The organism is Shewanella hafniensis (assembly GCF_019655335.1).
Taxonomy (GTDB): domain Bacteria; phylum Pseudomonadota; class Gammaproteobacteria; order Enterobacterales; family Shewanellaceae; genus Shewanella; species Shewanella hafniensis.
Window position 1 is genome coordinate 1 of record NZ_BPFD01000006.1, and the last position, 57671, is coordinate 57671.

Consider the following 57671-nt stretch of genomic DNA (forward strand, 5'->3'; position numbering starts at 1 on the left):
CCCAGCGTGCATCGGTTAGCATAAGTCTTGGCATGGCTTGAGGTTATGGTTACTTTTGGCGAAGCAAATTATAACGTCTTGCCATGCTGTCTAAAAATCACTCTCGAAAGATCAACAGACCCTAGTATCATTCCAATTCCCAGCTCAATACTGTTTGGGTTTTATTAGAAGTGCGGGCAATACACTGTTAGTTGCCTCATTTAGTTTTCCGCATCTAGGAAGAATTGTGATTATTGATAGAAATTGGACTTTGCAAGAAGCCTTTGAGCATATTAACCAAGCATATCGTCCCGGCGGTCAGTTAAGTGGGCCGCAAAGAAATCGCCTTGTGGAAACGTGGGGACAGCTAGTTGGTAAATCTCGTGCAACTAAGGAAGTTGATAAGTTGCTTGAAATGCATGGTTCTATGAACAAAGCATGTAAATTCGTCCAGATGAGTCCTAGCACGATGAAAAGCCTAAGAAGTTTTTTTGAATCACTTCCTGATGATTTAGAGCGTTTAAGCCCACTTGAGAAATATGAGTTCATTGAAGGTCAAAAAGTATCGTTCGAAGAGGATTTATGCCACGAGTTCAAAGAGGTAAAAGGTAATAATCCTACTAAATCAATACAAAATTTAGTAGATGAATACGTTTTAGCTTTTTTAAATAGCTCAGGTGGAAGTATATTTTGGGGAATTACAGATCAGGCTATAGTAAAAAGCATTAACCTTAATACTGAGCAAAAAGATGATATAAGAAAATCCATTAATTCAAAAATAATTGCAATTGAACCAGCTATTGACCCTACTCAAATAGAACTTGTCTTTCACCATGTGAAAAATAAAGACAGTTGTTACGTTTTAGAAGTAAAGGTTCCTCAGTCAAACTCCGTAGGTTTATATTTCAATACATCAGGCAATACTTGGGTAAGAATAAATGGTTGTAAACAGAAGCTTCAAGGTGTTGCATTGCAAGAATATATTTTAAAAAGGGTGCAAGTCGGCAACTAACAAAACTTGGTATGGGACAGCTACGCTGCCCACAAGTAAAAGTTAGCCGATTAGGAGTAAAAGTGTCAGTTACAGGGCGAAAGATTATTAAGTCAGCTCTTTGGGATATGAAGAGCTTTTTTGTGAAGGGGCGTGCGCCTAGTTTCGATGTGGACTTGGGTACGAGGAATATGCGTGAACATGCTACTTTTTCTGGTCAGGGAAGAAAAGCTCGCCTTTGCTTTTCAAAAGAATTTTGTTCATTTCAAGTAAATAATGTAGATGACTATAATTTTGTACTCATGATTGTTTCACATGAATTAGCGCATTATATGCATCAGCATAACGAGCACACTGATGTAGATAATTTTGACACAAAGAGTATTGAAGCGTGGGCGGATTATTTTGGTGCAAAGATTATGATGTCGTTGGTAACTTTTGGTCAAGAAAATATCGCATTACAACAGGAATTAGGCTTTGAGTTTCATAGTGGAAATATGATTAATAGTATTGGGAAAAGCTTGTATAGGCTAGCTCAAACTTTATTTAACGTTCAAGATGACCGATATTCAAACAGAATAACAAGGGTAGGTTATTGTGCTGCAGGAATAACCTCTTTTCTAGATTCTTATTGGGGAAATCTACAGGTATCAAGATCTATGGATGTTCTTACTAGACTATATTCTCAAGGTGAGCTTAGAGATTGGTTAACAACTGAAACTGAAAACTTTGCTTTGGACAAAGAGATAATTGAAAGAGCTACCGAAATTCATCGTCATATTCAGGGGTATCAATTGGCTATTACTGGTGGGCTGAAAACTCAAATGGTGAGGTATATTGAAACCTCCTTCCATAGGTCACCAGAAATGCGGGATTTATATGTTAAGTTTCGTGTTCAACAAGCAAGAGATCAAGGGTACGAACTGCCCGATATCGCCTAACCAGAATGATGCGACTGGCAGAACTTTTTTGGATTAACTGATCACTGAATGGCTACAGAAGTTCACCACCCCTCGGAGTTGCCGCAGGGCGAATAGACAAATTGCGTGAGTCTCGGCATGGATGCCGAGCTAGCTTTCGCAGGTGCAGGGACGCATCCTTCGGAAGCGATAGCAAATTTGGCAATGAGCACAAGGGGCTTTCAACTCCGTTAGGGGCGTCTTGGAGCATCCAAGGAGGATAGGACGAGCAGTCCTCCTTGGTCGGGTGTGGGGTGAAGCCCCACGACTTTGATTTAAAATAACAAACGAAGTTTGGGTAAACTCAATCGACCGCCATCTGCAAGATAGAAAAACAAAACCCCAGTAAAAACTGGGGTTTATTGTTTGAGCCTATGCTGGCAAAGGTTAGCTAGCCAAGCTAACAAATCAACGCGTTATTTGATAAACGCGAACGCATCACCGTAGAGATGCGCTTCTTCTACACCAATCTCGCGGAAGATTTCCCGTGCTGCACCCACCATGTCGAAACGGCCGGCGATATAGATGTCGTAGCCATTTAAGCTGACAAAATCTTGTTTGATTTGCGCTAACAGATTGGCGGTTTTACCTTGCCAATTGGCTGGCGCTTCTTCGATGACTGGGACGAAGTGCAACCAAGGGTGAGCGTCGTGCCACTCGCGAGCGATGGTTTCAAAGTACATGGCATCTTGGGTGCGACAACCCCAATACAGCATAGTTTCAACCTGTTGGCCGAGGGCGATTTGGTGCTCGATGATACTTTTTATGTAAGAGAAACCTGTGCCGCCGGCGATTAACAGGCGAGGGCGAATGCTTTCGTGACGCAGGTGGGCTTCACCGCCTGGGGCTTCGATGTCGATAGTGCTGCCATCAATGGCGCAGGCTTTCAGGCGCTCGACCACTTGCATTGGGTAGCTTTCACTCACAGCGGCGCCAATGTGTAATTCGATCAGCTCGGCGTTTGGCGCTGATGCGATAGAGAAGGGGCGTTTATCTTTTTCACCCATGACAACACATAAGTATTGCCCCGCTTGGAAATCGAAGGCGGTTTCAGGCCTTAACAATACTTGATATACGGCATCGTTAAATGGGTTAACTTTCTCTATCTTACAACGTATGGTTTTCATCAAACTTCCTTTGCACCTTTCTTCAACAGTATGTGTCTAGGTGTCGCTTTAGAGGCCTGTTATTGGCCTATTCTCTTGGCTTAAGCCAATACTTGAGTAATGGCTTAAGCTGAATTATAGGGTTGGGCTGTCGTCTATGCCTAACTCATCCCAGATTGAGTCGATCTTTTGTTTTACTTTTGGATCCATCACGATTGGCGTGCCCCATTCGCGGTTGGTTTCACCTTCCCACTTATTGGTGGCATCGAGTCCCATTTTTGAGCCTAAGCCAGCAACGGGTGAAGCAAAATCGAGGTAGTCGATCGGGGTGTTTTCGATCATCACAGTATCGCGTTTAGGGTCCATGCGGGTGGTGATCGCCCAGATCACATCCTGCCAGTCACGGCAGTTCACATCTTCATCCACTATGACAATAAACTTAGTGTACATAAATTGGCGCAGGAAAGACCACGCGCCCATCATCACTCGTTTGGCATGTCCCGGATATTGTTTGCGAATGGAGATCACTGCCATGCGGTACGAACAACCCTCTGGTGGCAGATAAAAATCAACGATCTCAGGATATTGCTTACGCAAAATCGGCACAAACACTTCGTTTAATGCAACCCCCAGCATGGCGGGCTCATCCGGTGGACGGCCAGTGTAAGTGCTGTGGTATATGGCATCTTTACGCTGAGTGATGTGGGTAACGGTAAATACTGGAAACTTATCGGTTTCGTTGTAGTAACCCGTGTGATCGCCGTAGGGGCCTTCTTCCGCCAGTTCCTCAGGATCGATATAACCTTCGAGGATGATTTCACTGGTGGCGGGCACTTCTAAGTCGCAGCTTAATGCCTTGCAGACTTCGGTACGTTCACCGCGCAGTAAACCGGCAAAAGCGTATTCGCTCATGGAATCGGGGACTGGGGTGACGGCACCTAAAATGGTCACAGGATCGGCACCAAGCGCGACCACAACCGGATAACGCTCACCGGGGAATTGTTGTTTAAAATCAGCAAAATCTAACGCGCCGCCACGGTGGGATAACCAGCGCATGATCAGCTTGTTTTTACCCAGTAATTGTTGGCGATAAATGCCTAAATTCTGACGACTTTTGCGCGGGCCTTTGGTGATGGTTAAGCCCCAGGTCACCAGTGGCGCGACATCGCCCGGCCAGCAATGCTGAATAGGCAATTTAGTTAAATCGACTTCATCGCCGGTTTTGACAACCTGTTGGCAAGGGGGATTGCGCACTGATTTTGGCGGCATATTCAAGGCTTGCTTGAACATAGGGATCTTAGCGATCGCGTCTTTAAAACCCCTTGGTGGTTCGGGTTCTTTTAAAAAGGCTAACAGTTCACCCACTTCTCGCAACGCTAAGGGATCGTCTTTACCGAGCGCCATGGCTACACGTTTTGGCGTACCAAACAGGTTTACCAACACGGGCATGTGATGATCTTTGGGATTTTCAAATAATAGCGCAGGGCCCTTAGCGCGTAATACGCGATCGGCGATCTCTGTCATTTCTAAATGAGGATCAACTGGGTAGCTAATGCGTTTGAGTTCGCCATTGGCTTCCAGATGATCAATAAAGCTGCGTAAATCCTTAAAACTCATGTGGAAATAGCCTCTGCAATGAAAATCCGTGTGGCGCGCACTATAGCATTTTTCTGTTTTAGGGTTAACCAATTCAGTGATCTTCAAGCTTAGGAAGCGTAAAATGGACGCCAGTAAGTCACGATTGATCTCGCTTACGCCCTTTATTTCGAGGTTTATATGAATATCCCAGTAACGTTTATTCAAGGAAAGTGTGTTCAAAGTCAATCACATGGCGTGCATAAGCGGCCGCTAAAGTGTTTGGTTTTATCACTGGCTGTGGGGATATCGCTCTTGGGCGCGCTCAGTGTGTCGACTGCGGCGGTTGCCGGAAATCGAGGCTATTCGGAGCAAGGCGAGCGCCAAGGTCATAGTGATAGCCACAGCCGTGGAGAAAGTCATTACAACAATCGTTATGACAATTATTACGACAACCGCCATGTGCGCAACGATAATCGCCACTATCGTCCCTATTATCGACCTTATTACCGTCCCTATTACCCTTGGGGTTTAGGACTGGGTTTAGGGCTTGCAACAGGTTGGGGCTCTGGCTGGAATGTCGGTTATGGTGTGAGCAATCAATGGAACAATGATTGGGGCTGGGATAATTCTCGTGACGTTTACGCTCGAAATTACTGGAACTCGCCCTATTCGGGCATAGGCCTGTCGATTCCTATGGCCTACGACGATGAACCCGTGGCCATTTCTGCACCTGTACGAGTGACAACCAGTATGCAGTATTCTGCAAGTGAAGGCCGTATGGTGTCGAGCATGCCTGTAAATATGGCCGGACAAACGACTGGACAACTGGTGTCGCAAACTAGTAATGCTGCAAGCAAAACAGCTTCGATTCCCCGTCCACGGGCAGCGCACAGTGTGTCGAGCTTGCCGAGTAATGCCAGAATTGTGCAGCAGGATGGTCGTACACTTTACGAGTGGCAAGGCACGCTTTATGCCTACGACTGGAACAGTCAAACCTATCAAGAACAGTTAGTCAGATAGATTTACATTACGTAAATGACTGAGAAATTGGAGCCCCTTAGTGGGCTCCAATTTATTTATCATCTTTTATTATTTAGTTATCATCTTTTATTATTTAGTTATCAGCTAGTTGTCGTTTTATAGCATAGCGGAGAAAACGTTTGAAAACCGTTCAACATCAGGTTCAAAATCCATCTGTCCAAAATCAGTATAAGGGCGCCAGCACACTATGGGTGTTGCTCGCCTTAGCGCTTGGCACATTTGCCTTAGGCACCACAGAATTTGCTTCCATGACTTTAGTGCCCTATATCGCCAGCGATTTAGGGGTAGAGGTTGCTCATGTGAGTTATGCCATTAGTGCCTATGCGCTGGGGGTTGTGGTCGGTTCGCCGATTATCATGGTGCTAGCGGTTCGGGTCAGACGGCGAACACTCTTGATTGCCTTAGCCGCCTTAATGGCGGTGGCCAATGGCTTAAGTGCGTTAGCGCCATCATTGAATTGGTTAATCTTTTTTCGCTTTCTCAGCGGCTTGCCCCACGGCGCTTATTTTGGTGTGGCTATGTTGCTCGCTGCCTCTTTAGTGCCGCCAGAAATGAAGGCCCGCGCTGTATCGCGGGTGATTATTGGCCTTACACTGGCGACGATTATCGGTGTGCCGTTTGCCACTTGGATGGGGCAAACTGTGGGCTGGCGCTCAGGGATTGGCATAGTGGCGATTCTGGCGACCATTACGGCTGTGATGGTGTATTTTTTAGCGCCCAATCAAGCCGTGGCCGCTGATGCGAGCCCCAAAAAAGAGCTACAAACCCTGAAGAATCGTGAAGTCTGGCTGACGCTTGGCATTGCGGCGATTGGCTTTGGCGGTATCTTCTGCGTGTATACCTATCTGGCTGAAACCTTAATCCAAGTGACACAAGTCGAGCCGTTTAAGATCCCGATCATGATGGCGGTGTTTGGTATTGGCGCAACATTGGGCACCTTAGTGTGTGGCTGGGCGGCGGATAAGTCGGCCTTAGCGGCGGCGTTTTGGTCGTTAGTGTTAAGCACTCTGGTATTAGCGATTTACCCGAGTTTGACCGGACATTATTGGGCGCTGATGCCCGTAGTATTCTTTGTCGGTTGTGGATTAGGGCTTGCCACTATTGTGCAAGCCAGATTGATGGATGTGGCACCCAATGGACAGGCCATGACAGGGGCGTTAGTGCAATGCGCCTTTAATCTTGCCAATGCAATTGGCCCTTGGGTGGGCAGTTTAGTGATACTGTCTGGACAAGGGATTGCCGCGACGGGTTATGCGGCGTCTTTGTTGTCATTAGGAGGACTTGTGATGTGGTGGCTGACCCACAGAGAAAGCCGTCGCGTCGTTACCCTAAACACAGCAAACTGCGCCGACTAGCAAGTGGAACACTCAGGTTCGAGGTGCAGTTATCCTGCGTCTCGAACCTGTTTTGTGCGCAATCTGCTAACCTCAGTTTTGGCTAGAGCTAGGCTCTTTGTATGGTGATATCGGCGATATAACCATGCTCTGTGGCAACTAAGGCTTGTTTGAGCATACCTGCCGCTTCATCGGCGGACATAAAGCTTGAGGTATCTAATGTTTTACCACTACTTGGCCAAAAGCCTGTATCCATGCCGCCGGGATACACGGCAATCAACTTCATTGGGCTTTGTTTAAGCTCTAATCGCACCGACTCGATAAATCCCCGCACTGCCCATTTTGCCGCGCAGTAAGTGGATTCTCCCGCCTTGGCGGCAAGCGCTGCGGTGGACATGACCACAACCACAGTGACCGCTTGATCTTTATAGCGTTTCACTAGTTCGCGCACCAACAGAATCGTCGAAGTGACATTGTTATTGAACAGGCTGTGGATATCGCTGGCGGTTTGGGTTTCAATCGCACCAAAGTAGCCGCAGCCCGCACAGTGGATCACGGTTTTAGGGGCTTGTGTCAGGCCATCGAACAGGGCTTCGAGACTCGATTCACTGGCGAGATCGGCGGTGATCGCGGCGATAGGCTTGTTGGAGAAGGGCGTTAATGCATTGGCGACGGTTTGTAGACGCTCGGCATGGCGACCTGTGAGTGTCAGTGCTTCATTCTCTTTGGCGTAGAGCGATGCGAGCGCCGCGCCTAAACCACTGCTGGCGCCGGTAATTAATATCATAGTGACCTCGGTTAATGCTGTCTTGGCTTGAAAACCGCATCTTAAACTCAAGTGCGCTTCAATTCATGGGAAGGCGAGCGGTTAGATTAAGGTAAATAGCGGCTGATCGAATGCCACTTCATCGCCGTCTTTGGCCCAAATAGCGCTGACCACTCCATCGCGCTCGGCTTGGATGGGATTCATCATTCTCATCGCTTCGATAATGCAGACAACTTCACCTTGGCTCACTCGTTGACCGACTTTAACCAGCGGCACATCATCGAGTTCTGCCGCCGCGTAAAAAGTGCCGACCATAGGCGAGACTTGCACAAAACCTTCTGTACTTGGCGAAATGCTTGTTTGCTTTGCCTGTTCATTCAAAGGCGCCACAGGTGCTCTGGGGATCGCTTGCTGAGATTGCACATTGGCTGGCATAGGGCTGTAGCGGGTGATGCGAATTGATTCTTCACCTTCGGTGATCGCCAGTTCTGCTATGTCAGATTCTTGTACTAACTCAATGAGTTTTTTAATTTTACGAAGATCCATTGCCATTTATCTGCCCTTGCAAAGCACGCTATTGAATGGGATTACTGTGGCTGGTTGAGCCGTTTAATGGCCGCTGCCAGCGCAAACTCATAACCCTGTGAACCGAAACCGCAAATCACGCCTATCGCCTTATCGGAAAAATAGGAATGGTGGCGAAAGGCTTCACGGGCGTGCACATTGGATAAATGCACTTCAAAAAAAGGAATTGCCACCCCAAGCAGGGCATCACGCAGGGCGACGCTGGTGTGGGTAAAGGCGGCGGGATTTATAATAATCATCTTGGCATCAGTCGCATGAATCGCGTTGATTAGCTCAAATTCGGCGTTGGACTGAATATGCTCAAGCTCAACTCCCGCCAATTTTGCCTGCTGGTTTAACTCCGCCACTATGTCGGCCAAGGTTTGATGACCGTAAACGCTGGGCTCGCGGCGACCTAAGAGGTTGAGATTGGGGCCATTGACGAGCAAAATTTTGTGACTCATTGCGCTTTCCTTTACGACATGCCTTGGAATTAAAGCTGGGAGGCATTTGTTAGTTTGTAGATAGGTCACTAACTTAACCTGTTCAAGTCCATTTTGCATTATCCGTTAGTCGATTGTGTGCGAGCTGAACATGTGCGAGCCGACTATACCATTGAAATCCAGCGCCATTGTCGGGCAGTTTCAACTGCGGCCTAATGCTGATTAACGCTAATAATCAGTCTTTTGCTGACGCATGGCTTTAGTGGCGCCTTTTTGTTTCTTGGACTCTAATCGCCGCGTTTGGCTGCCTTTGGTGGCGCGGGTAGGAATGCGTTTTTTCTGCACTTCACCGACGCTGGCGACTAAGGCGATAAATTGCTCCAACGCCGTTTGGCGGTTGGCATCTTGGCTGCGACTCGCTTGGCATTTGATGATGATTTTGCCGCTTTTAGTGATGCGGTGATCGGCCTTGTTGAGCAAACGTTCTTGGTAAAACTCGGGTAATGATGAGCTTTTAATATCGAAGATCAGCTGCGCAGCGGTAGACACTTTATTTAAGTGCTGGCCGCCAGCGCCACTCGAACGGATAAATTGCCACTCGATTTCATTTTCCTGAAGTTCCACACGGTTTGAGATTTTTATCATGGCAAACTTAGGCATTTTTCAGCATGGATTGAGAAGCCATCAATAATCACTTATGGCTTTTCAATAGATTTGTTATCATCGGGCGCATTCTTTGCCACTGCATTGGCCAAGGCCATTGCTTGCAAAAGTGTTCTCGATTCGGAGTGCCTCTATGTTATGCCAAATCCCCGATATTGCTAAGGGTGTTATCAGTCTTTTTGCCAGTGGCCGACTATCCTCCACCGATTATCGGACCCGTTTACAGCCAGCGATTAAGAGTTATCGTAAGGATTGGGGCCAAGTTTGCCTATATATTGAGGCGGACGTGTTACTCGAGGGCTGGGAATTTGAGTCACTCACTGGTAGTGGTGAAGTCCAATTACCTAATTTTGAAGCCTTAGTATTTGTGGGCGGCCCTGATTGGGTGGGAAATTCGGTGCGCTTACTTGGACCTTTTATGCAGGGCGAAGTGGCATGGTTTCCCCTAGAACAGAAAACTAAAGCGATTGCTTGGATCACTAAGCGTTCGAATATCTAATGGTCTTATGTAGACCGTATTTACAAGGAATGAAGTATGTCTTTATTTAAATCGCGCGCTTTTTCTAAGCAAAATGTTTCTAAAATCAGTGCTATTGCGTTGGTGCTGGCGTTTACCGCTGGGCTGAGTGCCTGCGCGCCAGAAGTGGGTAGCGATGCTTGGTGTAAGCAGATGAAAGATAAGCCGTCTGGCGATTGGACTGCTAATGAAGCCGCCGATTATGCTAAGCACTGCGTATTTAAATAAGTGTTGCGTGTTTAAATAAGCACTGAGTATTTAAGTCAGCGTTAGCCTTTAGAGATCACAGCTTGAAAGACTTTGCTTGCGAGCTGTGAACTTATGTTTATCATACGGGTCAGATGTTCCGTTATCCGTTATCCGTTATCCGTTATTTGCTATAGGTGATATTTGAATTCTACCGCTAAGCCATTTTTTACTCGAATGGTGACCCTACTGATAGCCATTATCGTGCTGCAATTTGCTGGCGCGAATTTAGGTGCGCATCAGTTACATGCGGGCAATGGCGCGGAAGAAGCCGACAATCATCCCCATCTGCAATTTAGCGCCCAAGTGACCACTTTGGCCCAATGTGTCGATTGCGTTTGTCCAAGCGAGCAAGCCCTAGGTTTTGCGGACTATACGGGTGTCACCAGTCATCATGCGGGTGAAAACCAAAGCAACGAATTGCATTCCCACTTAGTGAAAACCACTGAATTACAAGATTTTGACCTGTGCCTCGATTGCCAATGCCATGGCGGTCATGTGGCGCTGTTATCTCCTGGGCTAAGCCAACCTGTGCAAGCCTTAGAAAGCGTTTTCCTCGCTGCTAATTTAGCCTATTTCCCGCCTGATAATTTACCTAAGTACCGTCCTCCAATCGCTTAATCCCCCACTATCCAGCTTATTCCTCGGTCTAAGGATCTTGATTCATTCTATTGAATCTCAATCTATTTCGCCGCGCGATAAGCCATGTATTTTCATCCCCAAAAATGCGCGTTAACTGATGCTCGGCAGCCTTGGTTGTTGTATCAGCCATTGGCCTTTAGCCATGCGGTGTGTTGGTTATGCATAGCTTAAGTTACGCATAGTGTTAGCTATGTTTACTTAGCGGGATGATTCGAACGGCGCTTATTTGCCATGCCCAAACGATAGGATTGCTTTGCATTGAGCTATTTCAAATGAAGCTCGAATCTAGCAGTCACGCTTTGGGCGCAAAGTCAGCCGATCCACATTCGATATTGTTAGGATTTGCGATGAACAAAACGACTCTCGCCCGTACCTTGGCTTGCCTGTTTCGATCGGGCTTGTTGAGCTGCGGATTAGTATTGGCCGCCGGATTGTTAGCCTTTGCCCTCGCGGCAGAAAATGACTCTCTTGAAGTCAACGTCCTTGAAGTCAAGGTCCTTGAAACCAAAGCCTCTGAAGCTAATGCCCCTGAAATCAATGCCTCTGAAGTTGAGGCATTTAAGGCTCAATCACTGGGGTTGCCCGCCAAAGAAACCGACACGCCATATGTCGCTTTAGGCCAATGGTTGCCCGCGTTACTCACACAGTTCAATCAGTTACCTGAAGTGCAGGCGCAGCTTACACGGCAGCAACAAGCTGAGCTTGCCATTCAGGCGGCGGATCGCGCCGTGTATAACCCTGAGCTTGGGCTTAACTATCAAAATGCCGACACAGATTCCTACAGTTTAGGTCTGAGTCAAACCCTCGATTGGGCTGATAAGCGCGGCGTGGCGACAAAACGTGCCGAGCTTGAAGCCCAAATCCTGTTAGCGGACATAGGTTTAGAGCGTAACCAAATGTTGGCCGAACGCTTACTGGCATTAGCAGAACAGGCGCAAAGCCGTAAGGCGCTGACCTTTGCTGAGCAGCAATTAAGGTTCACTAAGGCGCAGCTCAGTATTGCCAAGCAGCGGTTGGCGGCGGGGGATTTATCCAACGTTGAGCTGCAATTGATGCAACTCGAGTTAGCAACTAACACCGCCGATTACGCCTTAGCTGAGCAGGCGGCCTTAGTGGCCGACGGCAAAGTGATTGAGTTACTTGGAAATAATAATTTTGCCTTTAGCGAGTTTATTAAGGAGATCCATGTCTTCGTGACTCAGGCTAAGCAAGCGCCAGCAACCGAGTTGAGCCCCTTAACATCCACTTTGCCGGCTCTGGCGAGTGCCTATCAGCAAGTGCTGCTGGCGCGAGTCAATGCCATGCAAGTCAAGGCCGATACGTCAGCAGACCCGACCATTAGTCTAGCCGCCGAAAAGGAAGGTACGGACAATAAACTTGGGGTTGGTGTGTCGATTCCTCTGCAAGTTCGCAATAACTACAGTGAGTTACAAGCTGTAGCTGATAAGGGAATCGCGATCGCCGAGCAAGGCTATCTTGCCCGTGAGCGAGTACTTACCGCTAAGCAGAAACAATTCCTCTATGCGTTGCCGCGTTTGCTTGAGCGTTACCAAGACTGGCGCGAGTTAGTGCAAGTGTCAGGTGCTAAAGCGGCTAAATCCTTAAGCCAACAATGGCAGGCGGGGGATGTGAGTACCAGCGAGTACTTACAGAGTCGTCGGCAGTTAGCCGCCAGTTATTTGGTGGGCTTAAACCTAGAAACGGCTATCTATCAGAGCTGGTTAATGTGGATGGGCGAAAGCGGCCAGCTTATGCCTTTTTTGGATGGTAGCGCTGAACAAATCAGCCAAGCACCTTCGCACATGCCCAATGCCGCCGCGCGCTCAGTAAACCCATGAGGTCACAATAATGAATTCACATACTCACCACAAAAATGTTCTTCAACTGGATGCTGTAACAACGCCTGAAAAGCGTCGATTTAACCTATCAAAAATCGCGCGCGCATTATTCGTGCTGAGCACGCTGGCATTTCTCGCTCAGCCTGTATTGGCTGGCGGTGATCACGCCCCCGTCGCTAAGGAAAGCGGCGATTCGGTAACGCAAATGGCGTCGACGGATGAACACGGCGAACAGGCGCTGAAATTGACCGAAGCGCAGCAAGCCTTGGCGGGGATTAGCTTGTTACCTTTGTCGAGCGATAGCTTGAACCTCGCCAATTTGAATCTCGATATTAGGGCGACGGCGACCTTAGTGGTGGATCGCGATCGAACCGCGACCCTTGCGCCGCAGCTCGATGTGCGTGTGTTGGCGCGCCATGTGGTGCCGGGACAAGAAGTGAAAAAAGGTGAGCCTTTACTTACCTTGGGTGGCGCAGCCGTTGCGCAGGCACAGGCGGACTACATTAATGCCGCTGCCGAATGGAGCCGAGTCAAACGCATGAGTGAAGGTGCGGTTAGCGTCAGTCGGCGGATGCAGGCGCAGGTGGATGCCGAACTTAAACGGGCAATTTTAGAGGCCATTAAGATGACGCCCGCGCAAATTCGTGCACTGGAATCGACGCCCGAAGCCATAGGCAGTTATCAACTCTTAGCGCCAATTGACGGCCGAGTGCAGCAGGATATCGCCATGCTAGGTCAAGTGTTTAGCGCGGGCACGCCCTTAATGCAACTGACCGATGAATCCTATTTATGGGTCGAGGCGCAGTTAACCCCAACTCAAACTACGCATATCCAGGTTGGCAGTTCAGCTTTAGTGCAAGTAGGGGATAAGACGTTGGCAGGTAAGATAATCGGTCGCTCCCATGAACTCGATAGCGTAACGCGCACCGAGCAAGTGCTGGTGAGTATGCCCAATCCTGATCATGTGTTGCATGCGGGGCAATTTGCTGAATTGTACTTTGCTGGCTCTACTACCGATCCAAACGGCAGTGGCATAGTGCTGCCCGATGCGGCGTTGACCCGTGGCGGCGATGGCGATTGGCAGATTTTTATTCAAGATGAGGATGGCTTTGAGTCCATTGAGGTAGCAGTGGTGCAGCGTCAACGCGGCTTGAGTCTAGTGCGTGGACCTGAGCTTGAAAAAGCCCAACAGGCACAGCTCAAGGTTGTGGTGGCTGGCTCGTTCTTCTTGGCATCCGAGCAGGCGAAAGCGGGCTTTGATATTCACGCCCACTAATATGAGCGCCCTCATTTTGGAGATTTTCTATGTTGCAAAAGTTAATCGAAGCCGCGATTAAAAATCGGCTGTTAGTGGTATTGGCTCTGCTCGCCGTGATTGTGGGCTGTGTGGCCATGCTGCCAAAGTTGAATCTCGATGCCTTTCCTGATGTGACGAACGTGCAAGTGACCATCAATACTGCGGCCGAAGGCTTAGCCGCTGAAGAGGTGGAAAAACTCATCAGTTATCCGGTGGAATCGGCTATGTACGCCTTGCCAGCTGTGACTGAGGTGCGCTCGTTATCGCGCACTGGCTTGTCGATTGTGACTGTGGTATTTGCCGAGGGGACGGATATTTACTTCGCCCGTCAGCAAGTGTTTGAACAGTTACAGGCGGCGCGGGAGATGATCCCAAGCGGCGTTGGAGTGCCTGAAATCGGCCCCAATACCTCGGGATTAGGGCAGATTTATCAGTATATTCTGCGTGCAGAACCTGACTCTGGCATTAATGCCGCCGAATTGCGTAGCCTAAATGATTATCTGGTGAAGTTGATATTGATGCCCGTGGGCGGCGTGACTGAAGTCTTGTCTTTTGGTGGCGATGTGCGCCAATACCAAGTTCAGGTCGACCCGAATAAACTGCGTGCCTATGGCTTGTCTATGGCGCAGGTGACCGAAGCGCTAGAGAGCAATAACCGCAACGCTGGCGGTTGGTTTATGGACCAAGGCCAAGAGCAACTTGTGGTGCGCGGTTACGGCATGTTGCCCGCAGGAGACGCGGGATTGGCGGCGATCGCGCAGATCCCTCTGACTGAAGCCAGGGGTACGCCAGTGCGTATTGGCGATATCGCTCAGGTGGATTTCGGTAGCGAGATCCGTGTTGGGGCAGTGACTATGACGCGCCGCGATGAATCGGGCCAAGTGCAAAATCTCGGTGAAGTGGTGGCTGGTGTCGTGCTCAAACGCATGGGGGCAAACACTAAGGCGACGATTGACGATATTGATGCGCGGGTGAGCCTTATCGAGCAGGCATTGCCCGATGGTGTGTCCTTTGAGGTGTTTTACGACCAAGCGGATCTGGTCGATAAGGCTGTGACCACAGTGCGCGACGCGCTGCTAATGGCCTTTGTGTTTATCGTGGTGATCTTGGCGTTGTTCCTCGTCAATATCCGCGCGACCTTGCTGGTGCTGCTGTCGATTCCAGTGTCTATCGGGCTCGCACTTATGGTGATGTCCTATTATGGTCTGTCGGCAAACCTGATGTCGCTCGGCGGCTTAGCAGTGGCGATTGGTATGTTAGTCGATGGCTCTGTGGTGATGGTAGAGAATATTTTCAAACACTTAACCCAGCCGGATCGCCGCCATTTACCTGAGGCGAGGGCGCGTGCCGATGGTGAGGACGATCCCTATCACAGTGAGGAGGATGGCGCTAAAGCCAGTGGTGATGTCAGTGAATCGAATATGGTTATTCGGATAATGCTCGCGGCAAAAGAGGTGTGTAGTCCAATCTTCTTCGCCACCGCCATTATTATCGTCGTATTTGCGCCGCTGTTTGCACTCGAAGGCGTTGAAGGCAAGCTGTTCCAGCCGATGGCGGTCAGTATTATTTTGGCAATGATGTCGGCCTTGCTGGTGGCGCTGATTGCCGTGCCAGCCCTTGCCGTGTATCTGTTCAAGCGCGGTGTGCTGCTTAAACAAAGTGTGATTTTAGCGCCACTGGATGCTGCTTATCGCAAGTTACTGACGGCAACGCTTGCTAGGCCAAAGGTGGTGATGCTCAGCGCCTTGGTGATGTTCGGCTTGAGTCTATTATTGCTACCAAGGCTGGGTACCGAATTTGTGCCTGAACTGGAGGAAGGCACGATTAACTTGAGGGTGACGCTGGCACCAACGGCGAGTTTAGGCACTTCGCTCCAAGTCGCACCTAAGCTTGAGGCTATTTTGCTAGCATTTCCCGAGGTGGAATATGCCCTGAGCCGCATTGGTGCGCCAGAGCTTGGCGGTGATCCCGAGCCTGTGAGTAATATTGAAGTCTATATTGGCTTGAAACCGATAGCAGAGTGGCAGTCTGCAAGCTCACGCTTGGAACTGCAACGCTTGATGGAGGAAAAGCTCAGCGTGTTCCCCGGACTCTTGTTGACCTTTTCGCAGCCGATTGCGACTCGGGTAGATGAATTACTTTCGGGGGTAAAAGCCCAGCTAGCGATTAAAATCTTCGGCCCTGATTTAGCGGTATTGTCACAGAAAGGCCAAGCACTCAGCGATCTCGTTGCGAAAATCCCCGGTGCCGTGGATGTGTCGCTTGAGCAAGTGAGCGGCGAGGCGCAATTGGTCGTGCGGCCCAAACGCGAGCTATTGGCACGCTACGGCATCAGTGTCGATCAAGTGATGAGCCTCGTCAGCCAAGGTGTTGGCGGCGCGAGTGCAGGGCAAGTGATCGATGGCAATGCCAGATACGACATCAATGTGCGACTCGCGGCCGAGTTTCGCCAAAGCCCTGATGCGATTAAAGACTTATTACTCAGTGGTACAAATGGCGCCACAGTGCGCTTAGGGGAAGTCGCCAGCGTCGAAGTGGAAATGGCGCCGCCGAATATTCGCCGTGACGATGTGCAGCGCCGTGTTGTGGTGCAGGCCAACGTGGCGGGGCGCGATATGGGCTCGGTTGTAAAAGATATTTATGCCCTAGTGCCACAGGCGGATTTGCCTGCGGGATATACAGTGATCATTGGCGGCCAATATGAGAATCAGCAGCGAGCGCAGCAAAAGTTAATGCTAGTGGTGCCTATTTCTATCGCCTTGATTGCCTTGTTGTTGTATTTCTCCTTTGGTTCATTCAAGCAAGTGTTGCTCATCATGGCGAACGTGCCCTTAGCTTTGATTGGCGGCATAGTGGCCCTGTATGTCAGTGGCACTTATTTATCTGTGCCTAGCTCTATTGGCTTTATCACTCTATTTGGGGTGGCGGTGCTCAACGGTGTGGTGCTGGTGGATTCGATTAATCAGCGCAGACAAAGCGGCGAAGCACTCTATGATTGTGTTTATGAGGGCACAGTTGGGCGTTTGCGGCCGGTATTGATGACGGCACTGACCTCGGCCTTAGGTTTGATCCCGATTTTATTGTCATCGGGTGTCGGCAGTGAGATCCAAAAGCCCTTGGCAGTGGTGATTATCGGTGGCTTGTTTAGCTCGACGGCGCTGACTTTGCTGGTGTTGCCGACCTTGTATCGCTGGCTGTATCGCGGCGATAAGCGCATCGATGAGCTCAGTTAATCACAAGTAAGCCGTCATCGTGGGCAATAACTTGTTATGTTTCGGGTTATTGCTTTCGTTGTAGACAGGGTTATCACATTGACTAAAACTCTAAAAATCAGTGAGCTAAAGAGTGATAGATGGGCTAGTCTTAGAGTCGACATTAAGGACATTCATTTCTGGAGAACATTATGATTGCGGTAATTTTTGAAGTCATCCCGACAAAGGAAGGGAAGGAAGAGTATCTGCACGTGGCGGCTGAAATGCGCCAGTATTGATACCCAAATAACCTCTAGATACGAGTTTCAGAGCGTCCAGGGTGCTCCAATTCAAGGCGCATCAATGACAGAATGTCGGCTACCTTTTGAATTGATGCAACACAGAAGTGGAGTGCCCTGGGCGCTCCGTCCCGGCGGGTTTTAACGCACTTTATGCTGTGTTGACTATTTTTAACTTAGCCCACTAGGTCTGCAAATAGCCGCCTTGCCTAAAGTGCGTTAAATTCCCGCTGAATCCTGCATCTTGAGGTTGTTTGGGTATCTTGGTCGTAAGGGATTGATTTCGATCGAACGTTTTCAGAGCTTAACCGACGATGGCAAAGTACTGAGCCTGTCGTTCTGGGAGGACCAAGCCTCTATTACCCAATGGCGCAATCAGATGGCCCACAGTATTGCTGAGCAAACGGGCATAGTGCCGTGTTTGTTTAACTCTTACCGCATCCGTGTGGCTGAAGTGGTGCAAGATTACAGTGAAACTGTGCATATTGAAGTTGAGTAATCACTTATCTCGCTGATGTAAAAACAAAACCCATCTCTAGAGATGGGTTTTTTATGCGTGACACTTAAGTTTGAGATTATTTTTCTTGTTGAGCTTTCAATAGATCGCGGATTTCAGACAGCAACTCTTCTTCTTTGGTCGGTGCTGGTGGCGCTTTAGGCGCATCTTCTTCCTTGCGTTTTAGGGTGTTAATGGCTTTTAAACCCATAAAAATGGCGAAGGCGATAATCGTAAAGTCGATAATAGTCTGAATGAATTTGCCATAGGCAATGACCACAGAAGGCGCATCACCTTGAGCTGCCTGTAGCACTATGCTCAAATCACTAAAATTCACGCCGCCTAGGATGATGCCAATTGGTGGCATTATGACATCGGCCACGAAGGACGAGACTATTTTGCCGAATGCGGCACCTATGATGATACCAACGGCCATGTCGATCACATTGCCACGGGACGCAAAAGCCTTGAACTCTTTAATTAAGCTCATTAGGTTTCCTCCAAAATTGAGATTAAATGTTAAATTTTATTGTGCAAACTGTATCAGGAAAACCTAAGGTCTTTTGCAGCCTGTTACCTTGCCAAGCTTATAGGGGCTTATGGATTAAGGCAATTATGACATAGCGGATTTATCCCTATGGCAGCGATTTAAGCTTTACAAAGTTATATTTGTTACTGTTTGGGGTATTCGATTTATTCATCTAGATCGGCATGGCCGATAAAATCAGGGACTTCTAAGACTTGCGATCCCCAACGTTTAAATAGGGAGCTATAGATGAATTCGATAAAGACGCGGTATTTTCGCGGTAGATACGCCCGCTGTGGATAGCTAAGCACTACCTTAGTTTGCACCATTGGATAGTCATCTAGTAGCGGGATTAAATCGCCTTTTTCTAATGCGACTTGGGCTATGATGGATGGCACCGCAGTGATCCCAAGCCCCGCTATGGCGGCCTCGCGAGCGAGGGTGACATTGTTTACCGTCAGTTGAGTCTTGGGCTCGGCGACAATCCAAGTTTTGCCATCGAATAATTTCCAGGCACCTTCAATATGCGCCGACTGCAAGCGAATCGCTTTATGTTTGGCTAAGTCCTGTGGCACCTTGGGCGTTCCATGGGCAGCTAAATAAGCTGGGCTTGCCATAAGCGATTTATGGGCGTTGACTAAGGCATAGCTTTGCAAGCGAGTGTCGCCAGAATCGGCAATTTGAAATAACAGATCTATGCCTTCTTCTATCACATCAACCTTTCGATTGGTGAGTTCAGCCTCTATGGTGATTTCGGGATAAAGCGTTAAAAACTGCGCGAAAATAGGCCCTAAAAACAATTGGCCTAATTCAATTGGGCAGACAATTTTTAGATTGCCTTTAATCAATTGCTGTTGGGCGCTGAGCTGATTTTCGGCGCTCTGCAGATCGCTGAGGATCTTATTGATCCTATTGTAATAACTTGATCCTGCTTCGGTGAGTTTTAGGGCTCTCGTGGTGCGAAAAAGTAGTTGTGTGCCGGTATCTGCTTCGAGCTCGGCTATCTTGCGACTGACGGTTGCCTTAGTGAGCCCAAGGGCTTTGGCGGCGCCCGTAAAGCTGCCTTGCTCGACCACTTGAGCGAAAATTTGCACGCGATTGAGATCTATCATTGTTACACCTGTGAAACAGTGGGTTGATTTTTTACTGACTAATAAACTTAGTGAGACAGTAGTACACTAGATATCACTAATCAAGGAGTCATTCATGTCCAAAAGTAAACTCATTATCGCCGTTCCACTGTTACTCGCAGCAGTTGCGGGAGGCGGTTATTACTGGTGGACACAGGTACGTTTTATCGAAACCACGGATAACGCTTATGTTGAGGCCGATATTTCCCATATCAGCGTGAAAGTGCCTGGCTACGTTGTGTTAAGCGATGTAACCGATAACCAGCATGTGCAAAAGGGTGAGTTATTAGCTCAGCTGGAAGATAACCAATTTAGTGCCAAAGTGAGTCAAGCCGAAGCCTCACAGGCGAGTGCGAAGGCGGACTTGCAAACCTTAGCCGCAAAGGTGGAGTTGCAACGGGCGTTAATCACTCAAGCCAGCGCAGGCGTGGTGGCGGCAAAGGCCGATAAAATACGGGCACAACAACAATTGAGCCGTTCAAAAAAGCTTAAAGTCAGTAATTACAGCTCCCAAGATGATGTCGACCAACTACAGGCAGGATTTGATTCTGCCGCCGCCCGTCTCGATGAAGCTCAAGCCGTGCTAGTGGCAAAGCAACGGGAGTTAGCAGTTTTTAATGCCCAATTAGATCAGGCGGGCTCAGTAGTAGAGCAGGCCGATGCGACTTTAGAACTGGCGAAAATTCAATTAAATGATACCCGCGTGACCGCACCTTTTTCAGGGGTGATTGGTAAACGTGGCGCTATGGTGGGGCAGTATGTGCAACCCGGCCAAGCACTCTACAGTTTGGTTCCGGATGGGGCAGTGTGGATTACTGCGAACTTTAAAGAGACCCAGATCCAACATATGCAACCAGGACAGTCGGTGCAGGTCAGTCTCGATGCGTTTCCCGACAAAACCTTTATAGGTGTTATCGATAGTCTGTCACCGGCGTCCGGAGCCAAATTCAGTCTACTGCCGGCGGAAAACGCCACAGGTAATTTCACTAAAATCGTCCAACGTATTCCCGTGCGTATTCGCTTAGATTTGTCTGAGGCAGAAGCGCATATGCTACCGGGCTTAAGTGCGGTCGTAAAAGTGGATACCGCGTCGGGTCCTGCAATACCGGCAATCGCTGCAAATACAGGTCGTTAGTATGAGCTCAACCAGCTCTATCACTTCGTCTGCCGATATGGAGGCGCAGGGCATCAGTGTACCTAGAAAGCCTACCGATTATGAGCGTGGCAGTCGCCGTTCATGGATTGCTGTATTTGGTGGTTTGATCGGCGCCTTTATGGCGATCCTCGATATTCAAATCACCAATGCATCGATGAAGGAGATTCAAGGCAGTCTTGGGGCAACGCTCGAAGAAGGCAGTTGGATTTCAACCGCGTATCTGGTTGCCGAGATGATCGCTATTCCACTCTCTGGTTGGCTCAGCACGGGATTGTCGGTCAGGCGTTATCTGTTATGGACCACGGCTGCTTTTATCTTTGCTTCTGTGCTTTGCTCAATCGCGTGGAACTTAGAGGCCATGATCGCCTTTCGGGCGCTACAGGGCTTCTTTGGCGGCGCGCTGATCCCGCTGGCCTTTAGGCTTATTCTTGAGTTTTTACCCGATAACAAACGTGCCGTTGGCATGGCGTTATTTGGCGTGACAGCCACCTTTGCGCCTTCAATCGGCCCAACCTTAGGCGGTTGGTTGACCGAGCAATTTAGCTGGCATTATCTGTTTTATATCAATGTGCCACCGGGTTTGTTGGTGATGGCCATGTTGGCCTACGGTTTAGAGAAGCAGTCGGTCGTTTGGGATAAGCTGAAGAATGTCGATCTGGCGGGCATAGTCACTATGGCGCTGGGGATGGGTTGCCTTGAAGTGGTGCTCGAAGAAGGTAACCGCAAGGATTGGTTTGGCTCGGAACTCATTCGCAATCTGGCCATTATTGCCGTCGTGAATCTGGTGTTATTTGTTTGGATCCAGTTAAGGCGTAAAGAGCCGTTAGTGAATTTGCGCCTGCTCGGTAAGCGTGATTTTGTGCTCTCAACAGTTGCGTACTTTTTACTGGGGATGGCACTCTTTGGCGCGATTTATTTGATCCCGCTTTATCTATCGCAAGTTCATGATTACACACCGTTAGAAATTGGCGGCGTGATTATGTGGATGGGATTTCCGCAGCTATTAGTCTTGCCTTTAGTACCAAAATTAATGGAGCGCTTCGATAGTCGTTATCTCGCTGCCTTTGGCTTTTTAATGTTTGCCATTAGCTATTACATGAATAGCCAGATGACCGCAGATTATGCCGGACCGCAGATGATCGCCTCGCAAGTGGTGCGGGCCTTAGGTCAGCCTTTTATTTTGGTGCCTATTGGTATGCTTGCGACCATGCATTTAAAACCCCATGAAAATGCTTCGGCGTCGACGGTATTAAACGTGATGCGTAACTTAGGCGGCGCCTTTGGTATTGCGCTGGTTGCGACCCTGACTGACACTTTGTCGCGCGGGCATTTGGCCCATATTAAGGAATCCTTACCCGCAGTGAGCACGCAGGCACAGGATTATTTAGCCCAAAGCGCAAGCATGTTACAGGCGGGAGGTTCAGATCCCTATACCGCGGCCGCGCAGGCGAAAGCTTTGCTGGGCAAAACCATGAGTCAGCAAGCCTATATTCAGGCCTATAACGATGTGTTTTACATCATGGGCGCTCTGCTACTTATCGCAGTGTTCGCCGTGCTGCTGATCCGTAAACCGGCTGGGCCTGTGGCCCACGATGCCATGGTTGAGTAATAACGTTTTTCGTTATCCTGTTGTCGCCATAGATTTCCCCAGATCTATTGGTTTACGCAACAGCTTTGCGCCTTAGTCCTCACGGATTAAGGCGCTTTTTTATGGTCTTTATGCTGTGGTAGACTCAAAGCTCTTTTTCGATGATTTACAGAGGGATAATCGTTTGCAGTGGCAAAATCTTACATTTAATCAATTAAATGCCAATACCCTATATGACATATTGAAGTTAAGAGTCGATGTGTTTGTGGTCGAGCAGGCCTGCGCTTATCCTGAGCTTGATGAGAAGGATAGACACCCAGAAACCCTGCATTTAATGGGCTTATCGTCAGACGGGGAACTGCTTGCCTACGCGCGTATTTTGCCGCCGGGCTTAAGTTATCCAGAGGCGAGTATTGGCCGCGTGGTGGTATCGCCTGCGGGACGAGGCAAAGGGCTAGCCATGCCTTTAATGCAGCACGCCATAGAATCGGCATTGACGACTTGGCCCGATGCGGGGATCCAAATTGGCGCTCAAGATTACCTTAAAGCCTTCTATCAAAAACTCGGCTTTGTCGCCTGCTCTGAGATGTATTTAGAAGATGGTATTCCCCATTTAGATATGCGCTATCAGCCAGCGTAAGCGGCTATCAATATAAGCAATGCGTGTAAGCATCCAAATTAAGCCAATTAAGGAACCGAAATGACGACTGCAACGGACTATAAAATCAATCAACAACAAATTGCCTGCGTGGCAAGTTTTCTGGCTAAAGAGGGCAAAACTGAAGCGCTCATCGCCGCGCTTGCGAGCCTTATTCCTGACACGCGCCGCGAAGCGGGTTGTATTCGTTACGAACTCAATGTGAGCCGTGATGAACCGCGCCGCGTGACGTTTGTAGAGAAGTTTGTTGATATCGCCGCCTTCGATGAGCACTGCGCTAAAGATGCGATTCAACATTATTTCCACCAAGTGATGCCCGAATTGGTAGAGTCGTTCCATGTGGAAACCTATCACCAAATCATTGTTTAACCGTGAGACCAATTATTAGGAGCTTGCAGTGTTGATTAACTATATTGAGCCAGTATTTAGACCGCCATCTGAATGGAAGTCATTGATACTGCAAGTGACTAATGGTTGCAGTTGGAACCAGTGCAGCTTTTGCGACATGTATACCCAACCGCAAAAAGCCTTTAGGGCACAAAAGCTTGACAAGGTTGAGCAGGATATTCTGGCCGTTGCTCAGTCTGGCGTCCCCGTTTCTCGGGTATTTTTGGCCGATGGCGATGCCATGAGTTTGCCCTTTGCGCGCCTCGAAGCGATTTGTGAGCTGATCAACCGCCACTTGCCGCAGGTGACTCGCATCAGCAGTTATTGTTTGCCGCGCAATCTGAATAATAAAACCCCAGAGCAACTCGCACGTCTGCGCGAACTCGGGTTGTCTTTACTCTATGTGGGTTGCGAAAGTGGTGATGACGAAGTGCTCGCCAAAATCCAAAAGGGCGAAACCTTCGAATCATCCTTAGCGGCACTGCTTAAAATCCGCGCGGCGGGGATGAAGTCATCTGTGATGATCCTCAATGGCTTAGGTGGCGTGGCATTATCGCAGCAACATGCCATCAACTCGGCCAAGTTAATGAATGCCGCCCAGCCCGATTATTTATCCACATTGGTAGTCACTTTACCGCTAGGCACAGAGCGGATGGATGCCGTGTTTGATGGCCAGTTTCAGTTGCCGGATCAAATGGGCTTGTTCCAAGAAATGCAGATCTTATTGGATCATTTGGAATTAGATCAGACGATATTTAGATCCGACCATGCCTCTAACTATCTTGTGCTAAAAGGAGTATTAGGTAAGGACAAGGCCAAATTGCTGGCACAGGTTGCACTCGCCATCAATGCGCCGCGCAGTATTCCCTTAAGGCAGGAATGGCAGCGCGGTTTGTAATTGATCACCGAGTAAAAAGCCCTAGAAAGATGCCGGGGCTTTTTTATTGGAAACAGATCAGCAGCGCTTAGAAATTATAACGCACGCTGACTTTGTAGCTGCGTGGCTCGCCTGGCATAGTCCACATCGATGAATAAGAGCTTTGATAGTAAACTTCGTCGAACAGGTTAGTGATATTAAATTGCAGGCTAAGATCCTGATTTAACGCGTAGGTGCTAAATAGGTTCACTAAGGTATATGCCGGCAGTATGTAGTTTGGATCAATGGTTTCACCTAAGCGATCGCCCACATAAAGCAATGTCGCTCCCGCGGAGGCATCGGAACCAAACAATGAAGTATCATGTTTTAGCGTGAGATGACCATTGTGTTTTGGAATGTTGATTAAACGACTGCCTTCGGGAATGCTCACGCCCCAATCTGCGTTGAGAATATCGTTAGCCGTCTTGGCATCGGTATAAGCGTAGGATAGCAACAGCTGAGTATTGGCTGTTAGGTAGGCAGCCAAATCCAGCTCAATCCCTTGGCTATCGGCTTTACCTAGTGCCGCTGAAAAACCTGAATTCACAGGGTCTGCAGTTAGCACATTACTCTTTTCGGCGCGGAAGAGGGTGATAGAGCCTGTCAGATTTTCTAACTCAAACTTAGTACCTAGCTCATAGGATTTACTCTCTTCGGGTTCGAATGCGACACCGCGATAATCAGAACCTGTGTTAGGGCGAAAACCTTCAGAGTAACTGCCATAGAGGCTTAACCAAGGTTGCCATTCGTAAACGATACCGGCTCTTGGACTAAAGACATTTTGGGTTTGATTGGATTCTGTCTGGTTTTTATGGTTTTCAATGCTTTGCTCGAAACTGTCAAAGCGGCCACCTAAGGTGAGCTTCCATTTTTCGCTGAGATCGAGTTGGTCCTGAAGATAGATCCCATAGTTATCCTGAGTCTCTACTTGGTTGTAGAGCAAGGCGCCTTCGGGCGCAATTTGTCCATAGACTGGATTGTAAACATTGATGCTGTAAGTGGTATCGCCAGCGGCTGGGCGGAAGCGCTCCCAATATTTGTCGAAATGGAAGTGATAACCGTCTGCGCCAATGAGAAGGTGGTGGCTAATATCGCCGGTCTCGACTTTGCCGCTTAGCTCAACGCGGCCCGATAAGTCAGTTGAGGTGAAGTTACGGTAGTTATGTTGACGGCTTAGGGTTTCACCGTCGATGTTGAGCATTTGACGACTTTTTACCAACTCTGGATCGCTTGAGTAGCCTTCAAGTCCTGTGTCGCGGTAGCTAATACCCGATAACAAACTCCAATCAGCAAAGTCATGTTCTAAGGTAAATTGGTGGGCTAACAAATCTATTTGGGTCGCACCATCGCTGGCCTCACCTAGATATCTATTAATGGGTAAGGCTTTAATGTCACCGTCGATAGCCACAATCCCGCGGTCGAAGGGGACTTTTTGGTTTGCATATTCCAGTTCATAGCTTAGACGCGTGGTATCGCTGGCTACCCAAAGCAAAGAAGGGGTTAAAACACGTTTTTCCGAATTAACGGGATTGCGGAAACTACCCTTGTCTTCAATCGCACCGTTAACCCTAAAGGCTAAATCGTCGGTAATAGCGCTAGTATAATCCCCCTCAAGACGGTAATTATCCCAGCGACCGGCACTGGCTTGCAGATAGCCTTCTTGGGAAAATTTAGGTTTTTTGGTGATGATGTTAATGGTGCCACCGGGTTCTGCGCGGCCATAAAGAGCAGAACCTGGGCCTTTCATGATCTCGATACTTTCTACGTTCGCAGTATCACGGGTACCACCAAAACCACGTCCCGCATCATAACCATTAACTAGATAACCTGAGGGGACGTTTTCATCGCCCACAAAGCCGCGCACGGCGAAACTATCCCACATACCACCAAAATTATTTTGGCGATTGACTGAGCTTGATAAATCCAACGCATCCATCAGCGTCGATATACCCGCATCGCTAATTTGCTCCATCGACAGGCTTTCTACCGCCTGCGGCTGAGCTTTCAGTGGCACATCCCCCCGAAATGGTTGGCGGATACCTTTGACTTCGAGGTGTTCGATATTGGGCGTGGGTTCTTCGGCATAAACTGTTTGAGTAAGCACACTTAAGATGGCGATTTGAATAAGGGATACACGAAAAATGCCTTTAGTAGACATATGGATTGGCTCCGGAGTTTGGCAATTATCTAATGTTTTTATGATTACAGAGCTTTGGCTTGATGATGTGGTAGAGGAGAGAAAATAACATATTGCACCAAAACTTTTAGCTTAGTACGGATTTTAATGGCAACCATTATCATTTGCAATTAATGGTTTTCATATCGATTGTGCAGATGTGATCTGGTTCAAAAAACACCTTTCTTAAATTTAAATGGGTTATATACAGAGTTTATTTTGATGATAGCGACTAGATATATATGTTTTTTCATATATACTTTTATTAATATATTTGTTCGATTTGTATAGGGGCTATTTCATGCAACCTGTCGCCTTTTTTAAGGCCCTTGCCGATGAGACTCGGCTTAAATGCCTACTGCTAATCCAGCGTGAAGGTGAATTATGTGTGTGTGAGCTGATGGCTTCACTGTCTGAGAGTCAGCCTAAGGTCTCGCGCCACTTAGCTCAGTTGAAAAAGGCTGGCTTGTTGGTCGATAGGCGCCAAGGCCAATGGGTGTTTTATCAAATTAATGCTGAACTTGCGCCTTGGTGCCGGCAGGTACTGACCCGAACCTGTGATGATAACGACATCTTTTTGCAGGATAACTTGCGTAATCTCTGTCAAATGGGCGGTCGGCCTGAGCGTGCAAAAGCGTGTTGCTAGTATAAATTTTGAAACCTACTGCATTGGAGTCCGTAATGACAGTGATAGAGCATGATGGTTTAACTTCTCATTTTAAAGTGCTTTTTTTATGCACACATAAGGCTTGTCGAAGCATTTTGGCGGAGGCTATTGCTCGGCAATTGGCATTCGATTTGCCAATGACCTTCATGAGTGCTGGCAGCGCTCCTTCGGGCAACATCCATCCTATGACCCTAAAACAACTACAACAACAGGGTTATTCAACAGCAGGGCTTAATAGTAAAAGTTGGGATGCGCTAGCGGATTTCTCGCCTGATTTGGTTATCACAGTTTGCGATAGTGCGGCGGGCGAAACTTGCCCTCTATGGCTAGGGAATACACCGAAATTGCATTGGGGATTATCTGATCCTAGTCAGCAGGTCGCTGAACGCCAACAGGCGGCATTTTTAAAAATAATCAGATTGTTAGAGGGCCGGATAAGTGCTTTGCTTCGTGTTGATTTAAAGGCTGAACCTAGGATTTTATCGGCAGCATTACAGCAAATTGTACTAGCCCACCCGCTAGTAGATTAAGAGGTTTATATGGGAATTTTTGAGCGTTATTTAAGTGTTTGGGTAGGGCTGAGTATTCTTGCTGGAGTTGTATTTGGGAATGTTGCACCTAGCGTATTTGCGGCCGTTGCCGCGCTAGAATTTGCTCATGTTAACTTAGTGATAGCCCTGTTTATCTGGATCATGATTTATCCCATGATGGTGCAAATTGATTTTTCCGCAGTGAAAAATGTCGGTAAGGCACCGAAAGGACTGGTGTTAACACTCATCATCAACTGGTTAGTCAAACCTTTTACTATGGCATTGTTAGGCTGGTTATTTTTCAAGTTGCTATTTGCCGACTGGGTTGATCCACAAACTGCCAGTGAATATATCGCGGGAATGATATTGCTCGGTGTGGCGCCTTGTACTGCAATGGTGTTTGTGTGGAGTCAACTGACGAAAGGTGACCCGAACTACACCTTAGTGCAAGTCTCTGTAAACGATATCATTATGGTGTTTTTATTTGCGCCACTCTCAGCATTATTACTCGGTGTGAGCGATATTCAAGTGCCATGGGAAACCCTGTTACTTTCCGTGGTCCTCTATGTGTTACTGCCTTTGATTGCCGGTGTCGCGACTCGAAAACGCCTTGAAGCTCGCCATGATGTGAGTGCTGTGCCGCAGTTGCTGACAAAGCTTAAACCTTGGTCTGTGATCGGTTTATTAGCCACTGTTGTGTTGTTATTTGGTTTTCAGGCTGAAACCATTATCTCCCAGCCACAGAACATACTGTTAATCGCTATTCCTTTGATTATTCAAAGTTATGGCATTTTTATTTTAACCTATTGGTTGGCCTTAAAACTGAAACTAACCCATGCGATTGCCGCACCTGCGAGCATGATAGGTTCTTCAAACTTTTTTGAGTTGGCGGTGGCAGTGGCCATTTCATTATTTGGTCTGCACTCGGGAGCAGCTCTCGCGACTGTGGTTGGAGTATTAGTTGAGGTGCCTGTGATGTTGTCGCTGGTGTATTTTGCGAATTGCACGCGGCACTGGTTTTAATCTAAGTCATCGTATGATGTAAGTTAATAGCGCTTTAGGGATCAATATGTTCCAAATATTTACTGATTTGGCGACTTGGCTAGTGTACGGCGTGTTTGGCTTAGAGGCGGGTTCGGCCTTGGGCGGCGCTGTGCATTTTTTTGTTGAAGATGTCAGTAAAATTTTTGTATTGCTGGTGGTGATGATTTATCTCATCGCCTTGCTGCGGGCGTCCTTAGATGTTGAGCGAGTCCGCGATTATTTAGCGGGTAAGAATAAGGGCTTGGGTTATCTGCTGGGATCGATTTTTGGTGCCATCACGCCTTTTTGTTCTTGCTCGAGTATCCCTGTCTTTTTAGGTTTTACCTCGGCCGGGATCCCCCTTGGGATCACTATGGCCTTTTTGATCACTTCTCCTTTGATCAACGAGGTCGCCGTGCTGCTGCTAATCAGTTTACTCGGCTGGAAATTTACCTTGCTATATGTGGTTGTGGGCATGACAGTGGGTGTGCTCGGCGGATTATTGTTAGATGCGATTAAGGCCGAACGTTGGTTGCAATCCTTCGCCGCCGAAGCTCTCGTCCGTGGGCGCCAAATGGCGGTATCTGATACCGTTTCTACCGCTGCGCGGGTCTTATCTTTTTCTGAACGGCATCAATTTGCCAAAGCTGAGGCGGTTGAGATTTTTGGCCGAGTCTGGAAGTGGGTCATTATCGGCGTGGGTCTTGGCGCTGCCTTGCACGGTTTTGTGCCTGAGGGTTGGGTTGAAACCCATTTAGGCCAAGGTCAATGGTGGTCTGTGCCTGCGGCCGTATTAGTCGGCATTCCCCTGTATTCGAACGCGACGGGCATTATTCCTGTGATGGAAAGTTTGCTGGCGAACGGCCTGCCTATTGGCACTACGCTGGCGTTTTGTATGAGCACAGTGGCTGCCAGTTTCCCCGAATTTATTTTACTGAAACAAGTGATGCAGTGGCGCCTTTTGGCGTTGCTGTTGGTTGTGCTATTGACGGCATTTACGTTAGTAGGTTGGATTTTAAATTTTGCAGCACCGTATCTTTAAGGAAATAACATGAAACAAGTCAAAGTATTAGGTAGTGGTTGCGCTAAATGTAGTAAAACTGCCGAGATGATTGCGGACATATCAGAAGAAATGGGCGTGGATGCGATTGTGAAAAAGGACACAGATCCGCAAACCCTGTTGAAATTTAAAGTGATGAAAACGCCTGCGGTCGTGATCGATGGTGAGTTAATCCACAGCGGCTCAGTACCGACCCGAGATGAAATTGAAGGATGGCTAAGGGAGTAAATTAGCCGCCATTATCGTTGAGCAAGACTTGCTTGTGGCCTAGCAATAATCGTCGTTAACAAGATGCGCCATTGTCATCCACTAGGGTTGGCAATGGCGATGTTATCACTTAAGTAAAAAGTCCGTCTTATTCATAACATATTAAAAATTAAAAAAATAAATTTTAAAATCAACATATTGGAATATCATCATGGCAATCAAAATCGGCATTAATGGCTTTGGCCGTATGGGGCGTTTAGCACTGCGCGCGGCATGGGACTGGGATGAGGTGGAGTTTGTGCAGATCAACGATCCCGCAGGCGACGCCCATACATTGGCACATTTACTCGAGTTTGATTCTGTCCATGGCCGTTGGCGTTATCCCGTGACGGCGAATGCCGATGCGATCCAGATCCAAGATAAAACTATTCGCACCACGCGCAATAAAGCCATTGCCGAGACCGATTGGTCGGGATGCGATGTAGTGATTGAAGCCTCTGGGGTGATGAAAACCAAAGCCTTATTACAAGCCTATTTAGATCAATGTGTTAAGCGGGTGGTTGTCACTGCTCCCGTGAAAGAAGAGGGCGTGTTAAATGTGGTGATGGGCGTGAACCATCAGTTATATGACCCAGCCATTCACCCAATCGTCACAGCAGCCTCTTGCACCACTAATTGTCTTGCGCCTGTGGTGAAAGTGATCCACGAGCAGATCGGCATTAGGCATGGTTCTATGACGACTATCCACGATATTACTAACACCCAAACCATTCTCGATGCGCCGCATAAAGATTTACGCCGCGCCCGCGCCTGTGGTTTGAGTTTAATCCCAACCACCACTGGCAGCGCGACAGCAATTACTCATATATTCCCAGAGCTTAAGGGTAAACTTAATGGTCATGCCGTGCGGGTACCACTGGCTAATGCCTCGCTGACGGATTGTGTATTCGAGCTTGAGCGCGCCGTTACCGAAGCGGAAGTGAATGCGCTACTTAAAACCGCCGCCGAGGGTGAGCTTAAGGGGATTTTAGGCTATGAAGAGCGGCCGCTGGTGTCGGTGGATTACAAAACCGATCCGCGATCGAGCATTGTTGATGCGCTCTCGACCATGGTGGTGAATGGCACTCAACTTAAACTCTATGTGTGGTACGACAATGAATGGGGCTACGCTAACCGTACGGCTGAGCTCGCCCGCTTAGTCGGCCAGCTTGATTTGCCCCGCTAGGAGAGCTTAATGTCTGCCGCCAAGCACTTTGATCAACTAATGCAATTGCCCGCTGCTGTGCGGCAATATTTGCTGATCACTTTCAATTATTGGAGTTTTACCTTAACCGACGGCGCACTGCGGATGTTAGTGGTGCTGCATTTTCACGACCTTGGCTACAGTCCGCTAGCGATCGCTATGCTGTTTTTGTTCTACGAGATTTTTGGCGTAGTGACCAATCTACTGGGCGGCTATCTTGGTGCGCGTTTAGGGTTAAATCGCACCATGAACGTGGGTCTTGGGATGCAAGTGTTTGCCTTAGCCATGTTATTAGTGCCGGCGGCGAGTTTACCTTTGTGGCTCGCCGGCGTGCCTTGGGTGATGGCGGCGCAGGCGTTATCTGGAGTTGCTAAAGATCTCAATAAGATGAGCGCCAAAAGCGCGATCAAACTGCTAGTGCCAAAAGGCGAGCGGGGCAAGCTTTATAAGTGGGTTGCCTTATTAACGGGTTCTAAAAATGCCCTCAAGGGCGCGGGATTTTTCCTCGGCGGCGCCTTGCTTGCGTTACTAGGGTTTGAGCTGGCGATCGCCACTATGGCGAGCATGCTTGGACTCGTATGGTTACTCAGTTTAGTGATGCTGAAAAAGGATTTAGGTAAAGCCAAGAATAAGCCTAAATTTACGGAGATTTTCTCTAAGAGTCGCAGTGTGAACATTCTCTCGGCGGCACGACTATTCCTGTTTGCCGCCAGAGATGTGTGGTTTGTGGTGGCGCTGCCTGTGTATCTGGCGAGTAAATTTGGCTGGGATCATTGGGCGGTGGGCGGCTTTTTAGCTGTGTGGGTTATTGGCTATGGCATAGTGCAAACCTTGGCACCTAAGATCACAGGGAATCATGAACACCAAAGCTTAGCAGTCGGTGCTGTACCCGATGGTCGCAGCGCGTTAATTTGGGCCAGTTTGCTAGCCTTTGTACCAGCGCTCATTGCCAGCGCGATACAGTTTAGTTTTTACCCTGAAGCCAGTTTGTTGTTGGGTTTAATGTTATTTGGTGCCCTGTTTGCAGTGAACTCGTCGCTGCACAGTTACTTGATTGTAAGTTACGCCAGTGAAGAGGCGGTATCGCTGGATGTGGGTTTCTACTATATGGCCAATGCTATGGGGCGTTTGGTCGGCACTGTGCTGTCTGGTTTAGTGTATCAAGCCTATGGTTTAGCTACCTGTTTGTGGATTTCGACCGCTTTTATCGGCATTACTGCTATGATTTCGATTAAGTTACCTCGGCAAGTCGCGGAATAAGTGCCAATGCAAACGTGGTGTAAGGTATCAACAGATTACTGCAACGGGTTTATGTTACTTGCGCGTCTGCGGCGTTTAGGATGCAGTGGGTGTTTTATCTTAGGTTTATTCTTTGCTACTGCTTGTCCGCTTTACGCTGCGCCAATGCAATCTGCGTTAACTCCGGCATTAGCTCCGGCGTTAGGTCCCGCAGTAGATTGGAAAAACTCAGCCTATATCACCCAAGCTTTTAGCGAAGTCGCTCTTAAAAATGAATACGATAAAGATAAGCATCGTGTGCGTAAGTGGCGCATTCCGGTGCGAGTGTTTATTGAGCATCAAGTGGGCGACAGGGCGCTGCACACCCAATTAGTACAGATGCACTTAGCGCACTTAGCCGAGATTACGGATCATGATATTCAGCTGGTGGATACGCTATTGGATGCGAATCTGCACTTAGTGTTTACTCGTCAATCCCAATGGGAGAGTGAAGTTACCCGCTTAATGGGGCCAAGTTCGGCGAAGAATGTCCATGGCTCAGTGTGTATGGCCAAGTTTGCCCTGAACGCTAACAGTGAAATTGACCGCGCATGGGTGATTATTCCCGTTGATCAGGCAAAAATGCACGGTAAGTTAGTGGCTTGTGTGGTCGAGGAAATCACCCAAGTGCTGGGGTTACCCAATGATTCTGAAAAAGTATTCCCCTCCATCTTTAATGATAAAACCCCGCAGGACTTACTCACTGGGCTCGATTATATTTTGCTGAAATTGCTCTACAGTAACCAGATTAGGGCGGGGATGACGGCAAAAGAAGCACTACCTATCATTCAAGCTCAGCTCGCTCAATGGCAGCGTGATGGCACTCTAATCAATGCCGATAAAACCGTGCGCCAAGGTGAGTTGTACCCGCTACTAGGTTATTGATGCTTGAGTGTTACGGCGAAAGTTGACATTGCTCGCATGCGACTAATTATTGCTTTTTGTTTTAGGAATAAGGGCATAGTCTAGCTTTATACAAGGTTAAAACGTTGGAGGGACACCATGCGAATGACACTGCAGTTTTTAGGGGCGACAGAGGAAGTGACCGGCTCATGTCATTTACTCTCGGTCGATCATGAACACTTATTACTCGATTGTGGTTTGATCCAAGGTGGTAAAGCGGATGAATTGCGTAATCATGAGCCCTTCGCCTTCGACCCTGAGTCTATTTCCGCTGTTGTGCTCAGCCATGCCCATATCGACCATTCAGGGCGTTTACCTCTCTTAGTCAAAGCGGGTTTTGATGGGCCTATCTATACCCATAAAGCCACGGCAGAACTGTGCGCCATCATGCTTAAAGATGCCGCTATGCTACAGACCCGCGACACCGAAAGGGTCAATAAAAAGCGCGCTAAACATGATCTTGACCCTTTAGAGCCACTGTTCACCGTTGAAGATGCCGAACAGGCCATCACCCAATTTGTGCCGCTGGAATACGGTCAAGTCACTCGGGTTATTCCCCATGTGGATATTTGCCTCTCAGATGCGGGACATATTTTAGGTTCTGCCTTAGTCGAGCTGTGGTTAGGTGAAGGCAAATCCCAGAAGAAAGTCGTCTTCAGTGGCGATCTTGGTCGTGCGGGTATGCCGATTTTACGTAATCCGACCTTAGTGGATACGGCGGATTTAGTGTTAATGGAAAGCACCTACGGTAACCGTTTTCACCGCAGTTGGACCGATACCCTTGCCGAGTTGAAGGATATTTTTGCTAAGACAGTCAACGAGAGCCAAGGCAATATCTTGCTGCCCGCTTTCTCGGTTGGACGGGCGCAGGAGTTATTATATCTCTTTCATTTATATGCTAAAGAATGGGATCTCGGTCGCTGGAAAATCTGTCTAGATAGCCCCATGGCAATTGAGGCGACTCGCGTCTACGTCAATAATTATCCGCTGATGGATGAGGATTTTAAACGTTTTACCCGCCAACATCCTGGGCAGCATCCGCTGTTGTCGAATGTCGAATTTATCCAGACGACCGAAGAGTCGATAGCGCTGAATGAAGTGCATAAGGGATTGATCATTATCGCGGGTAGCGGCATGTGTAACGGTGGGCGCATTCGTAGCCATTTAGAGCATAATCTATGGCGGCCTGAATGCGATGTGATTATCTGTGGTTATCAAGCCCTTGGCACACCGGGGCGCGCCTTGGTCGACGGTGTTGAGGAGCTTACTATCCATGGCAATAGCATTAAAGTTGCGGCTAAGTTACACACAGTGGGCGGGCTTTCTGCCCATGCAGATCAAGCTGAATTATTGCGTTGGTATCGCCATTTTGAAGGCCAACCGCCGCTGATTTTAGTCCACGGTGAACCCGACGCGCAGCATGGATTGGTCGATGTGATTAACCAAGACCCTAAGACTAAACCTCAAGCCACTGCGATAGCGACCCACGGCGACAGGTTAGATTTAACCGCGCTGCCACAGTTAGTGTGGAAACCAGCTTAAGTTAACTATTCTACACAGCCGCGTACTGCTCGATAGACTCCCTGCATCATCATTGCGGGGAGTTTTTATTTGTGTTGCAAATCAATACCTCACCGCTCGGCAACGACTCAGTGTACTAATCGATTCCAGATAAATTCGCAGATGATTTAGATTTCCAATTGTTAACTATTCGTTGTAATCTGAGGTGCAACTGTTAGATTGGCTCCTTGATATGTCGTATACGTTAGGCCAAGTCCTAATCCGATATAGTCAGTCAAACTATAACAATAACAAGCAATCACGAGGTTTGAATGGAAGCGATTACGGAGTTTGTTGGCCTGATTAATGGCTTTGTCTGGGGCACACCTATGTTGGTGATGATCTTAGGCGTTGGTTTGTTTCTTTCCCTCGGGCTGAGATTAATGCCCATTCTGAAATTAGGCACAGGCTTTAAGTTACTCTGGTCTGGCCGTATTCCCGACAAAGATAAAAATGTGAAAGGAGATGTGAGCCCGTTTAATGCGCTGATGACTTCCCTTTCAGCCACCATTGGTACGGGTAATATTGCAGGTGTGGCGACGGCGATTTTTGTCGGTGGCCCTGGCGCGTTATTTTGGATGTGGTGCACCGCATTAGTGGGTATGGCGACTAAGTATTCTGAGGCCGTGCTGGCGGTGAAATTCCGCGAAGTCGACGACAATGGCAACCATGTCGGTGGCCCTATGTATTACATTAAAAATGGTCTCGGCAAGAAGTGGGCTTGGTTGGGCACATTGTTTGCGATTTTTGGATCACTCGCTGGTTTTGGTATTGGTAACACAGTACAAGCCAACTCAGTCGCCGCAGCATTAAGCAGTAACTTCGGCGTTCCAGCTTGGATTTCTGGCGTGATAATGATGCTGCTTGTAGGTGCAGTATTGATGGGCGGCATTAAGCGAATCGCTGAAGTTGCCGGTAAGTTAGTGCCATTTATGACGATTTTTTATATCACTGCTGGCCTTGGTGTATTGGTGGTGCATATTCAAGATGTGCCAGCGGCGTTTGCCCTCATTATTCACAGTGCTTTTAATCCTGTCGCAGCCCAAGGCGGTTTCGCGGGCGCAGCTGTGTGGGCGGCGATTCGTTTTGGTGTGGCGCGCGGCGTATTCTCCAACGAAGCGGGTTTAGGTAGTGCGCCGATAGCCCATGCTGCGGCACAAACCAATAATCCTGTGGCGCAGGGGCTAGTGGCTATGCTCGGCACCTTTATCGATACGATCGTGGTCTGCTCGATTACAGGGTTGGCCATTGTGGTTTCAGGCTCTTGGACCTCAGGTGAGAATGGCGCTGCGCTGACGTCATACGCTTTCTCCCATGCTTTGCCTCTGGGTAATTATATCGTCGCCATCGCCTTGTCTATCTTTGCCTTTACCACCATTATTGGCTGGAGTTTTTACAGCGAAAAATGTGTGCAATATCTCTTTGGTATCAAGGCGGTAAAACCTTTTCGGTTGCTATGGACCATAGCCGTCCCCTTAGGTGCTGTTAGCTCATTAGATTTTATCTGGTTATTGGCAGATACCTTAAACGCCATGATGGCTATTCCTAACTTAATCGCCTTGGCATTGTTAAGCCCTGTGGTCTTTGGTTTAACGCGGGAATACTTCATTAAAAAGCGTGCCGATGAAGCAGCAAAAGCCCAATCTTAATCTGAAGAATAAAGTTGAGTCACGTTAGAATAAAAGAAGCTCACATGATTGTGAGCTTTTTTATTTAAATCAATAATATTGCCGTATTAATCTGAGTTGTTGTCGAACTCAGTATCATCGAGTAACTCAAAGGCTGGAGCGACGTTAGGCACATCTTTAAACAGGCGTGTGAAGTGACGTTGTACGCCTTTCAAATCGATTCCTGCTAAGCCTGAGGCGAAGCCAAACCAAGCATAAAGACCGCTAAAGTTATCGAACATGGGCGGTAAATATTTCGGTGTCGTCAGTATGCCCTCTTGGCAAGCTTGGTATAACACTGGGATATCTTCGATCGCCAATTTACCGAGGAACAACATAGGGATAAGTTCGGGAAGGCCCGAGGTGATAGCGCTGCGGATAAAGTTAATGTTTTCCACATAACCGCGCACGTAGGAAATATCCTTAGTGAAGAAGCTGCCGCCTTCCACCATACCTCCACGGAAAACCCTTTGGGTGACGCGGTAACTGTCGGTCGCGCTCAGGTTTAATCCTCTAAAATAATTGAATACTTCAATAAAGTCGGCGCCATTTTCCGCCATGTCGACCGCGGCGACACGGTCGCTGATGCGTCGAGCTCGCCCTGGATTTGAACTGAGGGTTAGCATTTCCAGTAAAACAGCTAAACCCTCTTGAGTCGCGGCTACCCGCGGCGAACCGACACTGAGCCAAGTGGCGTGGGGTTGGGCTCGGCCATTAAGCGTAGTGCCGACATGTACCCAACCTTCGTGAACTTCGTATACATTGAGATCGGATTCGCTAAACATGGCTCTGCTATTGAGCTTAACGGTATCGCCACCCACAGCAGCGTCAGAAACGATACCGTCACTGAGGCGCACGCGCATATCATCGCTATGGAAGTACTTTTCTAAACGTTGACTAAGCACGTGGACCGCTTCAGGTGCGCTAATAATCTTAGGATGATGTTTATTCATGTGTCTCGCCGCAGGCAGCGAGAAAATGTAGCTGAGCTTATCGCCTAACTGGCGCAGCGTATGGCGATCGCCATGCAGTTTATGGCTAGCACTACCGTATAATTCTTGGCTTAATTTACCGAAGGTTGGCGTACCTCTATTTCCTAACATATCAACTACACGGCGATATTGATCGACGTTGGCCACTAATATCTTGCCGAGTTTATCCCGTTTACCTAAACGTCTATGGATATCCTGTTTGAGGGAGGCGAGTTCTGCTTGGGTTTTGACTGGGTCAAAAGGTAAGGCAATGTTTTGATAGAACTCTTGCTTGATAGCCGGTAGTACAGTGCCCTTATTTGAGAGAAAACGCTCCTCCATTTCCCGCGGCCATTTGATGGCATCTAAGATTTTTATTGGCGTTTGGATGCGAATTAATTCATCGGAAAAACGGCGTAGATCTTGTTGATATTGGGCTAACGACTCAGACATTCCCGTATATCCTGCAGGTAATTTCAGCGAGAGAGATGTGGCTAATGATAGCCTTAAACCTTATTTATTCATATTGATTCGCAGACTAGCTGAGGAAATATACCGATTACATAAATTAACTGTTATCGGTTTTGTGAATCATTTTGGTGCACCTGTGACTATTTTAGCGCTGTGTGTATTGGATATAAATTAGTAACTATCTGTTTCATATTGTTTTATTGATATGGCATTAAAGCTGCTTTGTTCTGTACTTAGAAATCGGTTGATTGGAGTTAAACATGGCAGCGATGAGTTATTTGAGTGTGATCGAGCGGTATCACGAATACGAAGCCACAGTGCATGAACTGATGGAATCGATTTTAACTGGGATTGCCGACGCCGAGTTATTTAAACAACCTAAGGTCGATGTCAAAGCGATGAAAGGAATCGCGAAGAGCTATCCCTTTGTCGAGCTGATGTATTTACTCGATAGCCAAGGCTTGCAGATAAGTCAGAATATCGCCGTGGTAGACCACCAAATTGAGTTAATTCCGTTAGGTGGCAATCGTGATCGCAGCCAACGCCCCTATTTCATTAATCGTGATGAGTCCGATGGCGTCAACATTACACGTCCCTATTTATCCAATGCCAGTGGTAATTTATGCCTTTCCGCCTCTTTAGCGATTTATCAACAGGAGCAAAAACTGGGTTATTTAGTGGTGGATGTGGACTTGACCCGTTTGATTGAATTTATGATGGGCGACAGTGCACGGCGGCGCGTAACGCCAGCATTTAAAGCGGTTTATGGCGTGATAGTGGCAGGGTTGTTTGTGTTGGTTACTGTATTGCTCTGGACCGCATTGCGGGATATTTACGGACTCTTTACGGTCGAGCGAATTGGCCAAGATCCGCTGCAACCTTTTGGGATCATTATTTTTATGACGTTAGCTTTAGCGATTTTTGATCTCGGGAAAACCATTCTCGAAGAAGAAGTGCTAATGCATAAGGATATCTTTCGCCACAGCTCAACGCGGCGAACCATTACACGGTTTGTGTCTACCATCCTTATTGCCATTTCCATTGAGGCGTTATTGACTATGTTCAAGGCGTCACTCGGTGAGAAACAATATATTGAACCCGCGATTTGGATGATGTTAGCCGTAGTTGGTTTACTCGTGGGATTAGGTGCTTACGTTTATTTAGGTGCTAAGGCCGAATGGTTGCTGATTAAAACGCAAGCCTATAAAAGCGGTAAAAAGTGACAAGGATGATGTAGCTTTGAAGGTGGTGATTAAGAGGGCTAAACAAGGTCACACCCAGCACTGAGGGCTGGGTGAGATATTAGGTCTGAGTGGACACGAACTGTATGAGTTCTAGATGAACAATCTGCGATTTAACGCAGCATCACCCCTAATTTTGCCCACTAGATACTGAGATCAAATAGGCTAGAAAAAATCGTCATCTCCTAATGCACGCTTTAACTCCGCCCGTTCGAGGTAGTCTTCTAAACGCTTTTTGACTTCACGTCTATGTTGCATTGCCTCGGCAGCTTTGCTGTTTCTCGGTGTGGTCATTGCCTCAAGTTCAGTATCGTTGGGCACGACTTCAGTAATATGAGCCATAACGAATTCCTTTTGTTGTTCCTAACGACTTTCTAACTAAAAAGAGTAGGGTAGAAAAGCAAATAATTTTGTGAGTCAGGGTGAAAAATTCTTCCCGTGTGCCGGATGATTCAGCTTGCCGCTGTTTGGCTTAAGCCTGAAGCTACAATTGGATATTTGATTAATTCAGTTCTTGCTTATTTTGTGATTGAGAGCACAACAGTGTCATCGATATATTCGGGTTAATTCCGAGTTAAATAGTAGGATAAACTTGAATTTAGACATATTTACAACAACACTTGTAACTGTGTTTATTGCTGATAGTTTGCTAGGGAATTGGCTCAAATGGACAAGGATGAGTTTTCTAAACTGCATAGCCCATCAAATAATATCTATTTTAGCGTGCTGAGCTCTAGCTGGCTGATGATTATCGCTGCTTTACTTTTCATGGGCATTTCCTGGTATGTGCTGGAGCAATATCTTAGAGATAGGGGTGAAGAGCGTTTCGAAAACAGTGTGCAAGAGTTAACCGAAGCGGTGAATCGCAGAATGCTTGCCTATGAGCAAGTCTTACGCGGTGGTGTTGGCTTGTTATTATCCTCGAGTAATGTGACCCGAAAGGAGTGGCAAACCTATGTTGTCAATGCGCATTTATCTGAGTATTACCCAGGTTTTCAAGGCTTTGGCTATGCTCAGCTACTTAAGCCTGACACATTAGATAACCATGTCCAACACGTTCAGGCCGAAGGCTTTAAAGATTATAAAGTATACCCAGAAGGCGTACGTGATCAGTATTGCGTGATCTTGTATTTAGAGCCTTTTGATTGGCGCAATCAAAGAGCCTTGGGTTATGACATGTGTTCCGAGGCTAATCGGCGTAAGGCCATAGATCACGCCATTAGCACTGGCCAGCCAACTATCTCAGGCAAGGTGGCCTTAGTTCAAGATACGCCCGAAGATGCTCAAGCGGGTTTCTTGATGTATTTACCCATTTATCAAGGAACGGTGGCAACGGAGGTTGAACGGAAACAACAGGCGATTGGACTCGTATATGCGGCGTTTAGGATGGACGACCTCATGCAAGGGATTATGGGAGATCGATTCTCAGGTTTGAAACTTGCTATTTATGAAAACCCGCAGGCAAATGCCGACAGTTTAATGTTCACTAGCAGTAAAGTACTGCCAAATCAAAAAGATGTGTTTTATCAGTCACAGACTGACTTGATAGGCGGCCAGCAGTGGCGCTTAGACATTTCGTCACAATCGCGTTTTATTTCAAGATCAGAAGAAACCCAGGGTATCTGGCTACAATTTATCGGTAGCGCTTTTATTTTGGCGCTGTTTTATTCAGTGCTAATCATGGCGCGCAATCGATATAAAGAGTCATTACTTACCTCCGAGCTCATCGCGAATGAAAAACGCTTTAGACTCGTCATTGAAGCCTCTCCAAGCGCACTATTTATGGTGGATAAGGTTGGAATTATTACATTGGTAAACACCCATGCCGAACGCTTATTTGGTTATGCCAGAGATGAGTTACTCGGCCGCTCTATCAATATGTTATTGCCAGACGTGCTGAGAGATGCGCATCAGCAGCACATGAATCATTATTTAGTGCAGCCGATTGCGAAGAATATGTCGATGCGCGATGACTTATTTGGCTGTTGCAAGGATGGCAGCTTACTCGCAATAGAAGTGGGTTTGACGCCCATTCATTTCAGTAATGGTATTTTCATTCTTGCGACAATTAACAATGTGTCTGAACGTAAGCGCATTGAAGTTCAGCGTGCAGAACACATGCAAGAGCTTGAGCGCATCAATCAAGAACTCGACCGTTTTGCCTATATCGCTTCCCATGATTTGAAATCCCCGTTACGGGGTATCGAGCAGTTAACCTCTTGGCTAACAGAAGATTTATCCGATAACACCAATGAAAATGTGCATAAATATCTCGGGCTGATCCAAAGCCGTATTCACCGCATGGTGTTATTGCTCGATGGGCTATTGATGTTCTCCCGTATTGGCCGTGTCGATACTGAAACCACTGAGGTCAACAGTCGGCAATTGGTTGAAGATATGTTTGCGCTCGTTGCGCCACCTCAGGGGTTCGAATTAGTCCTCAAAGGGGAGTTTCCGAACTTCCATACCGTACGCGCCTTGTTGGAATTAGTGATACGAAATTTAATCAGTAATGCCATTAAGCACCATGACTTAGGTACAGGTGTCATTACCGTTTTATGTGAGAGTACAAGTAAACATTATCTATTCAGTGTGTTGGATGATGGGCCAGGTATTTCGAGTGCCTATCAGAATAAAGTCTTCGAAATGTTTCAAACACTTAAACCTAGAGATGAAGTCGAAGGCAGTGGTTTAGGTTTATCACTTGTGAAGAAAACAGTTGAAAGTTTAGGCGGTAATATTCAACTCAAATCGCAGGGTAGAGGCTGTTGTTTTTACTTTACTTGGCCTAAGCACATAGTGAAAAAGGAGCTTTTATGAGAGCAGCAGATCAATATCAACAGGTCACTATTTTATTAGTTGATGACGATGATGTGGATTACATGGCCGTGCAGCGGGCGATGAGACAGCTTAGGTTACTCAATCCTTTAGTGCGCGCACGGGATGGCATTGAGGCACTCGCAATTCTCACCAGCTTAGACACAATTAAAGGCCCGTATCTAATTTTACTCGACCTTAATATGCCAAGAATGAATGGCTTTGAGTTTCTTGAGCAAATACGTTCAGACCCATCTCTCTCATCATCTGTCGTTTTTATGCTCACGACGTCGAGTACCGATGAAGATAGAATGAAGGCCTATAGTCATCATGTGGCTGGCTACATGGTTAAAACTGACATAAAAGACGGTTTTAACAATATTTTTAACATGCTTGAAGGTTACTGGCGAATAGTCGAGCTCCCATCCGCATAAGGTGAGTATATGGATTTACTACTGATCGATGATGATGAAGTCGATAGAACGGCAATTATCCGAGCACTTAGACAGTCAAAATTGACGTTTAATGTGATCGAAGCAAATTGTGCATTTGATGGGTTAAATCTTGCTTTAGAACGCCATTTCGATGGCATTCTATTGGATTATTTATTGCCAGATGCCAATGGGTTAGAAGTGTTGATTAAGCTCAATGCCATGACGCAAGACCAGACTGTGGTCGTAATGCTGAGTCGCTATGAAGATGAGAAACTGGCCCAGCGCTGTATTGAACTAGGGGCACAGGACTTCTTGCTTAAAGATGAGGTCAACTCGCGGATACTAACCCGTGCGATTCGCTACGCAAAACAAAGATCTTCAATGGCATTGGCGTTACGTAATAGTCATCAAAAACTCAAAGAGCTGGCCGAGCACGACTCGCTCACTAAGTTGGTTAATCGTTATGGCTTTGAACTGTGTCTGAATCGAGCGATCGCAAGGGCGAAACGTTGCCACGATTATTTAGCCGTTATCTTACTCGATCTCGATGATTTTAAAGCGATCAATGACACTTTAGGCCACCAAACTGGTGATGTGCTGTTAGTTCAAGTGGCGGCCAGATTAAGTGAAGTGCTGCGCGATGGCGATATTATTGCCCGCTTAGGCGGGGACGAATTTGTCGTACTGGTGACGGATAACGATTATAAATATTTCCCCATGATAGTGGCCAATCGACTGCTAAAAGTCTTTGAGGACGTGTTTTGTCTCGGTGATAACGATGTACTTATTGGTGCCAGTATCGGCGTGGCTTTTTATAATGAAGCGGCTTCGAATAGTTCTGATCTGATGAAATGTGCCGATATCGCCATGTATCGCGCTAAAAAAATGGGCCGAAACCAGATTCAGTTTTACTCAGAAGCTTTAGATAAAGAGGTGCGCTACCGTAATCATATCGAATCAAGTTTGCGTATGGCATTAAAAAGAAATGAGTTTAAGGTCCATTATCAAGCACAGGTTAATGCGAAAACCCATCAGCTGGTGGGGATGGAAGCCCTCGTCCGTTGGCTGCATCCTGTAGATGGCATTATCGCCCCAGATCAATTTTTACCCATAGCCGAAGAAATTGGATTAATGGAGGACATTGATGATTGGGTGCTTGAACAAGCTTGTACTCAGGCTCAGGTTTGGCTAACCCAATTACAGCCGACAGGGAGAGAATTCACCATTGCCGTTAACCTGTCTGCATCGCAAATTGGCAATGAGAACCTGTTTGATAAAATAGCGAATACGCTGACTAAGACAGGACTTCCTGCTGTAGCATTAGAGCTTGAAATTACTGAAAATTGCCTTATTGAAGATCCCCATGAACATGCCAAAATGCTCGATAGAATCGCCAAGTTAGGGGTGTGTTTTGCCCTTGATGATTTTGGGACGGGTTTTTCGTCCTTAGAACATATCAAATTGTTTCCCATTAGCGTGCTGAAAATCGATAAAAGCTTTGTCGCTTCCTATGATAAGGATGATAAAGACACTCGTTTGCTCGCTGCATTACTTAACTTCGCCCATGGGTTTAATGTTATTTCTGTGGCGGAGGGAGTAGAAACCGTTGAGCAAGCAGAGTTTTGTACTGCGCGCCATTGCACGGTTTTACAAGGTTATTTGTTTTCTCGTCCCTTAGATGCAACGGAGTTTGAGGCTAAGTATATTCTGCCGCTGTTAACTTAAACCGAGTTCCGAGTGTGATAGGTCTTGAAGTATTTCATTAGCATAATGATTTCGTCTGGTGAGGAATATTTTCTTGCTTTACACTGAGCAATAGACAAATATCAGCCCCTTTTTCTGTCGCTGTGCTTTTGGTGCCGCAGAACGGTTTATTCACTCATGCTTAAGTTGGTCACTCAGCAATGAAAATAGGTATTTTATCCCAATTCCCCCAGTTGTATTCGACACAACGCTTAGTCGCGGCTTGCCAAAGTCGTGGACATGAAGCGGTCGTGATCAATACGCTGAATTGCTACATGAATATTAATTCTATTAAACCTAGCATTCATTATGAAGGTACTGAATTAGTTGGCTTTGATGCCATCATTCCGCGTATTCATGCTAGCGTGACTTTTTATGGTTGTGCCGTTGTACGTCAGTTTGAAATGATGGGCGTGTATGCCGCGAATGATTCGATCTCCATTGCGCGTTCTCGGGACAAATTACGGGCGCTGCAATTACTCTCCCGCAAAGGGATTGGTATGCCTGTGACAGGCTTTGCCAATAAGCCAAATGATATCCCCGACCTCATCAATATGGTGGGCGGCGCTCCGTTAGTCATTAAGTTACTCGAAGGTACTCAAGGGATTGGCGTGGTATTAGCTGAGACGAAAACGGCTGCTGAGAGCGTGATAGAAGCATTCTTGGGGCTGAAAGCGAATATCTTAGTGCAGGAATACATTAAAGAATCCAATGGCAGTGATATTCGTTGTTTTGTTGTCGGTGACAAGGTCATCGCCTCTATGAAGCGCCAAGGACCCGAGGGGGATTTTCGCTCTAATCTGCATTTGGGTGGCTGTGGTGAGGTGGTTAAAATCACTGCAGTGGAACGTAAAATGGCGATTGCGGCGGTGAAAGCGATGGGATTGGTGGTCGCTGGGGTGGATATTTTACGCTCTAATCGTGGTCCTTTGATCCTTGAGGTGAATTCGGCGCCAGGCATTGAAGGGATTGAACAAACCACAGGGATTTCAGTGACTGAGCCTATTGTTGAATATATCGAGAAAATGGTTGCGGCCCGTAAAACAAACCGGTCAATTATTGCCTAATAGGTGATGGTGATAAAATGACGCCACTTTTTAAGGTGGCGTTTTTTTATGCTTAGAGCTTAGACGTAAGATCCTAAATGTTAGATCTTAGAGATCAAAGCTGTAGGAATATCCGAGTACCAGTTTGGCATCATCATCGGTGAGATCGGTATCAGAAACCATGAACGACACTGTGCCCATGCTGGTATCTGCACTGAGTGTGACGTTATAGTCGGCATAGTTATCTTCGCCAAACCAAGATTGCACAACATCACCGCTTGAGTAGCCATAGTGCACTGATAAGCTAAGTTTTTCAGTGAGAGGCACAGAGACAGTCGCGGCAAGATAGCTGAGATCTTTATTATCTAACGGATCGGTGGCGACATCGTCACCGGCATTGATGACATGGGAGTAACCCAGTTCAAGCCACTTCCAAGTCACTGCAGCATGGAGTTCACCAAAATCAATGCTGCCAGGAGCGTCTGGGTAGGCGTAGTAGAGGTAGCCAAAGTCGTAACTGATGTCTTCGGTAATATTGCCACCATAACCCGCGTAGAGATCTAGCTCGTAGCTCGTATCGTCACCAAAATCCACATTTGATGCCCAAGTGCCGGCATAAAATCCAGAATCATGGCTGTAGTCAATCCCACCTTGGATTGCGACCACATCGTTAGTTTGGGTCGCACCGCGCCATAGGTAATTAGAGGTACCACCAATGTTGCCTGAAACGGCTGCAAAGGCATTGCCAGCCAGTAACATTCCCGTCGATAAGGCCAAAACGCTATACAGTGATTTCTTCATGCTCATCCCCTCGATTGACTTATTTATCGATTCACCATTGGCGCACTTAAGTAAGCAGTGGTCATTAGTGCATCTTGGTTTTTTTCTAAGAAGGGATTTGCTAATCACATGCCACTATTACAATCATATATAAAACAATACATTAGAATATCAAGTGTTAATGAAATGTTTTTATTTGCCAGCTTATGGGGCAGAGGCGCACTCTTGTTGTGCAAAAAATATTCAGTATTTCACTCGAATTGGGCAAAAAAAACGCCTCACAATGGAGGCGTTGTATTGAATTTTATAACTTAGTTTACGCTGTCGCGTAGGGTTTTACCCGCTTTAAACTTAGGCACAGTCGCTTCAGCGATTTGAATTTCTTTACCCGTTTGTGGGTTACGGCCAGTGCGAGCAGCACGAGTCGCAGTTTCAAACGAACCGAAGCCTACGATGGAGATTTTGTCACCATTTTTCATTGATTCGGTAATGGCTGCTTCAAAAGACTTCAATGCGCGTGCGGCTTCTACTTTCGTTAGATCGGCATTTTCTGCAATTTTGGCGATAAGTTCAGTTTTGTTCATTTTTATTGTCTCTTCTTTCCGTAGATTTATTTGAAATAAGCGTGCCTAACATGCCATAAGGTCTAACACTTGGAAAGCCTTTTGCGTCTAGCGTGCAGCAGGATGTTCAGTAAAGTGCAGAATATTTACTCAGTTCGTGACTTAAGTTTTATTCTGGTTTTATTCTTCTAACAGTTGATAGAGTAATTTTTTAACCAATTTGGGTTCAAAGGGCTTGTCGCATAAGGCATTCACCCCCGCTTGGGACACATTGCTGAGGTGGGTATCGTTGGCTTCGGAAGATACCATCAAGATGGGAATGTGCGATTGCTGGCTTTCGCTGCGAATATATTGAGTCAGCGCAAGACCATCTACGCTGGGCATATTGTAGTCAGTGATGACTAAGTCGAACATATTGTTTTTCATCAACGCTATGGCCTGTGCACCATCCTCGGCCTCGGTAATCAGTTTCATCCCTAAGTTACCGATAGTGCGTTTAATGACATTTCTTGCCATACGGCTATCATCGACCACTAATACGCGCACATCTTGCACATCGAAGTTACTGAGGTCGAGTTCATCGTGGCTGAGCAGATCGATAGTGGCATTTAAGGCTGTGGCTAAATGGTCTGCACTGAAGGGCTTAGGCAGGATAGCGACCACACCCGATTGGCGGAATATCTCAAGTTGCTCACGGCGACACTCACTCGAGACCAGCATAAATTGAATATCTTTGCAGTCCGCGCTAGCCCTTAGGTAACCCAAAAGATCAATGGCGGTGCCATCATCAAAATGCATGGCGCTGGCGATAAGATCGGGTTTGTGGCGAACAATAATAGCTTTAGCCGCTTCGATATTTTCTGCGGTTTGAATGCTGAGAATGCCTTCTTGTTGTAAGCGTTGAATAATTATTCGACGCTGGATATCTGAAGGTTCTACCAAAAGAATGGATAGTTCACTGGGCGATAAATGGCTCATAGTCTACTTCAAGTTAAGAGTCGCAAGTATTTTATTGGGTCGCTAAGCTACGCTATTAGTAACAGCTTAGCAACAAATGTCCATTACCGTGTTTGACGGGTCAAATAATGACTCGTGACCTTAGAAAATGCGATCCAATACTGCAAGAGTAAAATGACAATAATGCTTATTGTCAGCGGCAACATAGGAATATTGTGGCCAGAAACAACCACTTTTACATCTTCAGGTGTAATACGGTAGGCAATAATCGCTGTCATGCCTAGGGCTGAAAATCCTAAGGTTTGCATGCCAATATAAATCTTCAATACTAAGCTCGACCACGGCGTGCGCATCATTATGCCAACGAGCACGGGGATGACGCCTAGGGTGAATACATCAAAGGATTGCGTTGTCACAGCCCGTAAAAGTGCGGCAATGCTGAAGAGGCAATATAAAGAGATCAGTAGCATAAGACGTTTAGGCATAGATGGATATGTAGACAGGTAGCGAAGAAGATGAGCAAGTGTAGGAAATGCCCTAATCCGAGTCCAGCATAACCTTAATATCGTGTAGAATAAGCCTTTTGCGAAAGGCTTATTCTATTAGGTGAAGTTTATGACAGAAGTTGAGTTTTGGAGTTTAGTCACGCGTACGGAAGCGGCGCAATCACAGGAGTCTTTGGCTCAAGCACTGAAGCAGAAACTCGCCGAACTGAGTCATGAAGAGTTAAAAGCCTTCGATAAAATCTTTGGTCAGCAGATGCGCCGGAGCTATTTGTGGTCGGTTTGGGGCGCGGCTTACATTATTACGGGCTGTGATTCTGAATATGCCTTTGCCGAATTCAGGTGTTTTTTGATTTCACTCGGCAAAGAAATCTACGATGGTGTGGTTAATCAGCCTGACACTTTAGCGCGTTTAGTCGCTTGGCCAGAGCGAGATGCCTATGCTTATCCCTTTGTGGATGAATACGATCTTATTGCAGGGCAATTATACGAAGATAGAACCGGTGAGGAACTGCCCTTTATGCCATCGGGCAAGGCGACGCCCGCGGGGAAAAAATTTAGTACTAAGCCCAAGGATTTAAAGCTGCAATACCCTGAGCTCAGCGCCCGTTTTCCATTTTAATCTTGCAATCGCTTATGAGCGTAAACAGGCATTGGTTGTCACATCGAATGTCATGCCGTATTTAGGGCAGATATCATTCATAAACTCATGTTCCTGTGCGGTTAATTGCTGAGAAAAATCTTGCTTAAGCTGCTCAGTCATTTGGGTTTCAGCCGCATATTGCGCCTGAGCCAATTTGCTAAAATGAGCGTTAACCGCCTGTTGTTGACTCACGGTCAATGGCGCCGCATGGCTTGAAAGACTAATGCTAGTTCCGAATGTTAGTAGGGCCAATAAAGCGATTTTATGTGAGTAAGATTTTGATAAGTTAACTGTTTTTAGGTTCATAGGTAAGCTCCAAATTAAAAATTACGTTTAACACGTCAGTTCTAAATCGTGCATCCTTAGACGGTAAAGAAAACGAGTTGTGCTTTGAGGGGCTTAGCTTATTGTATAAATATTGAACCTATGCTGAACGGTTAGTTAGCGCTCATTTTTCATTTCTTTGCATTGAAACCCTTGCTTGCGAGTATCGAACTGGCACATAGAACCACATTCCCAAGGTACATCGTCGTAGAAGGCTGATTGTTCGCGTGCAAAATCGCGGCAGGTCTCATAGCTGTCAAAGTTATCGGTTTTTTTATACTTCCCCGAGTCATAGCCATGGTTATAGATAAAGGCTGACCATGTTTTAGGGCCGGTATTTTTATCACTCGGGGAGATAAACCAAATCGCACTAACTACGCAGGTAAACAGGATAAGAATGAACACAGGTACAACGGGGAATTTCATTTTTATTAAGTGAGCCATGTAAACAATAGCGGAAGGATAACGTTTTTTTTGTGGTTATGCGCGTAAAATGTTCACAAATTGATAACTATGCACTTACTTAGTGCAGTCTCGATACAAAAAGATACGTGTCAATTGTGGTTGAACTATAAAATTTACTCATTTATACAAAAGCTTACACTGCGTTAGCTGTACTTATATCAGTTTTGCGTTAAGCTCTAGTTCAGGTTAGATTTTGTACTGTGGTTTCCAGAAAGTTATCTAGGCCTTGGAGGCAAATATGAAAATTAAGTCCCTTTTACTCGCAGGTGTATTAAGTTGCAGTGCGGCTTGGGCAGCCGACGAAGCGCCTGTGAATCCCGTCACCGAAGATGGCGTGGTTAAAATTGTTTGGCAAAGTCCTAAGGATTTTCGCGATATTAAATCATCCGGGGAAATCCAATCCCGCTATGAGAAGCGCTTATTTGAGACGTTAACAGAAAATATTAACAAAGAAGCCGCGAAGATTTTAAAACCAAATCAAAAGCTTGAAATGACCATTACCGATGTTGATCTGGCGGGTGATATGCGCCCAACCTTTGGTGCGACCGCTAATGATTTGCGGATTATTAAAGACATTTATCCACCGCGTATAACTTTTTCCTATCAAGTGTTAGAAAACGACAAAGTGATTATTGCGGGTGATGAAAAACTGTCGGATATGGGCTTTATGGATGGAATTAAATCTTTAACCGATAAACCTTTTATCTACGAAACCAAAATGTTGACTGATTGGTTAAAGAAGACGATTGCCCCACAACTTTAATCCTTCAATCGTTAAATTGGTCACTTAAGACTCAAGCACTGAGCGCTTGGGTTTCGATAGCAAGGTGATTTTCTAACAGGTAAAATCCGTTATTCGCGGATTTTGCCTGTTTTTTTGCCTTAGCACTTAAGGTCGACAGGCTGTGTTCATTGGCATTAAAAGTCAGTGCTGGTGGCAAAATGCCCACACACAGACTGATCAACTGATGGTAACAGGCTTCACCTTGTCTATCGTCGGCGAGCATCTCTTGGGCTTGCCAATGCTCGGCGCTGTAAAACAAATGCTTATGGGTTTCAAAGTCCGCAAGGATTCGTTGGCAACGGCTGATCATATGTTCACAGGTGCTGATAATCACAAAGTCATCGCCGCCGACATGGCCGACAAAACAATTGTCGCTTTTATACTTCAGTAACAGATTCGCCACTTCACAAATCACTTCATCGCCGCGACAAAAGCCATAAATATCGTTATAGGGCTTAAAGTTACACAAATCAAAATAGGCCAGATAAAAGTGTTTCTTTTGGATCTTAAGGCGTTTTAATTCCTCTTGAATGGGCACATTGCCCGGCAAGTCTGTCAGAGGGTTCGCGTGGCGGGCCATCTTAATTCTGTGCTCTGTGATCCTTTGCAGTAAATCCTTAGTGTGGCCTATGCCGAGAAGTTTGCCACGGCGAAGGATAATGAACTGCTGAGCAACTGTATTGGCCGTCTCTGAGGTCAGCAATTGGCTCACTGTAGATAAGGGTTCGTTGGCTTCAATTTGGATAACCTGCGGGTCCATCACTTCACTTACGGCATGATTTTCATGCAAGGCACGACCATAGGGCGTACTGAAAAGCTCGAGTAAGGTTGCGCGGCTGATAATCCCCAGCGGTAACTGATTATCGACCACAACCACCGCCTGCAGTGCGGGTTGCGAGCTAAAGGTGTCACTTAAAAATTTGAGTTTGAGTGTGGGCGCAACTGTGATGGCATTTGTGCACAGGCTTTCGGCGGATTCGCTGTATCTAGGTTGAATTTGGGTATTGTTTGGCACTAAGGTCGCTTTCATCGCGCGGCAGGGGAGCACTTCTGGACGCCCTAGCAAATAGCCTTGGCAATAGACGATACCCAGTTGTTTGAGTACGGCTAATTCCTCTTGCGTTTCAATCCCTTCTGCTATCACTTTGCAGGTTAAGCTTTGGCATAACTCCACAATCGAGCGGACAAACTCCTGTTTGACAGGGGTCGAATCAATTTCATGGATAAAGTGGCGGTCAATTTTGACATAGTCGGGCGACAATTCTGACCAGAGCCTTAAACCGGAATAACCTGCGCCTAAGTCATCGATGGCCGTTAAAAAACCTTGGCTGCGATAATGATTCAAGCAAGATTTAAGTAAGTCGATATCATCGGCGGGATATTGCTCTGACAGCTCAATCACCACCTGCGATGGCGCTATGCCGAGTTGTTGCAACAGCTGTAAGGTCATGCCCTTGGGGTGCGCAGGGTCTAACAACGCCTTGGGCGAGATATTGATAAACAGCTTGCCTTGGAACTGACGCAGCTTAAATTGTTCGAGTGAAATGCGCCGACAAAGGGTTTCTAACTCGCTTAACTTGCCTTCATGCTCGGCGGTCTGAAATAGCGGCACTGGAGAGTATAACGGGCTGTGTTCAGGGCCGCGGCTCAAGGCTTCAAAACCGTGGATTTTATGTTCTAATATATTGAAAATTGGCTGAAATAAGGGACTGATTGCCGCTTTAGAAATTATTTTATCGAGCTCTTTAGCCAGATCTAAACTTGTCATTACGTCAGCCCTTTCGTCTATGTGAGCGGAGTCTATGACTTAGAAATGACAAAATGATGACAATTTTGAGGGCGCTTAGCGTTAGCTATGCTGGGGTTTGAATGGATAGCAGATGAAAAGAGCTGAAGACTACTGGCGAGTTTCAGCTCTTAATCAAGCTTAGCTTTGCGTCTTAAAGGCCTGCAATGTTTGCAGTAACGCACCGAGCTGGCGCACATAGGTTTCGAGTTCTTTAGCATCGAGCGCCTCATATTCTTCCATACGAGTTAAGTCATCGACCAACTCTTGTACATAGGGCAGAAAACGATTACTCGAAGCGATAAAACCTTGTTCTGCCGTAAATATGCTGGTGAAGTTTCCATGGCCAGCTTTCTTTAGCTCATCTAACTTAGCGTCGGCGTCTATGGCTTGGCGATAGGCGATTTGAAGATTCTCTTTCAGTTGCTCTATAACCTTGGTATGTGGCATAACAGCGTCTCATTGCAAAATTTGCAGGAATTATAAGGGGCAAAGGATATGGCAACAAGCCAATGGCGATTAATTGCAGCAATCTGTTTTCTGGCGTTGACGGGTTGGAGCACCAAAGCGGTGAGTGCCGAAACCGATAAGCCGCCATTTTATCAAGTGCAATGGCAAGGAAAGAGCGCGTATCTGCTGGGCTCGATTCATATTGGACGTGCCGATTTTTATCCTTTACCCACTCAAATTGAAACCGCGCTTAGTAAAGCGCAGGGCCTAGTCGTGGAAGTCGATATGAATAAAGCCGATAGCAATGCCTTGCTGCAACAATACGGCCGCGCCGATAAAACCAAAGGTTTAGATTGGCAGAGCCGAGATAAACAAACGGTTGAGAGCATGACGCCCTATTGCGCTGCCACGGCCAATGTTTGTCAGTCGATTCAATCCTTCGCGCCTTGGCTGCAAGCCACGCAACTTAACTTAATGCGTTATAACAACTTAGGTTACAGCACGGATTATGGTGTTGATATGCAGCTAATGGCCCGCCATGCGGCTTTACCTGTGTATCAATTAGAAACCGCCGAGTCGCAATTTCAGTTATTAGCGTCCTTTGATAGCCAAGCACAGTGGACTATGGTGCGTGAGGCCATTAGTACGTCGGATGCCGATCTTTTATCGTTAATTACGGCTTGGCGGTCGGGTAATGAAACTGAGCTTGATAACATAATGCAGGAGCAAATGGGCGGCGAGGACGACACTGAAATGCTAGAGAAAATTCTCTGGCGGCGAAACCATGTGATGGCCGACGGCATTATAAAATTAATGGGCTCGACTGACGTGGCTTCACCATTATTTGTGGTGGTTGGTGCGGGTCATGTGGTGGGCGATAAGAGTGTGGTGCAATTGCTAGAACGAGCAGGCGCCAAAGTGAGCGCCTGCTGGAAACAGACTTGCCAGTAATTGTTTAGGTCGCTGCGCTTAGAGCGACGCGCATTTAACCTGTAGGACTCTGCCCTAAAAAGTGTACATATCGACCCAGCGAAATATAGGGCTCGCGTTGTGAATACTCGAGCTCCATTTGCAGCAGTTTTTGATAATCGAAGTCCACTGGCTGACTTTTTTTCAAATAGTCGTGGATCACCCGCACGCCAGACTGACAGATGAGTGACATCTGCCACTCGCTAAACCAATCTTTAACCTCTTGAATATAAAGTGGGTGTGTGGGCGTTAGCCGTACTTTCTTCTTTACTTTTAAATCTGCGGCGACGTAATCGAAATTGCCCGACACTAAGGCATGAAAGCGCATGGCTTCTTTGTTGTAAAACATCAAAGAGAATAATCCCGCGGGTTTAAGCATAGTGAGTAGGCCCGCCATCGTGGGCTTAGCATCCGTTAACCATTCGACGACTGCATGGCACAATATGATATCGAAATAGCCATGTTGCTCGACCGACAGAGCTTGAATAGGCGCATGGATTAGCTGGATAGCTAATGGTTCAGGCGATGCATCTATCTGCTCTTGCGCTTGCGCCAACATCTCCGCCGAGATATCGCACAGCACCACTTCGTGGCCGAGGCGGGCTAATTTCTGGCTAAAGTAACCAAAACCACCGCCCGCATCTAATACCCTGAGTTTTCTATCTCCCAGTTTTACTAGCGCAGGTGCGAGGTCGCGCCACAGTACAGCGGCACGAATGTCGCCTTTAGGCGTACCATAAATATTTTTCGCAAATTTTTGCGCGAGCTTATCAAAATTCTTATCTTGCACGTGATAACTAGGTTAAAGAGAGTGGAACGATAGTGTGGCACAGACGTAAATTTTTCGCACTCAGGAGATGTTATCGCCGAGTCGAGATGGGTAAATTTGTATCATAATATTTTAATTCATTGATTTTATTTGTAGTAATTATTCCTACTAAACTTAGGGATACACAGAACTCTGTCCTCTGGGTTATAATCACGCCGTTTTCGACAAACCTGACTCTATATACCCAAGCGACCTGAAAATACGAGTTTCAGAGCGCCTAGGGTGCTTCAATTCAAGGCGCATCAATGACAGAATGTCGGCCACCTTTTGAATTGATGCAACACGGAAGTGAAGTGCCCTAGACGCTCCGTCCCGGCGGGTTTTAACGCACTTTATGCTGTGTTGGTTATTTTGAACTTAGTCCACTAGGTCCGCAAATAACCGCAATCGCCATGGATGGCGTGAATGCCATTTATGCAGGAGCAATAAAGGGCCTTGCCTAAAGTGCGTTAAATTCCCGCTGAATCCTGCATTTTCAGGTTGTTTGGGTATAGTTGTCCATTCGGTGAGTCAGCATCAGCCCTTATTAAGACGCAGCGCTGCCTGTTTTACACTCGTTATCAACTTGATTGAGCAGACGTTACTCGTCTGTGCGGGGTAATTTATGGCAATGCATTTATGTGCCAAGGGATAGTTAATTAAAAGGTACTCAGACTTGAATAATGCATATTGTGTTGAATTGAACGCGATGCCGTCGCTGTTTTCTCTTTATCGCAAGATCTTCTTTGGCCGTAAGCCGGGTTGGGATCAGCAACCGCTGCCCTATATAAAGGTGACTGCGCCGCATGTGACTGTGTCTGAAACTAAAGTAAGCCAATATGCGCAGGTGTGTGGTTTTCAATTTGACGGTAAAGTGCTGCCGCCAACCTATTTGTATGTGATGGCATTTCGCCTGCATGCGGTGATTTTTACCCACGATGGCATCACTTTCCCGCTGCTTGGGATGATCCACCTAAAGAACCGCATTCAAGTGTATCGCCCTGTAACGGTTGACGAGACTTTCTCCCTCGAGTGCGCCTTGACGACGAGCCGTGAGACGGATTCTGGCTTAGAATTTGAATTTGTGTCTAAGGCGTTTGTGGGTGAAGAACTCGTTTGGGAATCGCTTTCCACCTATTTATATCGTATCGATGTCGCTGGACGTCGGGTTCGTCCACCTAAAGCCATTGATATGGCGTGGGAAACGCCACAAAGCTGGAGTTTGAGTGAAGATTTAGGTCGTCGTTATGCTAAGGCATCTGGTGACTATAACTTGATCCACTTGCATCCTGTGCTCTCAAAGCGTTTTGGTTTTGATCGCGTGCTCGCCCATGGTATGTGGTCTAAGGCCCGTTGTTTGGCGGAGTTGATGCCAAGTATTGGCGATCGTCCATTTACTGTGGATGTGACCTTTAAACTGCCACTCTTGATGCCTGCCGATGTTGGATTTGGCTATGAGCAGAATGCTAATAATATGGTATTTGAGTTACGTGACAGCAAAGGTCGTCGCCCTCATTTAAGTGGCGATGTGCAGTTTTAAGTCGCATTCAATAATACATATAACAACGGCGCCTTCTGGCGCCGTTGTTGTTTATGGTTGTTGCGTTTGGGAGGTAAAAATTAAGGTACGCTGTGACCCATAGATGCCTGCCAAATACTGAACCATTGCTGGCGATCGAGCTGGATCTCATTGGAGGCAACGGCGCGCTTTATCCGCTCGATATTGCCACTGCCGATAAGCGGCACGGGTCGGCTTGGTAGCATACGAACCCAGGCATAAATCACTTGGCTGATATCTTGGGCTCCCACTTGCTCGGCGATGAGCTTGAGGGTTTGATGCAAGCGAACCGCCTGTGGGTTCGTGGTTTCAAAAATCTTTCCGCCTGCTAAGCACGACCAAGCCATAGGCCGAATACGACGTTGCTGGCACAGATCGAGCGTACCGTCGTGTAAGGTGCTCATCGCCAGTGGCGAGAGTTCCACTTGATTGGTGACTAAAGGGGCATCTAAGCGCGATTGCAACAAGGAAAACTGTGCATTAGTGAAGTTCGATACGCCAAAATGTTGTACTTTGCCTGCTTGCTTGAGGCTCTTAAATGCCTCGGCGACCGCATCAGCGTCCATTAGGGGATCGGGCCTGTGGATCAGCAGCAGATCTAAATAATCGGTATTAAGCTGTTTAAGGGAATGCTCGACACTGGCAATAATATGCTCACAGGAAGTGTCGTAGTGATTGACGTAGCGCTCAGGGCGGCACGCAAACGCGGGTTTAATACCGCATTTACTGACAATTTGCATCTGTTGGCGCAGTGCTGGCTTTAAGGCTAATGCCTCGCCAAACAAGGTTTCGCATTGATATTCGCCATAAATATCAGCGTGATCCATAGTGGTCACGCCTAATTCTAGGTATTGCTCAATCAGGCTAAGGCGCTGCATGGGCGTCATGTCCCAGCTTTCCATTCGCCAGAAACCAGCAACAAATTCAGAAAAAGTGAAATGGGACTCGCTCATGCTGTTCCTCTTGGGGACTGTGTGCTTTTGATTTATAGGGCGCAGGGCAAAATATTTGATGCAGATTAAGGAATCGCTCATTAACCCTTTCGATGGCTATATATCTTAAAGCCAATCACCTAATATCCGCCCTATTCAATGAGTGTTGTGCTTAGCAACCCCTCATACTAAACCAAAGCGTATCTGAAAGGGAGAAATCGACGCATGCTGACAGATATGGATATTTCGAGTCGCGCAAGCCTTAAAAACATCACCGAACTGGGCACCGACTTAGGCCTGTTACCCGAAGAGATGATGCTATTTGGTCACACTAAAGCCAAGGTGGAGCTTAGTGTGTTGCAGCGTTTAGCGGGGCAACGCAAAGGTAAATTGATTATCGTCACCGCAGTTACGCCTACACCCCACGGCGAAGGTAAAACGGTGACGAGCATTGGCTTAACACAATCGTTAAATGCCATAGGCCAAAAGGCCTGTGCTTGTATTCGCCAGCCCAGCATGGGACCTGTGTTTGGGGTGAAAGGCGGTGCTGCGGGTGGCGGTTATGCGCAAGTGGTGCCCATGCAAGAGATGAACTTACATCTCACGGGCGATATTCACGCCGTCAGCAGTGCCCACAATTTAGGGGCGGCGGCGATTGCGGCGCGGCTATTTCACGAGGCGCGCTTAGGTAAAGCAGAATTTGAAGCGCAATCCGGACAAGCATTTTTGGCTATCGATCCCAAGGAGATCCGCTGGCATCGAGTAGTCGATCATAATGATCGCAGCCTTAGGCAAATCCAG

The 57671-nt window shown here is 47.1% G+C and carries 57 protein-coding genes (1 of these 57 running past the window's edge); 36 read left to right on the forward strand and 21 right to left on the reverse strand.

Annotated elements, in window-relative coordinates; genetic code table 11:
• The first annotated feature begins 226 nt into the window (after positions 1–226).
• Positions 227–991, forward strand: a complete 765-nt coding sequence (locus K5Q99_RS03135) for an ATP-binding protein (protein WP_220776023.1) — start codon at positions 227–229, stop codon at positions 989–991.
• A gap of 62 nt (positions 992–1053) precedes the next feature.
• On the forward strand, positions 1054–1911 hold the full coding sequence (locus K5Q99_RS03140; protein ID WP_220776024.1) for an ImmA/IrrE family metallo-endopeptidase: 858 nt from the start codon (positions 1054–1056) through the stop codon (positions 1909–1911).
• Between the two features lie 434 nt (positions 1912–2345).
• On the opposite strand, the gene fre is transcribed toward K5Q99_RS03140, so the two are convergent.
• Complete coding sequence (fre, locus tag K5Q99_RS03145) at positions 2346–3056, reverse strand: NAD(P)H-flavin reductase (RefSeq protein WP_063883664.1); 711 nt, start codon at positions 3054–3056, stop codon at positions 2346–2348.
• Positions 3057–3170: 114 nt separating this feature from the next.
• Complete coding sequence (ubiD, locus tag K5Q99_RS03150; protein ID WP_220776025.1) at positions 3171–4652, reverse strand: 4-hydroxy-3-polyprenylbenzoate decarboxylase; 1482 nt, start codon at positions 4650–4652, stop codon at positions 3171–3173.
• A 159-nt stretch (positions 4653–4811) separates the two neighbouring features.
• Here ubiD and K5Q99_RS03155 point away from each other — a divergent pair, with 159 nt between their 5' ends.
• Positions 4812–5633, forward strand: coding sequence for a hypothetical protein (locus K5Q99_RS03155; RefSeq protein ID WP_220776026.1), 822 nt, complete (start codon positions 4812–4814; stop codon positions 5631–5633).
• A 140-nt stretch (positions 5634–5773) separates the two neighbouring features.
• On the forward strand, positions 5774–7009 hold the full coding sequence (locus K5Q99_RS03160) for an MFS transporter (protein WP_220776027.1): 1236 nt from the start codon (positions 5774–5776) through the stop codon (positions 7007–7009).
• An 88-nt stretch (positions 7010–7097) separates the two neighbouring features.
• Here the strand turns inward: K5Q99_RS03160 and K5Q99_RS03165 are convergent, their stop codons facing one another.
• The 4 genes from K5Q99_RS03165 to arfB all read right to left on the reverse strand — a co-directional run bounded on the left by K5Q99_RS03165 (position 7098) and on the right by arfB (position 9421).
• Entirely contained in the window at positions 7098–7775 is a 678-nt protein-coding gene (locus K5Q99_RS03165) for an SDR family NAD(P)-dependent oxidoreductase (RefSeq protein ID WP_220776073.1), read from the reverse strand.
• Between the two features lie 81 nt (positions 7776–7856).
• Entirely contained in the window at positions 7857–8306 is a 450-nt protein-coding gene (accB, locus tag K5Q99_RS03170; protein ID WP_220776028.1) for an acetyl-CoA carboxylase biotin carboxyl carrier protein, read from the reverse strand.
• Positions 8307–8341: 35 nt separating this feature from the next.
• Positions 8342–8782: a type II 3-dehydroquinate dehydratase gene (gene aroQ, locus K5Q99_RS03175; protein ID WP_063883660.1), complete on the reverse strand. Its 441-nt coding sequence runs from the start codon at positions 8780–8782 to the stop codon at positions 8342–8344.
• Between the two features lie 207 nt (positions 8783–8989).
• Complete coding sequence (arfB, locus tag K5Q99_RS03180) at positions 8990–9421, reverse strand: alternative ribosome rescue aminoacyl-tRNA hydrolase ArfB (protein ID WP_011845670.1); 432 nt, start codon at positions 9419–9421, stop codon at positions 8990–8992.
• 136 nt (positions 9422–9557) lie between these two features.
• On the opposite strand from arfB, the gene K5Q99_RS03185 reads away from it, so the two are divergent.
• From K5Q99_RS03185 to K5Q99_RS03215, 7 genes are all read left to right on the forward strand, one after another.
• Entirely contained in the window at positions 9558–9923 is a 366-nt protein-coding gene (locus tag K5Q99_RS03185) for a SpoIIAA family protein (protein WP_006079956.1), read from the forward strand.
• 36 nt (positions 9924–9959) lie between these two features.
• Entirely contained in the window at positions 9960–10169 is a 210-nt protein-coding gene (locus tag K5Q99_RS03190; protein ID WP_006079957.1) for a DUF3012 domain-containing protein, read from the forward strand.
• A gap of 195 nt (positions 10170–10364) precedes the next feature.
• Positions 10365–10808, forward strand: coding sequence for a hypothetical protein (locus K5Q99_RS03195; protein ID WP_198555653.1), 444 nt, complete (start codon positions 10365–10367; stop codon positions 10806–10808).
• A gap of 368 nt (positions 10809–11176) precedes the next feature.
• The gene (locus K5Q99_RS03200) at positions 11177–12667 is read left to right on the forward strand and encodes a TolC family protein (RefSeq protein WP_220776029.1); all 1491 of its coding nucleotides are present in this window, start codon (positions 11177–11179) and stop codon (positions 12665–12667) included.
• 10 nt (positions 12668–12677) lie between these two features.
• Complete coding sequence (locus K5Q99_RS03205) at positions 12678–13943, forward strand: efflux RND transporter periplasmic adaptor subunit (protein ID WP_220776030.1); 1266 nt, start codon at positions 12678–12680, stop codon at positions 13941–13943.
• 29 nt (positions 13944–13972) lie between these two features.
• A complete protein-coding gene (locus K5Q99_RS03210) occupies positions 13973–17197 on the forward strand; it encodes an efflux RND transporter permease subunit (protein ID WP_220776031.1) in 3225 nt (1074 codons plus the stop codon).
• Between the two features lie 480 nt (positions 17198–17677).
• The gene (locus K5Q99_RS03215; protein WP_220776074.1) at positions 17678–17953 is read left to right on the forward strand and encodes an antibiotic biosynthesis monooxygenase family protein; all 276 of its coding nucleotides are present in this window, start codon (positions 17678–17680) and stop codon (positions 17951–17953) included.
• Between the two features lie 76 nt (positions 17954–18029).
• Here K5Q99_RS03215 and mscL read toward each other — a convergent pair whose 3' ends face one another.
• Positions 18030–18440: a large-conductance mechanosensitive channel protein MscL gene (gene mscL / locus K5Q99_RS03220; RefSeq protein WP_105250328.1), complete on the reverse strand. Its 411-nt coding sequence runs from the start codon at positions 18438–18440 to the stop codon at positions 18030–18032.
• Positions 18441–18643: 203 nt separating this feature from the next.
• Positions 18644–19588, reverse strand: a complete 945-nt coding sequence (locus K5Q99_RS03225; RefSeq protein ID WP_220776032.1) for a LysR family transcriptional regulator — start codon at positions 19586–19588, stop codon at positions 18644–18646.
• 94 nt (positions 19589–19682) lie between these two features.
• Between K5Q99_RS03225 and K5Q99_RS03230 the strand changes: the two genes are divergently transcribed.
• From K5Q99_RS03230 to K5Q99_RS03250, 5 genes are all read left to right on the forward strand, one after another.
• Positions 19683–20741 (forward strand): HlyD family secretion protein, encoded by a 1059-nt coding sequence (locus K5Q99_RS03230; RefSeq protein ID WP_220776033.1) that lies wholly within the window; start codon positions 19683–19685, stop codon positions 20739–20741.
• 1 nt (position 20742) lies between these two features.
• Entirely contained in the window at positions 20743–22371 is a 1629-nt protein-coding gene (locus K5Q99_RS03235) for a DHA2 family efflux MFS transporter permease subunit (RefSeq protein WP_220776034.1), read from the forward strand.
• Between the two features lie 163 nt (positions 22372–22534).
• Positions 22535–22990, forward strand: coding sequence for a GNAT family N-acetyltransferase (locus K5Q99_RS03240; protein ID WP_220776075.1), 456 nt, complete (start codon positions 22535–22537; stop codon positions 22988–22990).
• A 60-nt stretch (positions 22991–23050) separates the two neighbouring features.
• Positions 23051–23377, forward strand: a complete 327-nt coding sequence (locus K5Q99_RS03245; protein WP_107949380.1) for a putative quinol monooxygenase — start codon at positions 23051–23053, stop codon at positions 23375–23377.
• 28 nt (positions 23378–23405) lie between these two features.
• A complete protein-coding gene (locus K5Q99_RS03250) occupies positions 23406–24293 on the forward strand; it encodes a radical SAM protein (protein WP_220776035.1) in 888 nt (295 codons plus the stop codon).
• A 67-nt stretch (positions 24294–24360) separates the two neighbouring features.
• Here K5Q99_RS03250 and K5Q99_RS03255 read toward each other — a convergent pair whose 3' ends face one another.
• Positions 24361–26469 (reverse strand): TonB-dependent siderophore receptor, encoded by a 2109-nt coding sequence (locus K5Q99_RS03255; protein ID WP_220776036.1) that lies wholly within the window; start codon positions 26467–26469, stop codon positions 24361–24363.
• Between the two features lie 319 nt (positions 26470–26788).
• Here K5Q99_RS03255 and K5Q99_RS03260 point away from each other — a divergent pair, with 319 nt between their 5' ends.
• The 10 genes from K5Q99_RS03260 to K5Q99_RS03305 all read left to right on the forward strand — a co-directional run bounded on the left by K5Q99_RS03260 (position 26789) and on the right by K5Q99_RS03305 (position 36607).
• The gene (locus K5Q99_RS03260) at positions 26789–27133 is read left to right on the forward strand and encodes a metalloregulator ArsR/SmtB family transcription factor (RefSeq protein WP_220776037.1); all 345 of its coding nucleotides are present in this window, start codon (positions 26789–26791) and stop codon (positions 27131–27133) included.
• Between the two features lie 41 nt (positions 27134–27174).
• A complete protein-coding gene (locus K5Q99_RS03265) occupies positions 27175–27684 on the forward strand; it encodes an arsenate reductase ArsC (RefSeq protein ID WP_246604374.1) in 510 nt (169 codons plus the stop codon).
• 9 nt (positions 27685–27693) lie between these two features.
• Positions 27694–28707, forward strand: a complete 1014-nt coding sequence (gene arsB / locus K5Q99_RS03270) for an ACR3 family arsenite efflux transporter (RefSeq protein WP_220776039.1) — start codon at positions 27694–27696, stop codon at positions 28705–28707.
• A gap of 46 nt (positions 28708–28753) precedes the next feature.
• A complete protein-coding gene (locus K5Q99_RS03275; RefSeq protein ID WP_220776040.1) occupies positions 28754–29749 on the forward strand; it encodes a permease in 996 nt (331 codons plus the stop codon).
• Between the two features lie 9 nt (positions 29750–29758).
• A complete protein-coding gene (locus K5Q99_RS03280) occupies positions 29759–29995 on the forward strand; it encodes a thioredoxin family protein (protein WP_106648247.1) in 237 nt (78 codons plus the stop codon).
• 190 nt (positions 29996–30185) lie between these two features.
• Positions 30186–31199, forward strand: a complete 1014-nt coding sequence (locus K5Q99_RS03285; protein WP_220776041.1) for an ArsJ-associated glyceraldehyde-3-phosphate dehydrogenase — start codon at positions 30186–30188, stop codon at positions 31197–31199.
• Between the two features lie 9 nt (positions 31200–31208).
• A complete protein-coding gene (arsJ, locus tag K5Q99_RS03290) occupies positions 31209–32477 on the forward strand; it encodes an organoarsenical effux MFS transporter ArsJ (protein ID WP_220776042.1) in 1269 nt (422 codons plus the stop codon).
• 6 nt (positions 32478–32483) lie between these two features.
• The gene (locus K5Q99_RS03295; protein ID WP_246604376.1) at positions 32484–33380 is read left to right on the forward strand and encodes a DUF2927 domain-containing protein; all 897 of its coding nucleotides are present in this window, start codon (positions 32484–32486) and stop codon (positions 33378–33380) included.
• Positions 33381–33497: 117 nt separating this feature from the next.
• Positions 33498–34940 carry an MBL fold metallo-hydrolase RNA specificity domain-containing protein gene (locus K5Q99_RS03300; protein ID WP_220776043.1) on the forward strand — a complete coding sequence of 481 codons (1443 nt, stop codon included), beginning with the start codon at positions 33498–33500 and terminating at the stop codon, positions 34938–34940.
• A 290-nt stretch (positions 34941–35230) separates the two neighbouring features.
• Entirely contained in the window at positions 35231–36607 is a 1377-nt protein-coding gene (locus K5Q99_RS03305; RefSeq protein WP_106648242.1) for an alanine/glycine:cation symporter family protein, read from the forward strand.
• 86 nt (positions 36608–36693) lie between these two features.
• Here K5Q99_RS03305 and K5Q99_RS03310 read toward each other — a convergent pair whose 3' ends face one another.
• Positions 36694–38049 (reverse strand): flavohemoglobin expression-modulating QEGLA motif protein, encoded by a 1356-nt coding sequence (locus K5Q99_RS03310; RefSeq protein ID WP_220776044.1) that lies wholly within the window; start codon positions 38047–38049, stop codon positions 36694–36696.
• Between the two features lie 278 nt (positions 38050–38327).
• On the opposite strand from K5Q99_RS03310, the gene K5Q99_RS03315 reads away from it, so the two are divergent.
• Positions 38328–39290 carry a PDC sensor domain-containing protein gene (locus tag K5Q99_RS03315; RefSeq protein WP_006084247.1) on the forward strand — a complete coding sequence of 321 codons (963 nt, stop codon included), beginning with the start codon at positions 38328–38330 and terminating at the stop codon, positions 39288–39290.
• A gap of 183 nt (positions 39291–39473) precedes the next feature.
• On the opposite strand, the gene K5Q99_RS03320 is transcribed toward K5Q99_RS03315, so the two are convergent.
• Positions 39474–39650 carry a PA3496 family putative envelope integrity protein gene (locus tag K5Q99_RS03320; RefSeq protein ID WP_006079984.1) on the reverse strand — a complete coding sequence of 59 codons (177 nt, stop codon included), beginning with the start codon at positions 39648–39650 and terminating at the stop codon, positions 39474–39476.
• Positions 39651–39974: 324 nt separating this feature from the next.
• Here K5Q99_RS03320 and K5Q99_RS03325 point away from each other — a divergent pair, with 324 nt between their 5' ends.
• The 4 genes from K5Q99_RS03325 (at position 39975) to rimK (ending at position 45369) form a co-directional block, all read left to right on the forward strand.
• On the forward strand, positions 39975–42128 hold the full coding sequence (locus K5Q99_RS03325; RefSeq protein ID WP_220776045.1) for a CHASE domain-containing sensor histidine kinase: 2154 nt from the start codon (positions 39975–39977) through the stop codon (positions 42126–42128).
• Positions 42125–42559 (forward strand): response regulator, encoded by a 435-nt coding sequence (locus K5Q99_RS03330; protein WP_106648239.1) that lies wholly within the window; start codon positions 42125–42127, stop codon positions 42557–42559. The genes K5Q99_RS03325 and K5Q99_RS03330 overlap by 4 nt, the downstream gene beginning before the upstream one ends.
• 9 nt (positions 42560–42568) lie before the next feature.
• The gene (locus K5Q99_RS03335) at positions 42569–44284 is read left to right on the forward strand and encodes a putative bifunctional diguanylate cyclase/phosphodiesterase (RefSeq protein WP_220776046.1); all 1716 of its coding nucleotides are present in this window, start codon (positions 42569–42571) and stop codon (positions 44282–44284) included.
• A 179-nt stretch (positions 44285–44463) separates the two neighbouring features.
• Positions 44464–45369 carry a 30S ribosomal protein S6--L-glutamate ligase gene (gene rimK, locus K5Q99_RS03340; protein ID WP_220776047.1) on the forward strand — a complete coding sequence of 302 codons (906 nt, stop codon included), beginning with the start codon at positions 44464–44466 and terminating at the stop codon, positions 45367–45369.
• An 87-nt stretch (positions 45370–45456) separates the two neighbouring features.
• On the opposite strand, the gene K5Q99_RS03345 is transcribed toward rimK, so the two are convergent.
• From K5Q99_RS03345 to K5Q99_RS03360, 4 genes are all read right to left on the reverse strand, one after another.
• Complete coding sequence (locus tag K5Q99_RS03345) at positions 45457–46149, reverse strand: TorF family putative porin (protein ID WP_220776048.1); 693 nt, start codon at positions 46147–46149, stop codon at positions 45457–45459.
• Positions 46150–46439: 290 nt separating this feature from the next.
• Positions 46440–46712 carry an HU family DNA-binding protein gene (locus K5Q99_RS03350; RefSeq protein ID WP_006079990.1) on the reverse strand — a complete coding sequence of 91 codons (273 nt, stop codon included), beginning with the start codon at positions 46710–46712 and terminating at the stop codon, positions 46440–46442.
• Positions 46713–46871: 159 nt separating this feature from the next.
• Positions 46872–47669 (reverse strand): response regulator, encoded by a 798-nt coding sequence (locus tag K5Q99_RS03355; protein WP_220776049.1) that lies wholly within the window; start codon positions 47667–47669, stop codon positions 46872–46874.
• A gap of 83 nt (positions 47670–47752) precedes the next feature.
• Positions 47753–48133, reverse strand: coding sequence for a hypothetical protein (locus K5Q99_RS03360; protein ID WP_106648235.1), 381 nt, complete (start codon positions 48131–48133; stop codon positions 47753–47755).
• A 130-nt stretch (positions 48134–48263) separates the two neighbouring features.
• Between K5Q99_RS03360 and K5Q99_RS03365 the strand changes: the two genes are divergently transcribed.
• Positions 48264–48773 (forward strand): DUF4240 domain-containing protein, encoded by a 510-nt coding sequence (locus K5Q99_RS03365; protein ID WP_220776050.1) that lies wholly within the window; start codon positions 48264–48266, stop codon positions 48771–48773.
• A 12-nt stretch (positions 48774–48785) separates the two neighbouring features.
• On the opposite strand, the gene K5Q99_RS03370 is transcribed toward K5Q99_RS03365, so the two are convergent.
• Both K5Q99_RS03370 and K5Q99_RS03375 read right to left on the reverse strand, forming a co-directional pair.
• On the reverse strand, positions 48786–49100 hold the full coding sequence (locus tag K5Q99_RS03370; RefSeq protein WP_220776051.1) for a hypothetical protein: 315 nt from the start codon (positions 49098–49100) through the stop codon (positions 48786–48788).
• 135 nt (positions 49101–49235) lie between these two features.
• Entirely contained in the window at positions 49236–49544 is a 309-nt protein-coding gene (locus K5Q99_RS03375; protein ID WP_012090285.1) for a hypothetical protein, read from the reverse strand.
• 277 nt (positions 49545–49821) lie between these two features.
• Here K5Q99_RS03375 and K5Q99_RS03380 point away from each other — a divergent pair, with 277 nt between their 5' ends.
• A complete protein-coding gene (locus tag K5Q99_RS03380; RefSeq protein ID WP_006084240.1) occupies positions 49822–50346 on the forward strand; it encodes a DUF3016 domain-containing protein in 525 nt (174 codons plus the stop codon).
• Between the two features lie 31 nt (positions 50347–50377).
• Here the strand turns inward: K5Q99_RS03380 and K5Q99_RS03385 are convergent, their stop codons facing one another.
• Positions 50378–52135, reverse strand: a complete 1758-nt coding sequence (locus tag K5Q99_RS03385; RefSeq protein ID WP_220776052.1) for a GGDEF domain-containing protein — start codon at positions 52133–52135, stop codon at positions 50378–50380.
• A 159-nt stretch (positions 52136–52294) separates the two neighbouring features.
• Complete coding sequence (locus K5Q99_RS03390; protein WP_106648231.1) at positions 52295–52603, reverse strand: prephenate dehydrogenase; 309 nt, start codon at positions 52601–52603, stop codon at positions 52295–52297.
• A gap of 48 nt (positions 52604–52651) precedes the next feature.
• Between K5Q99_RS03390 and K5Q99_RS03395 the strand changes: the two genes are divergently transcribed.
• Positions 52652–53554, forward strand: coding sequence for a TraB/GumN family protein (locus K5Q99_RS03395; RefSeq protein WP_220776053.1), 903 nt, complete (start codon positions 52652–52654; stop codon positions 53552–53554).
• Between the two features lie 34 nt (positions 53555–53588).
• Here the strand turns inward: K5Q99_RS03395 and K5Q99_RS03400 are convergent, their stop codons facing one another.
• Entirely contained in the window at positions 53589–54362 is a 774-nt protein-coding gene (locus tag K5Q99_RS03400; protein WP_106648229.1) for a methyltransferase domain-containing protein, read from the reverse strand.
• 727 nt (positions 54363–55089) lie between these two features.
• Between K5Q99_RS03400 and K5Q99_RS03405 the strand changes: the two genes are divergently transcribed.
• On the forward strand, positions 55090–55920 hold the full coding sequence (locus K5Q99_RS03405) for a MaoC/PaaZ C-terminal domain-containing protein (protein WP_106651707.1): 831 nt from the start codon (positions 55090–55092) through the stop codon (positions 55918–55920).
• A gap of 80 nt (positions 55921–56000) precedes the next feature.
• On the opposite strand, the gene K5Q99_RS03410 is transcribed toward K5Q99_RS03405, so the two are convergent.
• Positions 56001–56891: an aldo/keto reductase gene (locus K5Q99_RS03410; RefSeq protein WP_220776054.1), complete on the reverse strand. Its 891-nt coding sequence runs from the start codon at positions 56889–56891 to the stop codon at positions 56001–56003.
• A gap of 204 nt (positions 56892–57095) precedes the next feature.
• Here K5Q99_RS03410 and K5Q99_RS03415 point away from each other — a divergent pair, with 204 nt between their 5' ends.
• Positions 57096–57671 carry the beginning of a formate--tetrahydrofolate ligase gene (locus K5Q99_RS03415; RefSeq protein WP_220776055.1) on the forward strand. It continues 1182 nt past the right edge of the window, so only the first 576 of its 1758 coding nucleotides appear in the window; it begins with the start codon at positions 57096–57098; its stop codon lies off the right edge, out of view.

What these genes read in the sequence shown, in the direction of transcription:
- K5Q99_RS03190 (WP_006079957.1), top strand. Translation starts at nt 9,960, where the DNA reads ATGTCTTTATTTAAATCGCGCGCTTTTTCTAAGCAAAATGTTTCTAAA.
- K5Q99_RS03320 (WP_006079984.1), bottom strand. Translation starts at nt 39,650, where the DNA reads ATGGCTCATATTACTGAAGTCGTGCCCAACGATACTGAACTTGAGGCA.
- arsB (WP_220776039.1), top strand. Translation starts at nt 27,694, where the DNA reads ATGGGAATTTTTGAGCGTTATTTAAGTGTTTGGGTAGGGCTGAGTATT.
- K5Q99_RS03385 (WP_220776052.1), bottom strand. Translation starts at nt 52,135, where the DNA reads ATGACAAGTTTAGATCTGGCTAAAGAGCTCGATAAAATAATTTCTAAA.
- K5Q99_RS03200 (WP_220776029.1), top strand. Translation starts at nt 11,177, where the DNA reads ATGAACAAAACGACTCTCGCCCGTACCTTGGCTTGCCTGTTTCGATCG.
- K5Q99_RS03295 (WP_246604376.1), top strand. Translation starts at nt 32,484, where the DNA reads ATGCAAACGTGGTGTAAGGTATCAACAGATTACTGCAACGGGTTTATG.
- K5Q99_RS03185 (WP_006079956.1), top strand. Translation starts at nt 9,558, where the DNA reads ATGTTATGCCAAATCCCCGATATTGCTAAGGGTGTTATCAGTCTTTTT.
- accB (WP_220776028.1), bottom strand. Translation starts at nt 8,306, where the DNA reads ATGGCAATGGATCTTCGTAAAATTAAAAAACTCATTGAGTTAGTACAA.
- K5Q99_RS03165 (WP_220776073.1), bottom strand. Translation starts at nt 7,775, where the DNA reads ATGATATTAATTACCGGCGCCAGCAGTGGTTTAGGCGCGGCGCTCGCA.
- K5Q99_RS03325 (WP_220776045.1), top strand. Translation starts at nt 39,975, where the DNA reads ATGGACAAGGATGAGTTTTCTAAACTGCATAGCCCATCAAATAATATC.
- K5Q99_RS03335 (WP_220776046.1), top strand. Translation starts at nt 42,569, where the DNA reads ATGGATTTACTACTGATCGATGATGATGAAGTCGATAGAACGGCAATT.
- K5Q99_RS03410 (WP_220776054.1), bottom strand. Translation starts at nt 56,891, where the DNA reads ATGAGCGAGTCCCATTTCACTTTTTCTGAATTTGTTGCTGGTTTCTGG.
- K5Q99_RS03205 (WP_220776030.1), top strand. Translation starts at nt 12,678, where the DNA reads ATGAATTCACATACTCACCACAAAAATGTTCTTCAACTGGATGCTGTA.
- K5Q99_RS03315 (WP_006084247.1), top strand. Translation starts at nt 38,328, where the DNA reads ATGGCAGCGATGAGTTATTTGAGTGTGATCGAGCGGTATCACGAATAC.
- aroQ (WP_063883660.1), bottom strand. Translation starts at nt 8,782, where the DNA reads ATGAGTCACAAAATTTTGCTCGTCAATGGCCCCAATCTCAACCTCTTA.
- K5Q99_RS03350 (WP_006079990.1), bottom strand. Translation starts at nt 46,712, where the DNA reads ATGAACAAAACTGAACTTATCGCCAAAATTGCAGAAAATGCCGATCTA.
- K5Q99_RS03255 (WP_220776036.1), bottom strand. Translation starts at nt 26,469, where the DNA reads ATGTCTACTAAAGGCATTTTTCGTGTATCCCTTATTCAAATCGCCATC.
- K5Q99_RS03310 (WP_220776044.1), bottom strand. Translation starts at nt 38,049, where the DNA reads ATGTCTGAGTCGTTAGCCCAATATCAACAAGATCTACGCCGTTTTTCC.
- mscL (WP_105250328.1), bottom strand. Translation starts at nt 18,440, where the DNA reads ATGAGCTTAATTAAAGAGTTCAAGGCTTTTGCGTCCCGTGGCAATGTG.
- K5Q99_RS03225 (WP_220776032.1), bottom strand. Translation starts at nt 19,588, where the DNA reads ATGATAGATCTCAATCGCGTGCAAATTTTCGCTCAAGTGGTCGAGCAA.
- K5Q99_RS03155 (WP_220776026.1), top strand. Translation starts at nt 4,812, where the DNA reads ATGAATATCCCAGTAACGTTTATTCAAGGAAAGTGTGTTCAAAGTCAA.
- K5Q99_RS03195 (WP_198555653.1), top strand. Translation starts at nt 10,365, where the DNA reads ATGGTGACCCTACTGATAGCCATTATCGTGCTGCAATTTGCTGGCGCG.
- K5Q99_RS03260 (WP_220776037.1), top strand. Translation starts at nt 26,789, where the DNA reads ATGCAACCTGTCGCCTTTTTTAAGGCCCTTGCCGATGAGACTCGGCTT.
- K5Q99_RS03210 (WP_220776031.1), top strand. Translation starts at nt 13,973, where the DNA reads ATGTTGCAAAAGTTAATCGAAGCCGCGATTAAAAATCGGCTGTTAGTG.
- K5Q99_RS03390 (WP_106648231.1), bottom strand. Translation starts at nt 52,603, where the DNA reads ATGCCACATACCAAGGTTATAGAGCAACTGAAAGAGAATCTTCAAATC.
- K5Q99_RS03300 (WP_220776043.1), top strand. Translation starts at nt 33,498, where the DNA reads ATGCGAATGACACTGCAGTTTTTAGGGGCGACAGAGGAAGTGACCGGC.
- K5Q99_RS03370 (WP_220776051.1), bottom strand. Translation starts at nt 49,100, where the DNA reads ATGAACCTAAAAACAGTTAACTTATCAAAATCTTACTCACATAAAATC.
- arfB (WP_011845670.1), bottom strand. Translation starts at nt 9,421, where the DNA reads ATGCCTAAGTTTGCCATGATAAAAATCTCAAACCGTGTGGAACTTCAG.
- fre (WP_063883664.1), bottom strand. Translation starts at nt 3,056, where the DNA reads ATGAAAACCATACGTTGTAAGATAGAGAAAGTTAACCCATTTAACGAT.
- K5Q99_RS03365 (WP_220776050.1), top strand. Translation starts at nt 48,264, where the DNA reads ATGACAGAAGTTGAGTTTTGGAGTTTAGTCACGCGTACGGAAGCGGCG.
- K5Q99_RS03275 (WP_220776040.1), top strand. Translation starts at nt 28,754, where the DNA reads ATGTTCCAAATATTTACTGATTTGGCGACTTGGCTAGTGTACGGCGTG.
- K5Q99_RS03355 (WP_220776049.1), bottom strand. Translation starts at nt 47,669, where the DNA reads ATGAGCCATTTATCGCCCAGTGAACTATCCATTCTTTTGGTAGAACCT.
- K5Q99_RS03395 (WP_220776053.1), top strand. Translation starts at nt 52,652, where the DNA reads ATGGCAACAAGCCAATGGCGATTAATTGCAGCAATCTGTTTTCTGGCG.
- K5Q99_RS03280 (WP_106648247.1), top strand. Translation starts at nt 29,759, where the DNA reads ATGAAACAAGTCAAAGTATTAGGTAGTGGTTGCGCTAAATGTAGTAAA.
- K5Q99_RS03230 (WP_220776033.1), top strand. Translation starts at nt 19,683, where the DNA reads ATGTCCAAAAGTAAACTCATTATCGCCGTTCCACTGTTACTCGCAGCA.
- K5Q99_RS03285 (WP_220776041.1), top strand. Translation starts at nt 30,186, where the DNA reads ATGGCAATCAAAATCGGCATTAATGGCTTTGGCCGTATGGGGCGTTTA.
- K5Q99_RS03330 (WP_106648239.1), top strand. Translation starts at nt 42,125, where the DNA reads ATGAGAGCAGCAGATCAATATCAACAGGTCACTATTTTATTAGTTGAT.
- K5Q99_RS03235 (WP_220776034.1), top strand. Translation starts at nt 20,743, where the DNA reads ATGAGCTCAACCAGCTCTATCACTTCGTCTGCCGATATGGAGGCGCAG.
- K5Q99_RS03360 (WP_106648235.1), bottom strand. Translation starts at nt 48,133, where the DNA reads ATGCCTAAACGTCTTATGCTACTGATCTCTTTATATTGCCTCTTCAGC.
- arsJ (WP_220776042.1), top strand. Translation starts at nt 31,209, where the DNA reads ATGTCTGCCGCCAAGCACTTTGATCAACTAATGCAATTGCCCGCTGCT.
- rimK (WP_220776047.1), top strand. Translation starts at nt 44,464, where the DNA reads ATGAAAATAGGTATTTTATCCCAATTCCCCCAGTTGTATTCGACACAA.
- K5Q99_RS03345 (WP_220776048.1), bottom strand. Translation starts at nt 46,149, where the DNA reads ATGAAGAAATCACTGTATAGCGTTTTGGCCTTATCGACGGGAATGTTA.
- K5Q99_RS03305 (WP_106648242.1), top strand. Translation starts at nt 35,231, where the DNA reads ATGGAAGCGATTACGGAGTTTGTTGGCCTGATTAATGGCTTTGTCTGG.
- ubiD (WP_220776025.1), bottom strand. Translation starts at nt 4,652, where the DNA reads ATGAGTTTTAAGGATTTACGCAGCTTTATTGATCATCTGGAAGCCAAT.
- K5Q99_RS03375 (WP_012090285.1), bottom strand. Translation starts at nt 49,544, where the DNA reads ATGAAATTCCCCGTTGTACCTGTGTTCATTCTTATCCTGTTTACCTGC.
- K5Q99_RS03405 (WP_106651707.1), top strand. Translation starts at nt 55,090, where the DNA reads ATGCCGTCGCTGTTTTCTCTTTATCGCAAGATCTTCTTTGGCCGTAAG.
- K5Q99_RS03380 (WP_006084240.1), top strand. Translation starts at nt 49,822, where the DNA reads ATGAAAATTAAGTCCCTTTTACTCGCAGGTGTATTAAGTTGCAGTGCG.
- K5Q99_RS03245 (WP_107949380.1), top strand. Translation starts at nt 23,051, where the DNA reads ATGACGACTGCAACGGACTATAAAATCAATCAACAACAAATTGCCTGC.